Here is a 49,533-nt window from a genome sequence, read left to right as displayed (position 1 = left end):
TCTCAAGAAACGGACGCACACCCACACCAACCCGCCAAGGCCAGCACCGGGGCAACCCGCACACCCTACGACACCCGGGGACGTGGGTCGAGGTCTGGCCTCGCGCTCACGACCCTGTCCGAGTGCTCCAGGGCGGCCGTCCGCGGGGCCTGCCACCTCTCGGTGCCGGGCGCCTCTCTCGGCGGCGAGAGGAAAAGTTACGGGTGGGTGGCCGCCGGGTCAAATCGGCAGGTCAGCCGCCTGCGGGGCCCTTCGCAGCCGCGGTCGAGCCCTCGCGGACGGCGGCGGCCAGCGCCCGCTTGCCACGGCGCAGGACCGCCACCTCCCCGTGCAGGAAGTCACCCGGCTGCAGCAGCGCCTCGGGGTCGGCGGCCCTCACGTTGTTCACGCTGACGGCGCCCTCGCCGATGCTCCGCCGCGCGGCGGAGCGGCTGGGGGCCAGACCGCTGTCGGCGAGGACCTGGGCGAGCGGGCTGCCCGGGCCGGCGGTCGCGCGGGGCAGCTCCGCCGCCGCGTCCCGCACGGTGGTGACGTCGAGGGCACCGAGCTCGCCGCCGCCGAAGAGGGCCGCGGCCGCGGCCTCCACCGAGGCCGTCGCACCGGCTCCGTGCACGAGCGTCGTGAGCTCCCGGGCCAGCCGCCGCTGTGCCGCACGGGCCTGCGGCCGCGCCGCGACCTCCTCCTCCAGCGCCCCGAGGTCGTCGGGGCCGATGTCGGTGAACAGCCGCAGGTACCCCGCCACGTCGCGGTCGTCGCTGTTGAGCCAGAACTGGAAGAAGGCGTACGGCGAGGTCATCGCCGCGTCGAGCCAGACCGTGCCGCCCTCGGTCTTGCCGAACTTGGTGCCGTCCGCCTTGGTGACCAGGGGCGTGCTCAGGGCGTGCACGGACACGTGCTCGACGCGGTGCAGCAGGTCGACGCCGGAGGTGAGGTTGCCCCACTGGTCGTTGCCGCCCGTCTGCAGCCGGCAGCCGTAGCGCCGGTACAGCTCGAGGAAGTCCGCGGCCTGCAGCAGCTGGTAGGAGAACTCCGTGTAGCTGATCCCGTGCTCGCTCTGCAGCCGGGCGGCCACCGCCTCCTTCGCGAGCAGCCGGTTGACGCGGAAGTGCTTGCCGACGTCCCGGAGGAAGTCCAGGGCGGACAGCCCGCCGAGCCAGTCGAGGTTGTTCACCACGAGCGCGGCGCCCGGCCCCTCGAGGTCGAGGAACGGCGACACCTGCGCACGGATGCGCTCGACCCACTCCGCGACCGTCTCGGGGCTGTTGAGGGTCCGCTCGGCGGTCGGTCGCGGGTCGCCGATGAGGCCGGTCGCCCCGCCGACGAGCGCGAGGGGCCGGTGCCCGGCCCGCTGGAAGCGCCGCAGGGTGAGCAGCTGCACGAGGTGGCCGATGTGGAGGCTCGCGGCGGTCGGGTCGAAGCCGCAGTACAGCGTCACGGGACCCGCCCCGAGCTCGCGCTGCAGCGCGTCGGGGTCGGTGCTCTGCGCGACGGCGCCGCGCCACTGCAGCTCCTCCCACAGGCCGGGCGAGGTGCTCGTGCCGCTCACGGGTGTCCTCCAGCGGGGTCGTCCTGCGGGTCGGGGGCGTCGGCGTGCGCGCCGGCCCCGGGGGTCTCGCCGGGGCGCCGCCGCCGCGCAGCAGCACGGTACGCGGACACGTGCCGGCTGCTCGCGTCCCACCACCGCCAGGGTGTCGCGGCCCCGTCCCCGGCGACGCCGACGCGGGGCCCGTGCGCGGGGTCGGGCGGGCGCTGCCCGGGCAGCAGGCGGACCGGGGAGGTCGGGTCGCACAGGTCGGCCCCGTCGTGCCTGCCGTCCAGCCCCAGCGCCTGGGCGAGCCGGGCCGGCCCGCGGGCGAGGTCGCGTGCGGTGCTGCCCGGGGGCCTGCGCGTCCGCGCCGCCGCCTCGCCCCCCACGACCTCACCGGCGCGCAGGAGCACGGCGCCGGCCTCCCCCGGCAGGTGGGCGACGACGTTGACGCACCAGTGCATGCCGTAGGTGAAGTACACGTAGAGGTGGCCCGGCTCGGAGAACATCGTGCGGTTGCGCGGCCGCAGCCCGCGGTGGGCGTGCGACCCCGGGTCCTCCCCCGGTCCCGCGTACGCCTCGACCTCGTCGACCCGGACCGTGACGAGCCCCGCCTCCTCCCCGGACCGCCCTGCCGCGGCCCCGGGACCGCTGACCAGCAGCGTCCCGAGGAGCGCGGGCGCGACCTCCTCGGGCCGCCCCACGAGGAGCGAGCGGTCGACGGGCGCCCTCAGCCCGCCCACCCGACGGCGTCCTCCAGCCTCACGCGCAGCTGCTCGCGCTGCTCGGTCACCCGCACCGGTGCCGTGCCGCCGACGGCGTCCCGGCTCGCGAGCGCACCGGCGACGTCGAGGACCTCCCGCACCGCGGGGTCCAGCGCGGGGCTGATGCCCGCGAGGTCGTCGTCGGACAGCCCGTCGAGGTCGGTGCCGAGCTCCTCGCAGCGGCGCACGCACGCCCCCGCCAGCTCGTGCGCCTCCCGGAACGGCACCCCGCGGCGCACGAGCCACTCCGCGACGTCGGTGGCGAGGGAGAACCCGGCCGGGGCGAGCGCGGCGAGCCGCGCGGTGTCGAATCGCATCGTGCGCACCAGGCCCGCCATCGCGGGCAGGACGAGCCCGAGCTGCGTGACGGAGTCGATGACCGGCTCCTTGTCCTCCTGCAGGTCGCGGTTGTATGCCAGCGGCAGCGCCTTCAGCGTCGTCAGGAGGCCGGCGAGGTTGCCGACGAGGCGGCCGGCCTTGCCGCGGGCGAGCTCGGCGACGTCGGGGTTCTTCTTCTGCGGCATGATCGAGGAGCCGGTGGCCCACGCGTCGTCGAGGCGCGCGAAGCCGAACTCGTGCGTCGTCCAGACGACGACCTCCTCCGCCACGCGCGACACGTCGACGGCCGTCATGGCGAGCACCCAGGCCACCTCGGCGGCGAAGTCGCGGGACGCGGTGCCGTCGATGGAGTTCTCGACCGGTGCGGAGAACCCGAGCTCGGCGGCCACGAGGGCGGGGTCGAGGCCGAGCGAGGAGCCCGCGAGCGCGCCCGAGCCGTACGGTGAGGAGTCCAGGCGGCGGTCCGCGTCGCGCAGCCGGTCGACGTCGCGCAGCAGGGCCCACGCGTGGGCCTGCAGGTGGTGGGCCAGGAGCACGGGCTGCGCGTGCTGCAGGTGGGTCCGCCCGGGCATCGGCGCCTCCGGGTGCGCCTCGGCCTGCACCACCAGGGCCTCGACGAGGGCGCACACGCCGCGCGCGACCTCGCGCACCGCGTCGCGCAGGTACATCCGGTACTGGGTGACGACCTGGTCGTTGCGGCTGCGCCCCGCCCGCAGCCGGCCCCCGAGGTCGGCCCCGACGCGGTCGATGAGCCCGCGCTCCAGCGCCCCGTGCACGTCCTCGTCACCGGGGTCGGGCGCGAAGCCGCCCGTGGCGACGTCGTCGGCGAGGCCCCGCAGGCCCGCGAGGAGACCGTCGCGCTGGTCGTCGGTGAGGAGGCCCGCCCGGTGCAGCACGAGCACGTGGGCCTGCGAGGCCCGCAGGTCGTAGGGGGCGAGCACCCAGTCGAAGTGCGTGGAGACGCTGAGCGCGGCGAGGGCCTCGGCCGGGCCGCTCGCGAACCGCCCGCCCCACAGCGCACCGCTCACGGTGCCGCCCGACGGGCGCTGGTCGGGGGTCCGAGAGGTCACGGGTCGCTCCTGGGGGCGTCGGTGGCGAGGTCGAGGAAGCGCTGGGCGACGGCCTCGCCGCCGAGCGGGTGGCGGGTGATGACGAGGACGGTGTCGTCGCCCGCGATCGTGCCGAGCACACCGGGCACGACCGCGTGGTCGACGGCGCTGGCGAGGAACTGCGCCGCACCCGGCGGCGTCCGCAGCACGACGAGGTTGCCGCTGTGCTCGGCGCTCACGAGCAGCTCCGCGCAGCGTCGGGCCAGGCGCGCGGCCAGCACCTCCTCGTCGAGGTCGGCGACCGGTGAGGCGTCCCCGCCCTCGCCCGGGACGGCGTAGACGAGGCTGCCGTCGCCGTGGCGCACCTTAACGGCACCGACCTCGACGAGGTCACGGGACAGGGTCGCCTGCGTGACCGAGTAGCCGGCCGCGGCGAGCGCCTCGCCGAGCTGGCCCTGGCTGCGTACCGCGTTGTGCGTGATGACGTCGACGACGGCGGCCTGGCGGGCGGCCTTGCTGCGGACGACCTGCGTCGCGCTCATCCCGTGCCGCCGGCGCGCCGCAGGAGCCACACCAGCAGCGCCTTCTGCGCGTGCAGGCGGTTCTCCGCCTCGTCCCAGACGACGGAGCCGGGGTCGTCGAGCACCTCGGCCTCCACCTCCTTGCCGCGGTAGGCGGGCAGGCAGTGGAGCACGAGGTGGTCCGGCGCCGAGCGCTCCAGCGCGGCGCGGGTCACGGCGAAGGCCGTGAAGGGCGTCGCCCGGTCGGCGGCCTCGAGCTCCTGCCCCATCGACACCCACGTGTCGGTGGCGACGACGTCCGCGCCGTCGAAGGCCGCCTCGGGCACGTCGGTCACGGTGACGGAGCCGCCGGTCTCGGCCGCCCGCGCCCGCGCCGCCTCGAGGTAGCGCGGGTCCGGGTGGTAGCCCTCCGGGCCCGCCAGGCGCACGTGCATGCCCGCCGTGGCCCCGGCGAGGGCGTAGGAGTGCGCCATGTTGTTCGCGGCGTCACCGACGTAGCTGAGGGTCAGCCCGGCGAGGCGCCCCCGGCGCTCGCGCACCGTCTGCAGGTCCGCGAGCAGCTGGCAGGGGTGGGTGTCGTCGGTGAGGGCGTTGACGACGGGGACGCCGGCCGCGGCCGCCATCCGCTCGACGCGCTCGTGCGCGCCGGTGCGCCACACGACCGCGGCGACCTGCCGGCCGAGCACCCGGGCGGTGTCCTCGATCGGCTCCCCGCGGCCGAGCTGGGAGCCGGCGGAGTCCAGCACCAGCGGGTAGCCGCCGAGCTGGGAGATGCCGATGGCGAAGGACACGCGGGTGCGCGTGCTCGGCTTGTCGAACAGGACCGCCACCGCGCGCGGCCCCTCGAGCGGCCGGTGCCCGAACGGGTCGGCCTTGACGGCGTCGGCGAGGTCGAGGACCTCCGCCTGCTCCTCCGGCGAGAGGTCGTCGTCGCGCAGGAGGTGCCGCACGCTCACCGCGCCACCCGCGTCGTGGCGTCGCCCGCCGCGTCCAGGGCGGCGGCGAGCACAGCCGGCAGGGCCGCGAGGAGCTCGCGCGCCTCTGCCTCGGTGAGCACGAGCGGCGGGGCGAGCCGGATGGCGTCGGGGGCGACGGCGTTGACGAGGAACCCCGCGTCGAGCGCCGCGGCGGCCACGTCCCGGGCGACCGGGTGACGCAGCACCACCGCGAGCAGCAGGCCCTCCCCCCGCACGCCGGCCACGGCCGGGTGCCCGAGCGCGAGCACCCCCTCGCGCAGCACGGCACCGACCCGGCGCGCGTTGTCGAGCAGGCCGTCGCGCTCGATCACGTGCAGCGTGGTGAGGGCGGCCGCCGCGCTCACCGGGTTGCCGCCGAAGGTCGTGCCGTGCTGGCCCGGCGTGAGCAGGCCGGCGACGTCCGGGCCGAAGGCGACGGCGGCCCCGACGGGGATGCCGCCGCCTAGGCCCTTGGCCACGGTGACGACGTCCGGTGCGGCGGCCGGGTCCACCGCCATGGCCTCGCCGAGGTGGTGCGGCAGCTGGTGGGCGAACCACGCGCCGCTGCGCCCGGTCCCGCTCTGCACCTCGTCGAGCACGAGGAGCGCGCCGTGCTCGCGGGTGAGCCGCCGCGCCTCGGCGAGGTACCCGGGCGGGGCGGGGTGCACGCCGGCCTCTCCCTGCACCGGCTCGAGCACGACGGCGGCGACCGGGCCGCCGGCCGGGTCCGCGAGCGCGGCCGCGAGGGCGGCGCCGTCGCCGAACGGCACGTGCTCGACCCCGGGGGGCAGTGGCTCGAAGGGCCGGCGGTAGTCGGGGTTGTGGGTCAGCGACAGCGCGCCCAGGGTGCGGCCGTGGAACCCACCGGTGGCGGCGAGGACCCGGGTGCGGCCCGTCCGGCGGGCGATCTTCAGGGCCGCCTCGTTCGCCTCGGCCCCGGAGCCGCAGAAGAAGACCGCGCTGCCCTCCGGCGCCCGGGCGACGCCGAGGAGCCGCTCGGCGAGCGCGACCTGCACGGGGGTGGCCACGACGTTCGACACGTGCCCGAGGGTGCTCATCTGCTCGGCGACGGCGGCGGTCAGGGCGGGGTGGGCGTGACCGAGGACGGTCGTGGCGATGCCCGCGAGCAGGTCGAGGTAGCGGCGCCCCTCGGCGTCCCAGACGTGGACGCCCTCCCCCCGCACCAGCACGCGCGCCGGAGGCGCGTAGGTGCCCATGAGGGCGCGGGCGTGCCGCGCCCGCCACTCCTCGGAGGTTGCGGTCCCGACGAGGTCGGGCAGCGTCGCCGTCATCTGCATGACTATACACACTGATGCATGTCTGTCCCCCGCGTCGGGGCGAGGTCTGTGGCACGGTCACCGGGTGCCCGAGCCCGTCGCCCTGCCCACCACCCGCCACCTGCTGGCCGCGGCCGCCCCCGGCGCCGTCACCACCCGCAGCGGTGCCGCGGAGTGCCTGCACCACGCGGCCGGTGCGGCCGTGCTCGTCGGCGGGGAGGGCTCGGTGCGGCTCCTCGCGGCCCTCGGCGACCCGTCGCTGCCGGTCCTGCCGCGGTCGTCGCTCAAGCCCCTGCACGCGGTGGCCCTGCTCGGGCTCGGCGTCGACCTGCCGGAGGACGAGCTCGCGCTCGTGTGCGCGAGCCACTCCGGAGAGCCCGCCCACCTCGACGGGGTCAGGCGCCTGCTCGCCCGCTCCGGGCTGTCACCGGACGACCTCGAGAACACCCCCGACCTGCCGCTCGACCCCGAGGCCGGCGCACGGGCCCGCTCCGAGCGGGGCCCGACGCGGCTCGCGCAGAACTGCTCCGGCAACCACGCGGGCATGCTCGCCGGGGCGGTCGCCGCCGGGTGGCCGCCGCCGGGCTACACCGCCGTGGACCACCCCGTGCAGCGGGCGATCGCCGCGACGGTCGGCCGTCTGGCCGACGGTGTCGGGGACGAGGCCGCGGTCGACGGCTGCGGCGCCCCCGCGTTCGTCACGTCGCTCGACGGCCTCGCCGCGGCCTTCGCGCGCCTCGCAGCGGCCGGCGACGGGACGCCCGAGGCGCGGGTGCGGGACGCGGTCGTGGGCAACCCGTGGCTCGTGGGCGGCACCGCGCGCCGGGTGACCCGGATGATGGAGTCCCTGCCCGGGCTGCTGGTCAAGGACGGGGCCGACGGCGTGGTCGCGGCCGGGTGGCGTCGCCCGGACGGGTCCGGGGTGGGGGTTGCGGTCAAGGTCCTCGACGGCGGGGACCGTGGCCGCGGGGTGTGCCTCGGCGAGGGCCTGCGGACCGCCGGCGTACCGGTCCGGTCCGACGCCCCCGGCTTCTCCGACGACGTCCTCGGCCACGGCCGTCCGGTCGGCGAGGTGCTCGCCCTGCCGTGGCGTGTCGTGGGCGACGCCAGGGGGGCGTGACGGGGCGGCGTCACAGCCGGCCGGTCGACGGCACCTGTCCGGGGTGCCGCCGCAGGGAGCGGGCGGCGGGAGGGGGGACCAGTGCCGACGCTCGGGCCCGAGGTGCCGTGGGTGGCCGCGTGCCGCCCCACCGACTGGTCCGCGGTGGGCCTGACCGCCGACCCCGTCCCCGGCGACCCGGTCGGGGTGCTCGACGACGCCGCCGCCTACGGGCGGACGGCCGACGCGCTGGCGGACGCGGTCACCGGCCTCGGACGGGCCGTCGGGTCCCTGTCGGGCCGGACGTCGGAGGCGGTCGAGGCCTTCCGCGACCGCGCCGACGACCTGCGAGGTGCGCTGGCGCCCGTGGTGGGGCGCTACCGGGCCGGCGCCGAGGCGCTCGGTCACTACGCCGCCTCCCTGGAGGAGGGCCAGCGCTCGACCGCGGCGGCGCTCCGGGACGCCGAGGAGGCGCTCGAGCGCCGCGCCGTGGCGACGGCTCGGGCGCAGGAGGCGCGCGCGGACTCGGCCTTCGCGTGGCCGCCGCTCGACGTGCTGACCGGTGAGCCGAGCGCGCTCGGGGCGGCGTGGGCGGCGGAGGCCGAGGCCGACGCCGACGTGGCCTCGGCGAGCGCCCGCTGCGCCGAGGCGGCGGAGGCGGTCCGTCGGGCGGCCGAGGCGGCGGCGCGCGCGCTCGACGAGGCACGGAGCACGGACGGGCTCGACGACGGCGGCTGGGACGACGTGCGGGGGGTGGTCGGCTGGGTGACCCGCTGGGCGGGCCGGGCGTCGGCGGTGCTCGGGGTCGTCGCGCTGGCCCTGGTCGCCTCTGGGGTCCTCGCCCCGGTGGCCGCGGCGCTCGGTGCGGTGGCCCTGGGTCTGGGTGCCGTGGCGCTGCTCGGCACCGTCACGCAGGCCGCCCACGGCGAGGCGTCGGGCGCCGACGTGGGCCTGGCTGTCCTCGGCGTGGTGGGCGGTGGGGCGGGCCGGGCGGTGTCCGCGGGGGCGGGTGCGGCCCGGGCGGCCGCCCGAGGGGCCGTCGCCCGCGAGGCCGACCTCCTCGCGAGGGGCCTGCCGGGCGCCGCGCCCGCGCCGCCCCCGCCGGGTGTCCGGGCGCACCTGCGGGGCCTGCCCCACCAGCCGGCCGGCGACCTCCGCGGGGTCACCGCCCGCCCCGCCGCGCCCGGGACCGCTCCGGCGCGCCCCGTCCCGAACAGGGACGACGGGCTGGTCGGTGCCGCGCGCTGGGAGCTCGACATGGCGCGGGTGCCCGCCGAGGTCCTCGCCCGCAGCGACGTCGCCGCCCACGTGGCCGTGGCGCACCGCCTCACGGTCGTCGAGACGGCCGCCCGGGTGGCACCGGCCGCCGACCTGGCCGCCCTCGACAACGACGTGCGCCGCACGCGGCACCGGAACGCCGTCATGGCGTCGGCTCCGCACCGGGTACCGGCACCCGTCCCCCCTGCCCCGCGGGGCGCGGTGCGGGCGCAGGCGGGCGGTGGTCGGTAAGACCCCCGGGGTCCCACCCTGTCGCGTGCCGGGCGGGTCCGGCGGCGGGCTCAGCAGAAGGGGCAGGAGTGCGGCGTGCCGAGGACCACGAGCGCGACCGGGACGAGCGCGGACAGCCGTCGCCGCCGCTGGAGCCAGCCGACGATCCGGTCGCGCCGCGCGGACGGTGTCGCCGGGGCGGGGCGGGCCGGGAGCGGGGACGTCAGCGGCACACCCGGAGCGTACGGCCGGGCGCGGCGGGCCGTGGCGTCAGGGGACCACCATGGTGCCGGCGCCCGCGTCGGTGAAGACCTCGACCAGGAGGCTGTGCGGCCGCCGGCCGTCCACGACGTAGGCGCGGGGCACCCCGCCGCGCACGGCCTCGAGGCAGCCGGCCATCTTCGGCACCATCCCGCTGTCCAGGCCCGGCAGCAGCACGGCGAGCTCGTCCGCCGTGATGGTCGACAGCAGGCTGTCGCGGTCCGGCCAGTCGGCGTACAGGCCCTCCACGTCGGTGAGCACGACGAGACGCTGCGCGCCGAGCGCGACGGCGAGCGCGGCCGCGGCGCTGTCGGCGTTGACGTTGAGCACCTGCCCGGTCGGCACCCCGTCGCCGTCGACCTCCGGGGCGACGCTCGACACGACCGGCACCCGGCCGGCGGCGAGCAGGTCGAGGACGGCCGACGGGGCGACACCCGCGACGTCACCGACCAGGCCGATGTCGACCTCCGCCACGGTCCCGTCCGGCGCCGTCGCCCGACCGGTGCGCCGCCGTGCCGTGAGCAGCCCCGCGTCCTCCCCCGACATGCCGACGGCGTACGGGCCGTGGGCGTTCACGAGGCCGACGAGCTCGCGGCCGACCTGCCCGGTCAGCACCATGCGGACGACGTCCATCGCCTCCGGGGTCGTCACGCGGTAGCCGCCGCGGAACTCGCTGGTGATCCCCATCCGGTCGAGCATCGCGCTGATCTGCGGGCCGCCGCCGTGGACGACGACCGGCCGGAGACCGGCCAGGCGCAGGAAGACGATGTCGGCGGCGAAGGCGGCCTTGAGGTCGTCGTCGACCATGGCGTTCCCGCCGTACTTCACGACGACGAGCGCACCGTGCAGCTGCTGCAGCCACGGCAGGGCCTCGACGAGCACGGCGGCCTTGTCGGAGGCGGCCGCGAGCTCCTCGGCCCGGCGGGCGGTGCGTGCCGTCGGGCCGTCCGCCGGTGGAGGGGGGCTCATCGTGCGCTCCCGACGTCGATGCGGCGTACCTGTCGTCGCCTCACGTCGTGTAGGCCGAGTTCTCGTGGACGTAGGCGTGCGTGAGGTCGTTGGTCCACACCGTCGCCTCCGCCGCACCCGCGTGGAGGTCGATCACGAGGTCGACCCAGCGCGGGACGAGGTCGACGCCCGAGCGGTCCTCCCCCGGCCCACCGGCGCGGCACACCTGCACGCCGTTGACCGAGACGTCGACTTCCAGAGGGTCGAAGGCGGCCGACGTCGTGCCGACGGCCGCGAGGACGCGGCCCCAGTTCGGGTCCCGGCCGAAGACGGCCGTCTTCACCAGCGCGCTGCGGGCCACGGCCCGTCCCACCTCGACCGCGTCGTCCTCGCGGGCGGCCCCCGTGACGCGGATCGCGACGTCGTGCTCCGCGCCCTCGGCGTCCGCCAGCAGCTGCAGGGCGAGGTCGTGGCAGAGGCCGGTGAGCACCTCGGTGAACCGGTCCTCCGACGGCGCGGCGGCACCCGCAGCGCCCGAGGCCATGAGCGTGACGGTGTCGTTGGTCGACATGCAGCCGTCGGAGTCGAGCCGGTCGAAGGTGACGCGCGTGGCGGCACGCAGCGCGCGGTCGAGGGCGGCGGCGTCGAGCCCGGCGTCGGTCGTGAGGTGCACGAGCATGGTCGCCAGCCCCGGCGCGAGCATGCCGGCCCCCTTCGCGATGCCACCGACCGTCCAGCCGTCCTCGTGTCGGACCGCCTGCTTGGTGCGCGTGTCGGTGGTGCGGATCGCCTCGGCCGCGGCCACGGAGGAGGCCTCGTCGTCGCCGAGGGCCGCCGCGGCCGCGCTCATGCCGGCGAGGACGACCCGCTCGTCCAGCGGCACGCCGATGATGCCGGTCGAGCACACGACCACGTCGCCACCGGCGACCTCGCGCCCGGTCGTCGACAGCAGCGCCGCGACGTGCTCCGCCGTCCGGTGCGTGACGAGGAACCCCGGCGGGCCCGTGTAGCAGTTCGCGTTGCCGGCGTTGACGGCGAGCGCGCGGGCGCTGCCGGAGCGCACCACCTGCTCGCTCCACAGCACGGGGTGGGCCCGGGCGCGGTTGGCGGTGAAGACGGCGGCGACGGCGTCGAGCGGGCCGTCGTTGACGACGAGGGCGATGTCCGGGCGGCCGGACGGCTTGAGGCCGGCCGTCGCGGCCCCCGCGCGGAAGCCGCGCGCGGCGGTGACGCTCACGGGGCCAGTCCCGCCGTCGCGAGGCCAACGGTCTCCGGCAGGTCGAGCGCGAGGTTCGTCGCCTGCACGGCGGCCCCGGCGGTGCCCTTGGTGAGGTTGTCGACGGCGGCGACGACGACGACGCGGCCCGCCCGCTCGTCGAGGGCGACCTGCAGGTGCACGGTGTTGGCTCCCAGCGTGTCGGCGGTCCGGGGCCAGCGGCCCTCGGGCAGCAGGTGGACGAACGGCTCGGCGACGTACGTGTCCGCCCACGCCTCTCGGACCTGGGCGTGCGTGGTGCCCGGCACGGCGCGCGCGGTGCACGTCGCGAGGATGCCGCGCGGCATCGGAGCGAGCGTCGGCGTGAACGAGACGGTGACGGGGCGACCCGCCGCCAGCGCGAGGTTCTGCTCGACCTCCGGGGTGTGGCGGTGGACGCCCCCGACGCCGTAGGGGCTCATCGACCCCATCACCTCGCTGCCCGACAGGTGCGGCTTCGCGGCCCTGCCCGCCCCGCTCGTCCCGCTCGCGGCGACCACCACGAGGTCGTCGGGCTCCAGCAGCCCGGCGGCGAGCCCTGGGGCGAGGGCGAGGCTGACCGCCGTGGGGTAGCAGCCGGGCACGGCGAGGCGGCGCGGGGCGCGGGCGTCCACCCCGGGCAGGCGGTGCCGCTGGCGGGTGCCGTCGGCGTGCACGAGCTCGGGCAGGGCGTAGGGCCAGGCGCCCGCGTGCGGCCCGTCGTAGAACGCCTGCCACGCCGCCGGGTCGGTGAGGCGGTGGTCGGCGGCGAGGTCGACGACGAGGACGTCCGGACCCAGCTGCTCCGCGACCACGGCCGAGTGCCCGTGCGGCAGCGCGAGGGCGACGACGTCGTGCCCGGCGAGCGCCGCGGCCCCCGTGGGCTCGAGCACCCGCCCGGCGAGGGAGGGCAGGTGCGGGTGGTGGTCGACGACGTCCGTCCCGGCGCTCGAGGCCGCGGTCAGCGCCCCGACCTCCAGCTCGGGGTGGGCGAGGAGCAGGCGGAGCAGCTCCCCACCGGCGTACCCGCTCGCACCGGCGACCGCGACCGTATACGTCATAGTGCATGACTATACGCTCAGGCGTCGACGGGCGCTCCGAGCGTCTCGCGGACGGCGTCGGTGAGTCCCTCGACCGTCACGCGCGGGTGCCCGAGCGCGGCCCAGCGCTCGGCCGTCAGCCGGTAGCGCCACCCCTCGCGGCGCTCCCCACGGGTGACCGCGACCTCCTCGCCGTCGAGGACGTAGCCGACCCGCCGCGTGACGGCGTTGCTCGCGGCGTTGTCCTTCCACGCCTCGGTCGTCGCCGTCGTGGCCCCCAGGTGGTCGAAGGCGAGGGACAGGACCGCCAGGCGCATGCGCGTGCCGGTCCCCCTGCCCTGGTGCCGCCGGCCGAGCCACGAGCCCGTCGTCACCTCGCGACGGACGGCGAAGTCGCGGGCCCCGACGTCCTGCAGGCCGACCGCCACCCCGTCGCGCAGCACGGCCAGCTGCAGCCACCAGTCACCGGGTGCGGTGCCGGCGCGCCGGCCCCACGCCCACTGCACGACGCTGCGCGCCCGCTCCAGCGGTCCGGCGTCGGCCCACGCGCCGGTGAACGGGGTCCACGACGGGTCGTGGATGCCGTCGTGGGCCAGGGACGCGAGCTGCAGGAGGAGGTCGTCGTCGAGCCAGCGGAGCTCGAGGTCGTCACCGGCCCGCAGCCGCAGCCCGCGCAGCGGGTACACCTCGTCCCAGGTGAGCACCGGTCCTCCCGGGGGCGGGCGCCGCCGGGGCTCCGGCGGCTCGTGCCCGGCACGCTACCGAGGCCCTGCCACCCGTCTACGCTCCCCGCGTGGGTGGCCAGGCAGACGGCCGGGACGGCGGCCGGCGCTGCGAGGGCGACCAGGGCGGCGACCGCGCCGTCGGCCGGGCCGACGGCCGGGCCGACGGGCAGGTGACGGCCCGGTGACGGCGTCCCGGCGGCCCGGCGACGGCGTCGTGACGGCCCCGGGGTCCGACGACGCCGGTGGTCTCCGTCCCGGCGCTCCCGGGCTGCGGCGCGCCTCCCTCGCCCTGTTCCTCGCCGGCGTGGCGACCTTCGCCGCCATCTGGTCGACCCAGCCGCTCCTGCCGACGCTGGCCGGGTCCTTCGGCGTCACACCGGGGCAGGCGGCCCTCAGCGTGTCGGGCGCGACCCTGGCGCTCGGGCTCGGGCTCCTGGTGGCGGGACCGCTCAGCGACGTGCGGGGACGCACGTGGCTGGTCCACGCCTCCCTGCTGCTGTCCGGCCTGGCGGGCCTGGCGTGCGCCGCGGCGTGGTCCTGGGAGTCGCTGCTCGCCCTGCGCACGCTGCAGGGGCTCGCCCTCGCCGGGCTCCCGGCCGTGGCCACCGCCTACCTGCGCGAGGAGGTCCACCGCAGCGCGGCGGCCGGCGCCATCGGGCTCTACGTCGGCGGCACGGCCCTCGGCGGCATGTCCGGCCGCCTGCTCGCCGCGCCCCTGGCCGAGCTCGGCGGCTGGCGGGCGGCCCTGGCGGGGACCGCCGTCCTGGTGCTCGCGTGCGCGGCGCTCGTCCGCCGCCTCCTCCCGCCGTCGCGGCGGTTCGTGCCGCTGCGGGCCCACCCGCGCGCGGTCGCGTCGCAGCTGCTGCGCCAGGTGCGGGACCCGGTGCTCGTGGGCCTGTTCGCGGTCGGCGGGCTGCTGATGGGCGCCTTCGTCGCGGTGTTCAACGGGTTGTCGTTCCGGCTGGAGTCCCCCGAGTTCGGGCTGTCGACGGCCGCGGCGGGGCTCGTGTTCGCCACGTACGCCCTCGGCAGCCTCTCCTCGGCCCTGGCCGGGCACGCGAGTGCACGCCTCGGGGCCAGACCGGTGCTGCCGCTCGCGGTGCTCCTCGCCGGTGGCGGGGTCGCCGTCACCCTCGCCCCCTCCCTGCCGGTGGTGGTGGCCGGGACCGCGCTCATGGTCGTCGGCTTCTTCGCCGCCCACGGCGTCGCGTCGGGCTGGGTGGCCGCGCGCGCGTCGCTGGGCGCCGGCGGAGCCGGGCAGGCGGCGTCGCTGTACCTCCTCGCCTACTACTCGGGGGCCTCCGTCGCCGGGGCGGCCGCCGGGGCCGCCTGGGCCCGCAGCGCGTGGCCGGGCGTCGTCCTGCTGTCCGGCGTCCTCGTGGCGTCCGCGCTGCTGGTCGCCCTGGCGCTCGCCCGCACGCGCAGGCTGCCGCTGCCGGCGGCCGTGGCGGCCCAGGCCTAGGGCGCGGGCGGGCGCACCGGGTCGGGGGGCTGTCGGTCGCGGCTGGCACGGTGCCGCCATGACGTCCACCCCCACCGACGGCACCGGTGCACCGGCCGGTCCGCCCGCTTCGTCGACCGGGACCTGCGCGGCGCCCGTTTCGTCCGCAGCGACCTGTCCGGTGCGGTCATGCGCGCCGTCGACGTCGCCGGCGCCGACATCGACGCCCCGTGGCTGCTGGACGGTGAGAGCCGGCTGCTCGTCAACGGCGTCGACGTGGCGCCGTTCGTCGACGCCGCGCTCGACCGCCGCTTCCCCGGCCGCGGCGCCCGCAGGGCACCGGACCCGGCGGGGCTCCGGCAGGCGTGGGCCGCCGTGGAGCGGACCTGGGCGGCGACCCTGGCCCGCGCCGCCGCCATGCCGCCGGGCACCGTGGACGCCCGGGTGGACGGCGAGTGGTCGCTCGCCGAGACGCTCCGGCACCTGGTGATGGCGACGGACACGTGGCTGCGCGGAGCGGTCCTGCGGGTCCCGCAGCCCTACTCCCCCGTGGGGCTGCCGAACGCCGAGTACGCGACGGACGGCTACGACCTCGCCGTCTTCTCCGAGTCGCACCCCGCCTGGGACCGCGTGCTCGAGGTCCGCGCGGACCGCGTCGCCGCGGTGCGCACGTTCCTCGCCGACGCGACCCCGGAGCTGCTCGAGGAGGAGCGCGCCAACCCGTGGGCCCCGGGACACCCGGAGAGCGTCCGCTCGTGCCTGCACACGGTGCTGGAGGAGGAGTGGGAGCACCACCGCTTCGCGGTGCGCGACCTCGACGCGCTCGCGGCCGGCCGCGCCTGACCTCAGGAGCGCAGCCTGGCCCCGACCGCCTCCGCGGCGCGCAGCGCGCCGTCGCGGGCCGCCGTGACCTCCTCGGCCGTCAGGGTCCGGTCCGGGGCGCGGAAGCGCAGCGCGTACGCCAGCGAGCGGTGCCCCTCCGCGACCTGCGGACCCGTGTAGACGTCGAAGAGGCGGATGCCCTCCAGCAGGTCGCCGGCCCCGGCGACCAGGGCCGCCTCGACCGCGGCCGCGGGCACGTCGAGCGCCGCCACGAGCGCGAGGTCCTCCTTGGCGAGGGGGTGGCGCGACAGCGGCTGCGCCTGCACCACCCGGTCGGCGCCGGCGTCGAGCGCCGCGTCGAGGACGGCGTCGAGGTCGAGCTCGACGGCGCACGTGCGGGCGGGCAGGCCGAGCGCCTGGCAGACCCGTGGGTGCAGCTCGCCGGCGTGGCCGACCACGGCCGGCCGAGGGTCCGGACCGCCGGCGGTGACGAGCAGCTCCGCGCAGCGCCCCGGGTGCCACGGCGCCTGCTCGGCAGGACGCACGGTCAGCGTCGTACCCGCCGCCGCGACCGCCTGCCGCGCCACGTCGACGGCGTCGTCCCACGCGGCGGCCCGGCCCGGTCCCTGCCAGCCGGCGGGTTCTGCGGCGCCGGCGAGGACGGCCGCGAGGTGGCGGGGCTGCGACGGCACGGCGGCGTCGAGCGCCGCGAGCTCGGTCGCCGAGGGCCGCTGCGCGACCCCGGGGACGCCTGCGCTGACGGGCTCGGCCGACGGCCGCACGACCGCGCCGACCTCGAACACCGCGAGGTCGCCCTCCCCGCGACCGAGGTTGCGGGACGCCGTGTCGAGCAGCGTGGCGAGCACGTTCGTGCGCATCTCCGGCTGCTCGTCGCTCAGCGGGTTGAGCAGGCGCAGCGCGCGGCGTCGGGGGTCGTCCTCGGGCAGCCCGAGCGCGTCGTGGGAGGCGGCCGAGACGAACGGGTACGACAGGACCTCCACGAGGCCGCGGCTCACGAGGTGCTCGCGGACGCGGCGGACCGCCCGCTGCGCCGCGGTGAGGCCCGCGCCGGGCGGCGGGGTGGGCACGCGCTCGGGGATGTCGGCGTAGCCACGCAGGCGCGCCACCTCCTCGACGAGGTCGGCGGGTCCGGTGAGGTCCGGCCGCCAGGACGGCGGCGTGACGGCGAGGGTCTCCCGTCGGGGTGTGCCCGTGAGCTCGGTCCACCACCGCTCGACGGTGCAGCCGACCTGCTCGAGCGTGGCGACGACCTCGTCGGCGCTGTACGCCACGCCGACGAGGCGCTCCGGGTACGTCGGGTCGAGGGACACCACCGTGGGCTCGGGCAGCTCGCGGAGGTCGGTCCACGCCGGGTCCGGCGTGCCGCCCCCGTGCTCGGTGAGCAGCCGCACGGCGAGCTCCGCCGCCGCCGGCGCGAGCAGCGGGTCGACCCCGCGCTCGAAGCGGCGGCTCGCCTCGCTCGCCAGCCGGTGGCGCCGGGCCGTGCGCCCCGTGCTGACCGCGTCGAAGTGCGCGGCCTCGAGCAGCACGTCGCGGGTCGCGCCGGACACCTCGGTGTCGGCCCCGCCCATGACGCCCGCGAGACCGAGGACCCGGGAGCCCTCGGCGCCGTAGGAGCCGTCGCCGCTGTCGGTGATGAGGAGGTCCTCGGGGTCGAGCGCGCGGTCGACGCCGTCGAGGGTGGTGAGCCGCTCGCCGGCCCGTGCGCGCCGCACGACGACGGGCCCGGACAGCAGCGCGGCGTCGTAGGCGTGCAGCGGCTGGCCGAGGGCGAGCATGACGTAGTTCGTGACGTCGACCGCGAGGCTGATGGGCCGCATGCCCGCCTGCACGAGCCGGCGCTGCAGCCAGAACGGGGTGGGGGCGGTCGGGTCGATGCCCCGCACTACCCGGGCGACGAACCGGTCGCAGCCCGCGCGGCCCCGCAGCGGGGCGTCGTCGGCGAGCCGCACCGGCCACCCGGCCTCCGTCGCGGCGGGCGGGACGAGGTCGTCGACGGGGTCGCGGAACGCGGCACCCGTCGCGTGGGCGTACTCGCGGGCCACGCCGCGCACGCTCAGGCAGTACCCGCGGTCGGGGGTGACGTTGACCTCGACGGTCTCCTGCCTGAGTCCGAGCAGCTCGACCGCGTCGTGACCGGGCTCGACGCCGTCGAGGTCGACCCCGAGCCGGGTGAGCACGAGGATCCCGTCGTGGTCCTCCCCGAGGCCGAGCTCGCGCGCGGAGCAGATCATGCCGTCGGACACGTGACCGTACGTGCGCCGGGAGGCGATGGGGAACGGCCCGGGCAGCACGGCGCCCGGCAGCGCGACGACGACGAGGTCGCCGGGGCCGAAGTTGTGCGCGCCGCACACGATCCCGCGCGGCTCGCGCGTCGGACCGTCCGGCCCGTCCGGGCCGTGCGCGCCGACGTCGACGGAGCACCAGTTGATCGTCTTGCCGTTCTTCTGCGGCTCGGGCTCGGCGGACAGGACCCGGCCGACGACGAGCGGACCGGTGACGTCGCCGCCGTGCACGCCCTCCTCCTCCAGCCCGACGCGGACGAGGTCGGCGGCGACCTCGGCGGCGCTCGCACCCTCGGGCAGCCTCACGTGCTCGCCGAGCCACGGCAGCGGGACGCGCATCAGAGGGACCCTCCCAGCTGGCGGGCGAAGCGGACGTCGCCCTCGACCATGTCGCGCATGTCCGCGACGCCGTTGCGGAACATGAGCGTGCGCTCGACCCCCATGCCGAAGGCGAAGCCGGAGTAGCGCTCGGGGTCGACCCCGCACGCGACGAGGACGTTCGGGTTGACCATGCCGCAGCCGCCCCACTCGATCCAGCCCGTCCCGCCGCACGTGCGGCAGCCGGGGTCGACCGTCCCGGTCCGGGCCGCGCAGACGAAGCAGCGCAGGTCGACCTCGGCGCTCGGTTCGGTGAAGGGGAAGTACGAGGGCCGCAGCCGCGTGGTGACGGCGTCACCGAACATCGCCCGCGCGAAGTGCGTGAGCGTGCCCTTGAGGTCGGCCATCGTGAGGCCCTCGTCGACGGCGAGCCCCTCGACCTGGTGGAACACGGGGGTGTGGGTGGCGTCGAGCTCGTCGGTGCGGAAGGTGCGGCCGGGCACGACCACGTAGACGGGCACCCCGCGGTCGATGAGCGCCCGCGCCTGCACGGGGCTCGTGTGGGTCCGCAGGACGAGGTTCGACCCCTCGGGCGCGACGTAGAAGGTGTCCTGCATCTGCCGCGCGGGGTGGTCGGCGTCGAAGTTCAGGGCGTCGAAGTTGTACCACTCGGTCTCGACCTCGGGGCCCTCGGCGACCTCCCACCCCATGGCGACGAAGACGTCGGAGATGCGGTCCATGAGCGAGGTGAGCGGGTGCGCGGCCCCGACGAGCCCGCGACCGGTCGGCAGGGTGACGTCGACGGCCTCCTCGCGCAGGATGCGCGCGTCGCGCTCGGCCTCCAGCGCCGCCTGGCGCTCCGCGAGCGCCTGGCCGACGCGACCGCGGGCCTGCCCGACGAGCTTCCCGGCGCCCGCCTTGCGGTCCGGCGGCAGCTGCCCGATCGCCCGGTTGGCGAGCGCGAGCGGAGACTTGTCGCCCGCGTGCGCGAGACGGGCCGCCTTGAGCGCCTCGAGGTCGCCGGCGGCGGCGAAGGCCTCAAGAGCCGCCTGCTCCGCGGCGGCGACGGAGGCCTCCGTCGGCTCGTCGGGCACGTCGGGGCTCTGCTCGGCTGGCACGGGGCGGGAGTCTATGGGGCGCGCCCCGCACCCTTCCTCCGGGTTTCGCCCGACGGGCTCAGCGCGGGCGGCGGGCCCGCGCGCTCGCGTACAGGCACACCGTGGCGGCCATGGCGAGGTTGAGGCTCTCCGCGCGCCCGGCGATGGGCACGCGCACCGTCGCGTCGGCGAGCGCCGCGTCGGCCGGGGGCAGCCCCCACGCCTCGTTGCCGAGGACCCACGCGTGCGGGGCGAGCAGCGCGCCGCCGCCGCCGAGCGCCTCGTCCTGCAGGTCGTCGAGGTCGAGCGCGCCGTCGGCGGCGGTCGCGAGGGTCCTCACCCCGGCGGCGCGGCACGCCGCGACAACGTCGGCGTACGGCACGTCGACGACGACGGGGACGTGCACGAGGCTGCCGGCGGTGCTGCGGACGACCTTCGGGGCGTGCACGTCGACCGAGCCGCTCGTGAGGACCACGCCGTCCGCGCCGGACGCGTCGGCCGCGCGCACGACCGTCCCCGCGTTGCCGGGGTCGCGCACCTGCGCGAGGACCGCGAGGGTGCGGGGGCCGTCGGCGAGCAGCGCGGCGAGGTCGACGTCGACGTGACGGGCGACGGCCAGCACGGGCTGCGGGGTGACCGCGTCGGCCATGGCGGCCATGACCTCCGCGGTCGCCGTGCGGACCGGCACCCCGGCCCGCCGGGCGGCCGCGGCGTAGGCCGGGTCGGCGTCGGGCCCGGCGTACAGCACGTCGACGGCGACCCGGACCCGGGAGCCCGGGTCGGCGGCCGCGGCGAGCAGCTCGGTGACCGGGCCGTGCCCCTCGACGAGGAAGCGACCCGCCGCCCGACGCGCCGAGCGCCCGGAGAGCCGGGCCACCTTGCGCACCTGGTCGGTGCGCGGGTTGGTGAGCTCCGGCGCCTCCGGGCGCTCGGTCACGGTGCGGGCTCGCTGCAGGTTCGCTGCGCGGACGCGGCGAGGGTCAGGCGGCGTCGCCGGTGGCGGTGGTCGCCGGCACGGCGGCCTTCGCGGTCTGCACGAGGGCGGCGAACGCGGCCTCGTCGTTCACCGCGAGCTCGGCGAGCATGCGACGGTCGACGTCGACGCCGGCGATCTTGAGGCCCTGGATGAAGCGGTTGTACGTCATGCCGTTGGCGCGGGCCGCGGCGTTGACGCGCTGGATCCACAGCCGGCGGAAGTCGCCCTTGCGCGCCTTGCGGTCGCGGTAGGAGTAGACGCCGGAGTGGAGGATCTGCTCCTTGGCCTTGCGGTACAGCCGCGAGCGCTGACCGCGGTAGCCGCTGGCCTGCTCGAGGACCTCGCGACGCTTCTTGTGGGCGTTGACCGCCCGCTTCACACGTGCCATGTGGTGCTCCTGGTCGGTGGTGGGGATGGAGGGCCGGACGTCACGTCCTCGCGCCTGCCGGCGCGGGCTGCCGCCCGTGAGGTCAGATGCCGAGCAGCCTGCGCGCGGTCTTCGTGTCGGCCTTGGACAGCTCGCGGTCGACGGCGAGGCGGCGCTTGCGCCGGCTGCTCTTCCCCTCGAACAGGTGCTGGTTGTTGGACTGCTCGCGCATGATCTTGCCCGAGCCCGTCACCTTGAAGCGCTTCTTCGCGCCGGAGTGCGTCTTCTGCTTCGGCACCGTGGTGCTCCTGTTCTGTGTCGGGCGCGCCCGTCGGGCGCGCCTGCGCTGCGTGCGCGTCCGTGGCGCGCGCGTGCTGTCGTGCGTGCTGTCGCCGCGCCGCACGAGGCGGCGTCGACGGGTGGAACCCGGGGTCAGGCGGTGGTGGCGGACCCGTCGGCCGCGGCCGCAGCTGCCGCCGCGTCCTTCTCGGCCTGCTTGGCCGCCTTCTGCTCGCCCTTGACCTCGGCCTTCTTCTTGTGCGGCCCGATCACCATGACCATGTTGCGTCCGTCGACCCGGGGCGAGGACTCGACGGACCCGAGGTCCTCGACGTCCGCCGCGACCCGCTGCAGGAGGCGCAGACCCATCTCGGGGCGGGACTGCTCGCGACCGCGGAACATGATCATGACCTTGACCTTGTCGCCGGCCTTGAGGAACCGGGTGACGTGCCCGGTCTTGGTGGCGTAGTCGTGGTCGTCGATCTTGAGGCGGTAGCGGATCTCCTTGAGGACCGTGTTGGCCTGGTTCTTGCGGGCCGCACGCTCCTTCATGGCCGACTCGTACTTGAACTTGCCGAAGTCCATGAGCTTGACGACGGGCGGGCGGGCGTCGGGGGCGACCTCGACCAGGTCGAGCTCGGACTCCGTCGCGAGCTTCATGGCCTGTTCGATGCGCACGATGCCGACCTGCTCGCCGTTGGGGCCGACGAGACGGACCTCGGGGACGCGGATGCGGTCGTTGATGCGTGGCTCGGTGATGTGCGTTCTCCTCCGGGAGTGGGACGGACGGACTGTGGTGGCTGCCGGTCGACCCGGCGGCTGCCGCCCGGGCAGACGGTGGCCGGGTCCGGCGCCGCCGCTCCATGTCTGTCGCGTCGTACGCACGGCGGGGGGCTCGGCTCGCGCCGGGACCCCCGCGGACCTGACCCGCGGCGCCGTGGGCACCGGGGTGGGAGTGGCCTCCGCTTGCTCGCCGCGCCGGCTCCCGGTCGCCCGGGGTGCACGTCGTGGCTGGTCGCCTGCCAGGGTAGCAGGGTGAGTGATTCCTCCCCGACGTCAACGCCCGGTCCCGGCCAGGCTCTTCCCGGCCCGGCGGTCGGCGACGCCGCCCCGGGCGTCCCCGGGGCGGTCGAGGCGGTGCGCGACATCGCCGACGTCCCGGCGGTGGAGGTCGTGACCACGGCCGCGGTCCACCTCATGAGCGCGGCCGCGGTCAAGTGCGGCCTCGTGGACCCCGCGGACCTCGAGGGGGCGGTCGGTGAGGACGGCCGACCGCTGCGGCCGGAGGACCTCAAGGACCTCGCGGAGGCCCGCTCGCTCATCACCGCGCTCGCGGGCCTCGTCACCGCCGCCGCCCCGGAGGTCGGCTCGCAGCACGCCCGCGCCCTGCGCGACGGGCTGCGGTCCCTGCAGCTGGCGTTCCGGGAGGCCTCGATCGTGCAGGACGAGCCCGGGCAGGGCCCCGGCGAGCGGCTGACGGGTCCCGTCAGCGCCCGGCGGGGGCCGAGCGCGGCGTCCTGAGGCCCCCGGGGCGGCGCGCGCGGCGCACGAGCAGCAACCCGAGGGCGGCCAGCGCGCCCGACACGAGGGCGACGACGAGGAACGCGCTCCACGGACCGAGGGCGTCCGCCGCCGCCCCGGCGAGCGGCGCACCGAGGCTGAAGCCCGCGGTGACGGCGGACCCGTGCCACCCCATCGCCTCGCCGCGGTTCTCGTCGGAGATGCGCCGGCTGACGCCGTCGGCGCTCGCCGACAGCGTGGGCGCGGTCAGCACGCCCGCCGGCACGAGCAGCACGAGCAGCAGCAGCGGCGTGGTGGCGAGCGCGAGCGGGAGCGTCGCCGCGGACAGCCAGGCCAGCAGCACGAGCGGGCTCGAGGCCCCGCGGCGCAGCGCGCCGTAGACCAGGCCGCCGGCCCCCGAGGCGACGCCCCAGGCGGCGAACACCCAGCCGACGAGCCCGACCTCGTCGAGGCCGCGGAGGACGGCGTAGATGCCGATCTCGGACCCCGAGAGGACGAGGGCGGTGCCGAAGGCGCACGCGTACATCGCCGCGAGCCCCGGGCTGAGCCACCCCGGGCGGCGCACGCGCAGCGCGCGGACCCGGCGGTCGTCGCCGCCGGTGAGCCCGGCCGCGAGCCCGGCCGTCGCCGACGTCCCGGAAGCGGTGCGCGGTGGGCCGCTGCGCAGCCGCGGGTCGAGCAGGGCCAGCAGCACCCCCGCGAGCGCCTCGCCGACGCCGATGGCGACGAGCGCGACCCGGGCGTCGACCTGCGTGGCGGCGAGCACGACGAGCGGCGGCCCCGCGACGAAGCTCGCCTCGACGAGCACCGAGTCCAGCGCGAAGGCCGTGCGCCGCGCGTCCTCCGGGACGATGACGCCGATCGCCTGCCGCACCACCGTGAAGACGGGGACCGCGAGCGCGCCGGCGGCGAGGGCGACCGGCAGCAGCAGCCAGAACGGCGCGAGCGCGGCCGCCGTCCACAGCACGGGCATGGAGACGACGCTCGCGACGAGGGCGCGGCGCAGCCCGTGCCGGTCCACGAGGCGGCCGCGCCACGGGCTGCCGAGCGCGATGCCGACGGTGAGGGCGGCGGTCACGAGCCCGGCCTGCAGGTAGCTGCGCCCGAGGCCCTCGGTGACGTGCAGCGTGAGCGCGATCCCGCCGCCGGTGTGCGGGACGCGGGCGAGCACCCCGACGAGGTACAGCGGCGTCATGCCGGGGACGGCGAGGACCCGCCGGTAGGCGCCGAACCCGTGGGCGGGTGCTGCCGGGTCCGGCGTCGCGCCCGGCTGCCCGTCGGGGCCCGTCGCCCTCGTCCCTGTGTCCGGCACGGTGGTCCAGTGTGGGGCCGGTCGGCGACGCCGCCGACCACCCGTGGGCGGTCCCGGGGGCCGCCCCCGGCCCGACGCGCGTCGACGGGACGGAGGTGGTCTTCTGGGGGTGTGCACCGTGTGTGCCGGTTCGTCCCCCACAGTGTCACCCGGCCCGGAACCGCTGGGAACGGGCCGTGGGGACGCACGGGACCCGACCGCGGGACGCACGACCGACGTCCGGTCGAGCAGAGGAGCGACATGACCGAGCAGTCCCGACCCGCCACGACCACCACGGCCGGGGCAGCGGTCCGCAGCGACGAGCACTCGATGACAGTCGGCCCCACCGGGCCGCTGCTGCTGCAGGACCACTACCTCATCGAGAAGATGGCCCAGTTCAACCGCGAGCGCGTCCCCGAGCGCGTCGTCCACGCCAAGGGCGGCGGCGCCTTCGGCACCTTCCGGGTGACCAACGACGTGTCGCGGTACACGATGGCCTCGCTGTTCCAGCCCGGGGCCGAGACCGAGATGCTCGCCCGCTTCAGCACGGTCGCCGGGGAGCAGGGCTCCCCCGACACGTGGCGCGACCCGCGCGGCTTCTCGCTGAAGTTCTACACGACCGACGGCAACTACGACCTCGTCGGCAACAACACCCCCGTGTTCTTCGTCCGGGACCCGATGAAGTTCCAGGACTTCATCCGCTCCCAGAAGCGCGACCCGCGGACCGGCCTGCGCGACCACGACATGCAGTGGGACTTCTGGACCCTCTCGCCGGAGTCCGCCCACCAGGTGACGTGGCTCATGGGCGACCGCGGGCTGCCGCGCTCGTGGCGCACGATGAACGGCTACGGCTCGCACACCTTCATGTGGCTCAACGCCGAGGGTGAGAGGTCCTGGGTGAAGTACACGTTCAGGACCGACCAGGGCAACGAGTTCTTCACGCAGGACGAGGGCGACGCCATGGCCGGCCAGGACGGCGACTTCCACCGCCGCGACCTGTTCCAGTCGATCGAGGACGGCGACTTCCCGACGTGGACGCTGTACGTCCAGGTCATGCCGTTCGACGACGCGGCGGACTACCGCTTCAACCCCTTCGACCTCACGAAGGTGTGGCCGCACGCCGACTACCCCCTCATCGAGGTGGGGACGATGGAGCTCAACCGGAACCCGGCGAACTACTTCGTCGACATCGAGCAGGCGGCGTTCGAGCCGAGCAACTTCGTGCCCGGCATCGGGCCGAGCCCGGACCGCATGCTGCTGGGTCGCCTGTTCTCCTACCCGGACGCCCACCGCTACCGCATCGGCGCGAACTACGCGCAGCTGCCCCCCAACCGCCCGCGGGCCACGGAGGTGCACAGCTACTCCAAGGAGGGCTCGATGCGCTACTTCCACGACGGCGACGCCCCCGTCTACGCGCCGAACAGCCGCGGCGGTCCCGCCGCGGACCCGCAGCGCGCGGGCCGGCTGCCCGGCTGGGAGGCGGCGGGCGAGATGGCGCACGTCGCCGAGACGCCGCACGCGGAGGACGACGACTTCGTGCAGGCCCGGGCGCTGCTCAACGACGTCATGGACGACGCGGCGCGTGACCGCTTCGTCGAGAACGTCACGGGCCACCTGCTCAACGCCGTCTCCGAGCCCGTGCTCGAGCGCGCCTTCGAGTACTGGAGGAACGTGGACGAGGCCATCGGCGAGCGCATCGAGGGCGTCGTGCGCGGTGCCCTCGACGGCGGCACCGGCGGCGCGCCCGAGCCCGGTGACGGCGTCACCGGCCCCTCGCGCAACGTCAACGACCCCGACGCGCTCGTGGACGTGCGGGACCGCGCCGGCATGGCCTGACCCGGCCCCGGACGGACGACGGGCCCCCGCCACCGCACGGTGGCGGGGGCCCGTCAGCGCTCAGCCGGCGACGGCGAGCGCCTCGGGCAGGGTGAAGGCGCCCGCGTACAGCGCCTTGCCGACGATGGCGCCCTCCACGCCGAGCGGCACCAGGGCGCGCAGCGCCTCGAGGTCGGCGAGGCTGCTGACGCCGCCCGAGGCGACGACGGGTCGGTCGGTGGCCTCGCACACCTGCCGGAGCAGGTCGGTGTTGGGCCCGCGCAGGGTGCCGTCCTTCGTGACGTCGGTGACGACGTAGCGCGCGCAGCCGTCGGCGTCCAGGCGCGCGAGCGTCTCCCACAGGTCCCCGCCCTCCTCGGTCCACCCCCGCGCGGCGAGCGTCGTGCCCCGCACGTCGAGGCCGACCGCCACCCTGTCGCCGAACTCGCCGATCGCGCGGCGCGTCCAGTCCGGGTCCTCCAGCGCGGCGGTGCCGAGGTTGACCCGCCGGCAGCCGGTGGCCAGCGCGCGCCGCAGGGACGCGTCGTCGCGGATGCCTCCCGACAGCTCGACGGCGACGCCCCGCTCGCTCACCTGCCGCACGACCTCGGCGAGCAGGTCGGCGTTGCTCCCGCGCCCGAAGGCGGCGTCGAGGTCGACGAGGTGGATCCACCGCGCCCCCGCCTCCACCCACGCCAGGGCCGCGGCGAGCGGCTCGCCGTACGTGGTCTCCGAGCCGGCCTCCCCCTGCACGAGCCGGACGGCCTGGCCGTCGGCGACGTCGACGGCGGGCAGGAGCTCGAGCGCGGGCCGGTCGGCCGCAGCGGTACCGGCGGCGGGGGCGGGGGGCGTGTCGGTCACGTGCGCCGACGCTAGCCGGTCCCCGGAGCCGGGGGTCACCGGAGTCCGCGCACCCAGTTCCCGAGCAGCGCCGCACCCGCGTCGCCGGACTTCTCCGGGTGGAACTGCGTCGCCGACAGCGCCCCGTTCTCGACCGCGGCCACGAAGCGGCAGCCGTCGTGCTCGGACCACGTGATGCCCGGTGCCTCGAGCGGTCCGCTGCCGAGCCCCGCGACCTCGGCGGGACCGTCGCCGCCGTCGGCGAGGACGGCGTAGGAGTGCACGAAGTAGAACCGCTCGTCCTCGACCCCGGCGAACAGCCGCGTGCCCTGCGGCGCGGACACGGTGTTCCAGCCCATGTGCGGGACCCGCTCGACGGGCAGCCGCTCCACGGTGCCCGGCCACTGCCCGAGCCCCGCCCGGTCGCCGGCGCCCGGCTCGGTGGAGGCCTCGAACAGGACCTGCAGCCCCACGCAGATCCCGAGGACCGGGCGCCCGCCCGCGAGGCGCCGCCCGACGACGACGTCGCCGCGGACCCGTCGGACGCCCTCGGCGACCGCGGCGAACGCGCCGACGCCGGGCACGACGAGGCCGTCGGCCTCCAGCCCGGCCGCCGGGTCGGCGGTCAGCTCGACGTCGGCGCCCACCCGCTCCAGGGCGCGCACGGCGGAGCGCACGTTGCCGGACCCGTGGTCCATGACGACGACGCGGGGGCGGGCCCCACCGCTCACAGCGCACCCTTCTCGCTGGGCACGCCGCTCACGCGGGGGTCCGGCTCGACCGCGGCGCGGAAGGCGCGGGCGAGCGCCTTGAACTGCGCCTCCACGACGTGGTGCGGGTCGCGTCCGGACAGGACGCGCACGTGCAGGGCGATGCGCGCGTTGTGGGCGAGCGCCTCGAGCACGTGCCGCGTGAGCGAGCCGACGTAGTGCCCGCCGATGAGGACGTGCTCCTGCCCGGCGGGCTCGCCGTCGTGCACGCAGTACGCGCGCCCGGCGAGGTCGACGGCCGCCTGCGCGAGGCACTCGTCGAGCGGCACCAGGGCGTCACCGAAGCGGCGGACGCCGCGCTTGTCCCCGAGCGCCCGGTCGATCGCCTGGCCGAGCACGATCGCGACGTCCTCGACGGTGTGGTGCGCGTCGACGTCGGTGTCGCCCTCGGCCCGCACCGTGAGGTCGACGAGTGAGTGTCGGGAGAACGTCGCGAGCATGTGGTCGAAGAAGCGCACGCCGGTGGAGACGCTCGAGGTGCCGGTGCCGTCGAGGTCGACCTCGACGAGGACCGAGCTCTCCTTGGTGGCGCGCTCGATGCGGGCGGTGCGGGGCGCGGTGCTGCTCACCGGGAGACCCTACCCGCGGGCCGACCGGCGCCCACGTGCCGCTCCAGGGCCGCGAGCAGGCGGTCGGTCTCCGCCTCGGTGCCGGCCGTCACCCGCAGGTGCCCGGGCAGGCCGACGTCGCGCACGAGCACCCCGTCGGCGAGCAGCGCGTCGAACGCGGCGGCGGGGTCGGCGAAGCCGCCCACGAGCACGAAGTTCGCGTCGCTGGGGACCGGCTCGAGGCCGAGGGCGCGGGTGCCGTCGACGATGCGGTCCCGCTGCGCCTTGAGGGCGGCGACGGTGCCGAGCAGGTCGTCGGCGTGCTCGAGCGCCGCGACGGCCGCCACCTGCGTGAGGGTCGACAGGTGGTACGGCAGCCGCACCAGACGCAGCGCCGCGGTCACCGCGGGGTCGGCGGCCAGGTAGCCGAGCCGCACCCCGGCGAAGGCGAAGGCCTTGCTCATCGTGCGCGTCACCACGAGGCGTACCCGGCCCGGCAGGAGGGTGAGGGCGCTCGGCGTGCCCGGCCGGGCGAACTCCGCGTAGGCCTCGTCGACCACCACGACGGCGTGCGGCGCCGCGTCGTGGACGGCCGTCACGACGTCGAGCGGGAGCGCGGTGCCCGTGGGGTTGTTCGGCGAGCACAGGAACACGACGTCGGGGTCGAGGTCGCGGGCCTGCGCCGCCGCCGCGTCCGCCGTGAGGTCGAACGGGTCGACGTCGCTGCCGGGACGGACGCCGTCTATCCAGCGCGTGCCGGTCGTCGCCGCGATGACGGGGTGCATGGAGTACGACGGGGTGAAGCCGAGCGCCGTGCGGCCCGGCCCGCCGAAGGCCTGCAGCACGTGCTGCAGGACCTCGTTGGAGCCGTTGGCCGCCCACACGCCGTCGGCGTCGACCGGGGAGCCGCTGCTGCGGGTGAGCCAGGCCGCGAGCGCCTCGCGCAGCGCGGTGAGCTCGCGGTCGGGGTAGCGGTTGAGGTCGCCGGCGACGCGGGCGAGGGCGTCGACGACCGCGGCGGCGACGCCCGGCGGCAGCGGGTGGGCGTTCTCGTTGGTGTTGAGCCGGACGGGCACGTCGAGCTGGGGGGCGCCGTACGCGGTCCGGCCCCGCAGGTCGGGGCGCAGGGGCAGGCCGGAGGGGTCGAGGCGCGGGTCGCTCACGGCGCCAAGGGTAGGCAGCGGGCGGGGACGGGCAGCGCCGGTCCCACGGTGGGCTGCGGGACGCCGGTCGGCCCGGCCGCCGGCCCGGTCGACCCGGTCGACCCGGTCGACCCGGTCGACCCGGTCGACCCGACCGACCCGACCGCGGGCGGTGCAGCCACGGCCGTGCGACCGCGGCGCTGCGCGAGGGCGACGGCGACGAGGACGAGGAGCCCGCCCGCGACCTGCCAGACGGTGAGGGACTGCCCCAGCAGGGCCCAGCCGAGCGTCGTCGCCACGACCGGGGCGAGCAGGCCGAGGCTCGACAGCGCCCCGGAGGGCAGCGCGCCCACCCCGAGGAACCACACGACGTAGGCGAGCGCGGTGCCCGCGAGCGCCAACCACGCGTAGCCCGCGAGCGCGGGCGCGTCGAGCAGCCGCGGCGGCAGCGGGCCCTCGACCGCGAGCGCGACGGGCAGCAGCACGAGCCCGCCCGCGAGCAGCTGCCACGAGGTCACCGCGAGCAGCGGCGCCGGGCGGCCCCACCGCTTGGCCAGGACCACCCCGACCGCCATCGACACCGCCCCTCCCGTCGCGGCGGCGAGGCCGACGCCGTCGAGCCGGGCCTCGGCCCGCAGCACGAGCAGCGCGACGCCCGCCACCCCGAGCAGGGCCGCGAGGACCGCGCGCCGGCCGGCGCGCTCACCGAGCAGCAGCGTGGCGAGGCCGAGGACCACGAGCGGCTGCAGCGCCCCGACCGTCGCCGCGACGCCCCCGGGCAGGCGGTAGGCGCCCACGAAGAGCAGCGCGAAGAAGGCGCCGATGTTGAGGGTGCCGAGCACGAGCGCGCGGCCCCACCATCCGCGCGGCGGCAGGCGTCGCGCGAGCAGCAGGAGCAGCACCCCGGCGGGCAGCGCGCGCAGCACCGCCGCCGTGAGCGGCCGGCCGGGCGGGAGGAGCTCGCTCGTCGTCGCGTACGTCGTGCCCCACAGCAGCGGCGCGAGCGCCGCGACCGGCAGGACCCAGCGTCGATCTCTTAGCATTAAGACAATGTATCTCATCGCTAAGACATCGTCTAGGCTCGGTGCGTGAGGGACTTCGTCGACGACCTGCTCGACGCGTGGCGGCGCGAGCGCCCCGACCTCGACCACTCCCCCGTGGGCGTGGTCGGTCGGCTGTCCCGGGCGGCGCGCGTGGCCGAGTCGGCGATCGCGGCGAATTTCGCGGCGCACGGCCTGGACCGCGCGTCCTACGACGTGCTCGCGACCCTGCGCCGCGCCGGGCCGCCGTACGAGCGCACGCCGGGCGACCTGCTGCGCTCCTCGATGGTGACCTCCGGCGCCGTCACGCAGCGCCTGGACCGCCTGGAGCAGCGCGGCCTGGTGGCTCGGCGCCGCAGCGGGCGCGACGCCCGCTCGGTCGTCGTGCAGCTCACCGAGGCCGGGCTCGCCGCCGTCGAGGACGTGCTGCCGACGCACCTGGCGACCGAGCGGGAGGTTCTCTCGCCGCTGACGGCGCGGGAGCAGGAGCAGCTCGCGGACCTGCTGCGCCGGCTGCTCGCCGCGCACGAGCGGCGACCCGCCGGCGTCACGGCCGGCGACGCCGCCGGCCGCGACGCCTAGACGAGCGGCTCGAAGCGGGCGCGGACCGCGTCGCCGTGGGCGGGCAGGTCCTCGGCGTCGGCGAGGGCGACGACGTGGTCTGCCACCTCGCGCAGCGCGCGCTCGTCGTAGTCGACGACGTGGATGCCGCGCAGGAAGGTCTGCACGCTCAGCCCGCTGGAGTGGCACGCGCAGCCCCCGGTCGGCAGCACGTGGTTGGACCCGGCGCAGTAGTCGCCCAGGCTCACGGGCGCCCAGCGGCCGACGAACACCGCGCCGGCGTTGCGGACCCGGGCCGCCCGCTCGCGGGCGTCGACGGTGTGGATCTCCAGGTGCTCGGCCGCGTACGCGTCGACCACCTCGAGGCCCGCGTCGAGGTCGTCGACGAGCACGATCGCGCTCTGCGGCCCCTGCAGGGCGATGCTGACGCGCTCCCGGTGCTTCGTCCGCGCCACCTGCAGGGCCAGCTCCTCGTGCACCGCCGCCGCGAGCCGCTCGCTCGGGGTCACGAGCACGGCGGCGGCCATGGGGTCGTGCTCGGCCTGGCTCACGAGGTCGGCGGCGACCGCACGGGGGTCGGCGCTGTCGTCGGCGAGGACGCCGATCTCGGTGGGGCCGGCCTCGGAGTCGATGCCGATGACCCCCTTGAGCAGGCGCTTCGCCGCGGCGACGTAGATGTTGCCCGGCCCGGTGACGATGTCGACGCCGGGCACGACGAGCCGCCCGGCGCCGTCACGGGCGCCGTAGGCGAACATCGCGACGGCCTGCGCCCCGCCGACCGCGTAGACCTCCTCGACGCCGAGCAGCGCGCACGCCGCGAGGATCGTCGGGTGCGGCAGCCCGCCGAAGTCGCGCTGGGCGGGGCTCGTGACGGCGATCTGCTCGACGCCCGCCTCCTGCGCGGGCACGACGTTCATGACGACGCTGCTCGGGTAGACCGCGAGCCCGCCGGGCACGTACAGCCCGACCCGCTCGACCGGCACCCAGCGCTCGGTCACGGTGCCGCCCGGCGCGACCTGCGTCGTGCGGTCGCTGCGGCGCTGGTCGGCGTGGACGAGCCGCGCCCGCCGGATCGACTCCTCCAGCGCGGCGCGGACGGCCGGGTCCAGGCGCTCCAGCGCCCCGTGCAGCGCGGCGGCGGGCACCCGGACGTCGGACAGGCGCACCCCGTCGAAGCGCTCGGTGAGGTCGAGCAGGGCGGCGACGCCGCGGTCGCGGACGTCGTCGCAGATCGGCCGCACCGTCGCCACGGCCTGCTCGACGTCGAGCGCGGCCCGCGGCACGACGCCGCGCAGCTCGCGGTGGTGCAGCGCGCGGCCCCGCAGGTCCATCGTGCGGACGAGGCGGTCGGTCTCCTGCAGCGTGTCGGGCACGGCCCCATGGTAGGTCGGGCCGCCGGCGCGGCCGCGGTGGCAGGATCGCGGGCGTGAGCAGGCGGGCCGGGCGGGGCGGGGGCACCCCCGCGACGGCTGCGCTCGAGGCGGCCGGCACCGAGCACACCGTGCACGCCTACGACCACGACCCGCGGACCGCCCGGGAGTCCGGCTACGGCCTGGAGGCGGCCGAGGCCCTCGGGCTCGACCCGCGGCAGGTGTACAAGACGCTGCTCGTGCAGCTGGAGCCCGCCGGCCGGCCCGGTCTGGGCGTCGCGGTGGTGCCGGTGTCGGCACGGCTCGACCTCAAGGCCGTCGCCGCCGCGCTCGGGGCGAAGCGCGCGAGCATGGCGGACCCCGCGGCCGCGGAGCGGGCCACGGGCTACGTGGTCGGGGGCATCTCCCCGCTGGGCCAGCGCACGCGCCTGCCGACCGTGGTGGACGCCTCCGCGCTGGACCACGAGCACGTGTACGTGAGCGGCGGGCGCCGTGGCCTCGACCTCGGGCTCGCGCCCGGGGACCTCGTCGCCCTCACCTCGGCGGTGACCGCCGCCGTCGCCCGGTCGACCGCGGCTCCCTAGGGTTGGCCCGGTGAGCCGCCTCGTCCCCGTCTTCCCGCTGGGGACCGTCCTCGTGCCGGGGCTCGTGCTCCCGCTGCACGTGTTCGAGGAGCGCTACCGGCGGCTGGTCGCCGACCTCGTCGCGGCGCCGGAGGACTCCCAGCACTTCGGCGTCGTCGCGATCCGGGCGGGTCACGAGGTGGGGGCGGGCCGCGCGACGGCGCTGCACGAGGTCGGCACGCTCGCCGACCTCACCGACGTGACGGCCCTGCCCGACGGCCGCTACGACGTGCAGACGGTCGGCAGCAGGCGCTTCCGGGTGCTCGGGCTCGACGAGGACTCCGGCCGGCCCGACGCCGCCGTGCCCTACCTGCGGGCGCACGTCGAGGTCCTGCCGGAGCCGACCGACGACGTCGCGCAGCTGCTCGTGCCGGCGGTGCAGCGCGCCTTCGAGCGCTACCGGGCCCGGCTGCGCGGCGCGGGGTCCCCGCTGCCCGGCGACCCCCTCATGCTGTCGTACACGGTCGCGGCGAACATGCTCCTCGACCTCGCCGACCGCCAGGCGCTGCTGGAGGCGCCAGGCACCGCGGACCGGCTGCGGCTCGCGCTGCGCCTGCTGGCCCGGGAGGACGTCCTGGTGCGCGTCCTGCGGGCGGTGCCGGCCACCGACCTGGTCCGGCGCCCCGCCTCGCCCAACTGAGCGGCTCGCGGGCCGGGCCGGTCCCGGGCTCCCTCAGCCGTGCTCGCTGTGGCGGCGCCACGCCGCCCACGCGACCTCGCGCGCGGTGTCGACCGTCACGAGCACCGTCACCGCGAGCGGCCACAGCAGTCCGCCGACCAGCGTCGCGGCGGTGAGGACGGGCCCGCTGAGGGCGTCGACCTCCGCCGCGCTCACACCGTCGGGCGGCGCCCCGACGGGCAGGAGGGTCCCCAGCAGCCAGCCCGTCAGCCAGGCGACGGCCGCCCCGAGGAGGCCGCCGACGAGCAGCCCGACGAGCCGCCCGACCGACCGCGCGTCGACGTCGTCCTCGCGCACGAGCACCCAGCCCAGCCCCAGCAGCGTGCCCGTGGCGAGGCAGGCGAGCGCGAACCCGGCGTCGACCGCGCCGCGGGACTGCACGAGGTCGAGGTAGCCGCCCTGCACCGGGCGGCGCCCGCCCGGGACCACCGCCCACCACGCCAGCCCGGCGAGCGGCGCCACCGCGAGGGACAGCAGCAGCGCACGGAGCGCGTGGCGGCGGGGGTCGCGGCGCCCGCGGCGCGAGCGCGAGCGCGGCCGCAGCGGCGTCGCGGCGTCGCTCACCCCAGGCACGCCGGCCCGAGCAGGGCCTTGAGGTCGCCGAAGAGCGCGGGGGTGACCGTGACCCGCAGCCCGTCGTCGAGCCGCATGAGGGTGTCGCGGCCCGGCTGGCGCAGCTGCAGGCGGACCTCGGTGGTGCCGGGGTGGGTGTCGAGCACGCCCTTGAGGCGCTCGACGACGACCGGCGTGCACCGGGTGACGTCCATCTGGATGGTGACGGGACCGTCGGCGGACGTGTCGACGTCCGGCAGGGTGATCTCCGTCGCGCGCACGCTGACCGGGCGGTCGTCGCTGCGCGACAGGTCGCCCTTGACGACGACGACGACGTCCTCGGCGAGCACCGGCCCGGCGATGTCGTACTGGCTGGGGAACACGAGCACCTCGACGGAGCCCGCGAGGTCCTCCACCGTGACGATGGCCCACGTCTTGCCCTGCTTGGAGATCTTCCGCTGCACCCCCGTCACGAGGCCGGCGACGGTGACCTTCGCCCGGTCCTTGAGCGACTCGTCGGTGCTCAGCTGGGCGATCGACACGTCGGCGAGCTTCGCGAGCACGTTCTCGATGCCGCTGAGGGGGTGGTCGGAGACGTAGAGCCCGAGCATGGCCCGCTCGCGCTGCAGCAGCTCCTTCTTGTCCCACTCCGGCAGGTCCGGCACCGCCACCGTGACGCCGGTCGCGATGGTGCCGCCCCCGTCGTCGGAGCCACCGAGGCCCGCGAAGAGGTCGAACTGCCCGTCGGCCTGCTTGCGCTTGAGGGCGACGGCCTCGTCGACCGCCTCCTCCATGACCGCGGTCAGCGACCGGCGGGTGTGGCCCATGGCGTCGAACGCGCCGGCCGCGACGAGGGACTCCACCGTCCGCTTGTTGCACACCGGTGCGGGGACCTTGTCGAGGAAGTCGCGGAAGTCGGCGTAGGCGCCCTTGGCCTCGCGCGCGGCCACGACGAGGTCGACGACGTTGCCGCCGACGTTGCGGACGGCCTCCAGACCGAAGCGGATGGACCCGCCGACCGGGGTGTAGTCGCGCGCGGAGGTGTTGACGTCGGGCGGGAGCACCTCGATGCCCATGCGACGGCACTCCTGCAGGTACAGCGCCGACTTGTCCTTGTCGTCGCGCACGCTCGTGAGCAGCGCCGCCATGTACTCGGCCGGGTAGTTCGCCTTGAGGTAGGCCGTCCAGTAGCTGACGAGCCCGTAGGCGGCGGAGTGCGCCTTGTTGAAGGCGTAGTCGGAGAACGGGACGAGGATGTCCCACAGCGTCCGGATGGAGTCCTCGGAGTAGCCGTTGGCCTTCATGCCGTCGGCGAAGCCGACGTACTCGGCGTCGAGCACCTCGCGCTTCTTCTTGCCCATGGCGCGGCGGAGCAGGTCCGCCTTGCCGAGGGAGTACCCGGCGAGCTGCCGGGCGATGTCCATGACCTGCTCCTGGTACACGATGAGGCCGTAGGTCGTGCCGAGGATCGGCTCGAGGGCCTGCGCGAGCTCCGGGTGCGGGTAGCTGATCGGCTGCAGGCCGTTCTTGCGCAGCGCGTAGTTCGTGTGCGAGCCCGCGCCCATCGGCCCCGGCCGGTACAGGGCGATGACGGCGGAGATGTCCTCGAAGTTGTCCGGCTTCATCTGCCGCAGCAGCGCCCGCATGGGCCCGCCGTCCAGCTGGAACACCCCGAGGGTGTCGCCGCGGCCGAGCAGGTCGTACGTCGCCGGGTCGGTCATGTCCTTGCTGAGGGCGTCGAGGTCGACGTCGACACCCGTGTTCGCCTTCACGTTCCGGAGGGCGTCGTCCATGATCGTGAGGTTGCGCAGGCCGAGGAAGTCCATCTTGACCAGGCCGAGCGTCTCGCAGCTCGGGTAGTCGAACTGCGTGATGATCTGCCCGTCCTGCTCCCGGCGCATGAGCGGGACGAGGTCGATGAGCGGCTCGCTGCTCATGATGACGCCGGCGGCGTGGACGCCCCACTGCCGCTTGAGGTTCTCTAGCCCGCGGGCGCGCTCGATGACGCCGCGTGCCTCGGGGTCGGCGTCGTGCAGGGCGCGGAACTCCCCCGCCTCGGCGTAGCGCTTGTGCTGCGGGTCGAACATGCCCGACAGCGGCACGTCCTTGCCCATGACCGCCGGCGGCATCGCCTTGGTGAGCCGCTCGCCCATGGAGAAGGGGTGGCCGAGGACGCGGCTCGCGTCCTTGAGGGCCTGCTTCGCCTTGATGGTGCCGTACGTGACGATCATGGCGACCCGGTCGTCGCCGTAGCGCTCGGTGACGTAGCGGATGACCTCCGGGCGACGCCGGTCGTCGAAGTCGACGTCGAAGTCCGGCATGGACCTGCGCTCGGGGTTGAGGAACCGCTCGAAGATGAGGCCGTGCTGGATGGGGTCGAGGTCGGTGATGCCCATCGCGTACGCGCACATCGAGCCGGCCCCGGAGCCACGGCCCGGGCCGACGCGGATGCCGTTGCGCTTGGCCCAGTTGATGAAGTCGGCGACGACGAGGAAGTAGCCGGGGTAGCCCTTGCCGACGATGACCTCGGTCTCGTACTCGGCCTGCTTGCGGCTGGCGTCCGGCACGCCGCCGGGGTAGCGCGCGTGCAGCCCGCGCTCCACCTCCTTGACGAACCACGAGGTCTCGTCCTCGCCCTCGGGGCAGGGGAAGCGGGGCATGTAGCGGCCCTCGCCCTCGGTGAACTCGACCTGGCAGCGCTCGGCGACCAGCAGGGTGTTGTCGCACGCCTCGGGCAGGTCGGCGAAGACCTGGCGCATCTCGGCCGCCGACTTGAGGTAGTAGCCGTCGCCGTCGAACTTGAAGCGCTTGGGGTCGTCGAGGCGGGAGCCGGACTGCACGCACAGCAGCACCTCGTGCGCGCCGGCGTCCTCCTGCTTCGTGTAGTGCAGGTCGTTGGTCGCCAGCAGCGGCAGGTCGAGGTCGCGCGCGATGCGGAGCAGGTCCTCGCGGACGCGCCGCTCGATCGACAGCCCGTGGTCCATGAGCTCGCAGAACAGGTTGCCCGCGCCGAACAGGTCCTTCATCTCCGCCGCGGCGCGCCGGGCCTCGTCGTACTGCCCGAGGCGCAGCCGGGTCTGCACCTCCCCGGACGGGCAGCCCGTCGTGGCGATGAGGCCGTGGTGGTACGTGTCGAGGAGCTCCCGGTCCATGCGGGGCTTGAAGTAGAAGCCCTCCATGCTCGCGAGGCTGGAGAGCCGGAACAGGTTGTGCATGCCCTGCGTGGTCTCCGCGAGCAGGGTCATGTGCGTGTACGCGCCGGAGCCGGACACGTCGTCGCCCGGGTTGCTCTGCGCGTCGCCCCACTTGACGCGCGTGCGGTCGAACCGGCTCGTGCCGGGCGTGACGTACGCCTCGGTCCCGATGATCGCCTTGAGCCCGGCCTGGCGGGCCTTGGACCAGAACTCGTAGGCGCCGAAGACGTTGCCGTGGTCGGTCATCGCCACGGCCGGCATGCCCATCCGCTGCGCCTCGGCGAACAGCTCGCCGATCCTGGCCGCCCCGTCGAGCATCGAGTACTCGGTGTGGACGTGGAGGTGGGCGAAGGAGTCGGAGGACCGTGCGGCGGACATCGTCCGTGAGTGTAGGTCGGCCCCCGGACGCTGCGGCGGCGTCCACGCCGTCCACCCGCCCCCGCTCCCCCAACCCCTTCGCCGAGGGGTCGGTCCGGACACGTGACGCACCCGTCGAATGTGCCCCCGGCGCCCCCTCGACGCAGGGGAAGGGGACAGGCAGGGGGGACGGTCAGCGGGTGAGGGCGCGGCGGACACGGGCTGCCGTGCCGAGGGGGTCGTGCGCCAGGTCCTCGCGCGTCACGACGACGACCCGCCACCCGAGCTCCTCGAGCCGCTCGCGGCGGCGGAGGTCGCGCTGCCACTGCCCCGCCTCCATGTGGTGGCGGCCGTCGTACTCGACCGCCACCCGCTGGTCCGGCCAGCCGAGGTCCACCCGCGCGACGGCACGTCCGTCGGGACCGGTGACGACGAGCTGCGGGACGGGCCGGGGCAGGCCGGCCTCGTGGACGAGCAGCCTGAGCACCGACTCCGGCGGCGACTCCGCCCGCCCGTCGAGCAGGGGCAGAGCGCGCCGGGCCGTCCTCACGCCGCGACGCCCGCGGCCGCCGGCGACCGCCGTCCGGAGCCGCTCCGCGGTCGCCGGCCAGCGCGCGAGGGTGGCGTCCCCGACGACCACGAGCTCCCACCGCGCCCGACCGCGCGAGGTCGCACCACGTGCGCACGACGTCCGTGCACCGGACTCCCTGCACGAGCCGGTACGGCACGGCGGTGTCCGAGGTGTGACCCCGCAGGTCCCGGCGCCGGGTGGCGCGCGGGTCGTCACCGACGGTCGTGACGTGCACCGGAAGCGAGCGCCTCCGCCTCGGCACCGGCAGGCCGAGCAGGGCGACGGCGGTCCAGTGGCTCACGACCGCGCTCGCCGGCAGCTGCGAGAGGACGGCACGGCAGCGCCGGGCGAGGTCGGCGTCCACCGGGACCCAGGCACCCGTCGTGGCGCGGCTGGACCCGGTCCCGTACAGCCACCGCCGGCCCACGCCCGCTGCCACGGCACGCTCGCGGTCCAGCCAGTCCCACTCCACCCACTGCGACCCGCTCCCGAGCACCACCCCGCAACCCCAGCGCCCCGACCCCGCTCACGGGCCCCCCGGCCCGCCCTGTGCACACCCCCCACCCCGTCCACAGCCCCTCACCCGCGGCCCCCGTACCCACGCCGAGGGGTCGGTCCGGACACGTCACGCGGCGTCCCGACGTGACCGGACCGACCCCTCGGCGAGAGTGGGGGTGGAGGTGAGAGTGGGGGTGGAGAGGAGGTGGGTCAGGGGCGCAGGCGGCGGAGGGCCTCGGCGAGGTCGTCGGGGTACTCCGAGCGGAGGTGGACGCGCTCGCCGGTCCCCGGGTGGTCGAAGGCGAGCCCGACGGCGTGCAGCCACTGCCGCTCCAGGCCGAGGCGGGCGGCGAGCGTGGGGTCGGCGCCGTACGTGAGGTCGCCGACGCACGGGTGCCGCAGCGCGGACATGTGGACCCGGATCTGGTGGGTGCGCCCGGTCTCGAGGTGGATCTCGAGCAGCGAGGCGGCGGGGAACGCCTCGAGGGTGTCGTAGTGGGTGACGCTCGGCTTGCCGTCGGCGACGACGGCCCAGCGGTAGGAGTGCGACGGGTGCCGGCCGACGGGCGCGTCGACCGTCCCGCTGGAGGGGTCGGGGTGGCCCTGCACGACCGAGTGGTACGTCTTGTCGACGGTGCGGGTGCGGAACTGGTCCTTGAGCGAGGTGTACGCCCGCTCGCTCTTCGCCACGGCCATGAGGCCGGACGTGCCGACGTCGAGGCGGTGCACGACACCCTGCCGCTCCGCCGCGCCGCTCGTGCTCACCCGGTAGCCGGCCGCGGCGAGCCCCCCGACGACCGTCGGGCCGGTCCAGCCCGGGGACGGGTGGGCCGCGACCCCGACGGGCTTGTCGACGACGACGACGTCCTCGTCGTCGAGGACGACCCGCATGCCCTCGACGGGCTCGGCGGCGACGTCCGGGGCCGCAGTCTCGTCGGGCAGCGACACCTCGAGCCAGGCCCCGGCCACGAGCCGGTCGGACTTCGCGGCGGGCCGGGAGTCGAGCGTCACCCCGCCCGCGGCGACGAGCTCGGCGGCGCGCGTGCGCGACAGCCCGAGCAGGCGGGCCACGCCCGCGTCGACCCGCTCCCCCTCCAGGCCGTCCGGGACCGGCAGCGCCCGCGTGCTCACGGCTCGCGGGGTGCGGTCGACGGCTCGACCGACGGCCCGTCCGCGTCCCCCGACCCGTCCTGGACGTGCGCCCCGCCGCGGTCCGCAGCGCCGTCGCCGTCACCGGCGCCCTCGCCGTCACCGCTCCCCTCGCCGTCGCGGAACGGCACGTCGCGCAGCGACAGGAGCACGACGAGCGCGGCGCCCGTCACCACCCCGACGTCGGCGACGTTGAAGATGGGGAAGCTCGGCAGCTGGAAGAAGTCGACGACCTCGCCCCGGGCGAAGCCGGGCGGACGGAGCAGCCGGTCGGTGAGGTTCCCGAGCGCTCCGCCGAGCAGCACCCCCACCGCCAGCCCCCACGCCGGCCGGGTCGTGCGGACCAGCGCGACGACCATCGCGACCGAGGCCGCGGTCGCGAAGACCGTCAGCAGCGGCGTCGCGCTCGTGCCGAGGCTGAACGCCGCGCCGGGGTTGTAGTACAGCCGCAGCCCGAACAGGTACCCGAGCACGTCGACGCGCTCGCCCGGCTCGAGCCCGCGCTCGGCCAGGAGCTTGGTGACCTGGTCGAGGACGACGACGACAGCAGCCGCGGCCGCGCCCACCAGGAGGGGGCGACGGCCGCGGGTCGTGCTGCGGGGTGCGTGCGAGGTCAGCTCTGACCGCCGAACGGGAACCCGCCGCCGGCGGCGGCGGCGTCGTCGCGGGAGCCCGGCGTGCGCCCCGGCACGACCTGGCCCTTGTTGTCGAGCTCGCGGAGCTGGTTCTCGAGGTAGCTCTTGAGACGGCTGCGGTAGTCGCGCTCGAAGCCGCGCAGCTCGTCGATCTTCCGCTCGAGCAGCGCGCGCTCCTGCTCGAGGCTGCCGAGGGTCTGCGCCTGCTTCTCCTCGGCCTCGCGCACGAGGCGGGTGGCGGTCTCCTGCGCCTCGCTGACGAGGCGGTCGCGCTCCTGCTCGCCGTTGCGCACGTGCTCGTCGTGCAGGCGCTGGGCGAGGGCGAGCATGCCCGACACGTCGCCCTGGTCGCCGTTGCCGGCGGCGGGGGACGAGACCGGGGCGGGCGCGGCGGCGGCCACGGGCGCCGGCGCGTCGTCGGAGGCGGCCACGGGCGCGCTCTGGCCGGTGTCGGAGGACCCGCCGCGCGACAGCTCGGAGACCCGACCCTCGCACTGCGAGAGCTGGCGCCGGAGGTCCTCGTTCTCCTCGTTGAGGCGCCGCAGCTCCGCGACCACCTCGTCGAGGAAGTCGTCGACCTCGTCCTGGTCGTAGCCCTCGCGGAACTTCGTGGGGTTGAACCGCTTCTGGACCACGTCGTCTGCGGTCAACGGCATGTCGTCACCTCGTCGATCTGATCATCGGGAGCAGCGCCCCCGTCACGGTAGCGGACGGACGTGTCGACCAGAGGTCGCCGTCGGGTGGGTGCGCCAGAGGGTACTCCGGCGCGCCCGGGCCGGCCGCCGGGCACGGCGGTGGCCGCGGTGCTCACAGCGACCGGCCGAGCCCCGCGAGCACCTGGTAGAGCACGACGACCACGATGAAGAGGATCATGAACCCGAGGTCGAGGCGGATCGAGCCGATGGTGAGCGGCGGGATGACCCGGCGCAGGGCGTTGAGCGGCGGGTCCGTCGCGGAGTAGACGACCTCGAGGGCCACGACGAGCGGGCCGGACGGCCGCCAGTCGCGGGAGAACACCTGGACCCAGCCGACGACGAGGCGGGCGAACAGGAGCACGAGGTACAGGAACACGACGAACGCGAGTACCTGGAAGACGACGCCCACGACGCAAGCCTAGGTGGCGACCGGACGCGCTCGCGCCGCGCGGTCCCCGTTCAGGACTGGTTGAACAGTCCGGCGCCGGCGGTGACCTCGTGCTTCTCGTTCGTCACCTCGACGGCGGAGGGCGAGAGCAGGAACACCTTGTTCGTCACCCGCTCCACGGCGCCGTGCAGGCCGAAGACGAGACCGGCCGCGAAGTCGACGAGCCGCTTCGCCTCGACGTCGGTCATGTCCGACAGGTTCATGATGACCGGCACGCCCTCGCGGAAGTGCTCGCCGATGAGCTTCGCGTCGTTGTACGTGCGCGGGTGGACGGCGGTGATGCGCTGCAGGTCGCCGGCGGCCCGGACCGCGCTCGGGAGGTGCGTCACGGTGGCACCCCTCGCCTCGGGGACCCGGCCGCGCTCGACGCGCTCGGGGCGGCGGTCGGGCTCCTGCTCGACCTCGTCCACCTCGTAGTCGTCGTACTGCTCGTCCTCGGCGAGGCCGAGGTACACCAAGGTCTTGCGTAGTGCGCCCATGCGCCCTCTCCTCCGTGCCGCGTGGTGCTGGGGACTTCTCGACGCTAGCCGAGCGGTGGCCGCTGCCCGAGGACCGCGGCCCCGACACGCAGGTGTGTCGCGCCGTTCGCGACGGCCTGCTCGAGGTCGCCGCTCATGCCCGCGCTGAGTGCCGTCGCCGCCGGGTGGTCGGCGCGGACCTGCTCGCCGAGATCCCGCAGCCGGGCGAAGGCCGCCGACGGGTCCTGCCCGAGCGGAGCGACCGCCATGAGCCCGAGCAGCCGCAGCCGCTCCGCACCCGCGACGGCGTCGCACAGGGCGGGGACGTCCTCGGCGACCACCCCACCCCGCCCGGGGTCGCCGTCGAGGCTCACCTGCACGAAGCAGCCGAGCCCCGTCTCCCCCGCCCCGTCGGACAGCAGCGGGACCAGGCGGGGGTCGTCGACGGAGTGCACGACGTCGGCGAGCCGCGCGGTCGCACGCGCCTTGTTGCGCTGCAGGCGGCCGATGGCGTGCCAGCGCAGCGGCACCCGGCCGGCCGCCGGCGCCTCCTCGGTGAGCGCGGCGTGCTTGTCGCGCAGCTCGGGCAGGCGCGCCTCGCCGACGTCTCGCACGCCGAGGCCGGCCAGGAGCGCGACGTCGCTGGCGGGGTACGTCTTGGTGACGACGACGAGCGTGAGGTCGGTCGGGGCCCGGCCGACCGCGGCGCACGCGTCGGCGATGCGGGCCCGCACCCGTCCGAGCCCCTGCACGAGCTCGGCCCGGCGCTCGTCCCGCCCGGATGTGGTCCCGCCCGGGTCGCTCACGCGGGGTCCACCACGACGAGCGCCGCGTGGCGGCGCGAGGTGCCGTCGCGCCGGTGGCTCGCGAGCGAGGTGTCCTCCAGGGTGCACACCGCCCACCGGGTGTCGAGCTCGACGGGCGGGCCGTCGAGCGTCTCGTCGAGCGGCGCGGCCAGCTGCGCGCGCACCCCCGCGACGACGTCGACCGCGGGCGTCCCCGCCCGCGTCACGCCGGCCGCCGCGGGCTCCGCGGCCGCGACCTGCGCCCGCAGCGCGTCGGGGACCTCGTAGCAGGCGCCGCACACCGTGGGTCCCGCCCGGGCGAGCAGGTCGCGGGCGCCCGCGGCGCGCAGCGCCCGCACGGCACGCCGGGCGACCCCGAGGCGGAGCCCCTCGCGGCCGACGTGGACGGCGGCGGCGATGCCGGCACCGGGGTCGGCGAGCAGCAGGGGCATGCAGTCCGCGGCGCGCACCCCGACCGCGAGCGGGGCGGCGAGGTCGTCGCCGACCACGAGCACGCCGTCCGCCTCCGGCGGCGGGCCCGGCCACGGGTCCCGCACCCGGACCACCCGGTCGCCGTGCACCTGGCGCGGGAGCAGCAGGCGCTCCGGCGCGACGCCGAGGGCGTCGGTGACGGCGGCGCGCCCGGCCCCGGTGTCGGACGAGCCGAGGTCGACGTCGCCGGTGACGACGAGACGGACGCGGCCGGCCCGTGCGTCCTCGCGGAGCACGGGACCGGCCGACGGCACCGTCATGGTCCGGTCACCCGGACGCCTGCGCAGCGCTCACTGCGACGGCTTGACGAAGTCCGGGACGTCGAGGTCGTCGTCGTCGAGGAAGCCGGGCCGGCGGCGCTGCGCACCCTCGGGCGACTGGTACGCGGGGCGCCCGGCGCCCACGCCCACCGGCTCCGGCGCCCGCGTGGGCGCGGGGACAGGCTCGTGCGCGCCGGCCCCGGGGTGACCGGGCTGCGGCTGCTGGGCGGGGCGGGCCATGTCGGGCGCGTAAGTCGCCTGGGAGCCGGCGTAGGCCTGCCCCCCGGTGTAGGCGGGCTGCTCGGTCGTCGGCCGCGGCTCGGGACGCCGGCCGGCGTCGTCACCGAAGGGACGACCACCGGGCTGCTGGCCGCCCTGGCTGCTCTGGCCGCCCTGGCCGTGGTGCCCCGGCTGGCCGTTCTGGCCGTTCTGGCCGGGCTGGGCCGCGGCCGGCTGACGGTCCGGGGTGGCCTGCGGCTGGGGGCGGGCCTGCGGCGGGGCGCCGACGGCCGGTCGCGCAGCGGCGCCCGGCACCTCGCCTCGGGCGGCGGCCTCCTTCTCGTCGAAGCCCGCCGCGATGACGGTGACCCGCACCTCGTCGCCGAGGGCGTCGTCGATGACCGCACCGAAGATGATGTTCGCCTCGGCGTGGGCGGCCTCCTGCACGAGGCGCGCGGCCTCGTTGATCTCGAACAGCCCGAGGTCGGAGCCGCCCTGGATCGACAGCAGCACGCCCTGGGCGCCGTCGACGCTCGCCTCCAGCAGCGGGGAGGAGATCGCCATCTCGGCCGCGCACACCGCACGGTCCTCGCCGCGGGCGGAGCCGATGCCCATGAGCGCGGTGCCCGCGCCCTGCATGACGCTCTTGACGTCGGCGAAGTCGAGGTTGATGAGGCCCGGGGTCGTGATGAGGTCGGTGATGCCCTGCACGCCGGACAGCAGGACCTGGTCGGCGGAGCGGAACGCGTCGAGCACGCTGACGCCGCGGTCGCTGATCGACAGCAGCCGGTCGTTGGGGATCGTGATGAGGGTGTCGACCTCGGCCTGCAGCGCCGCGATGCCGTTCTCGGCGCTCAGCGCGCGACGACGGCCCTCGAAGGTGAAGGGCCGCGTGACGACGCCGATGGTGAGGGCGCCCAGCGAGCGGGCGATCTTCGCGACGACCGGGGCACCGCCCGTGCCGGTGCCGCCGCCCTCGCCGGCGGTGACGAAGACCATGTCCGCGCCGCGGAGCACCTCCTCGAGCTCCTCGGCGTGGTCCTCCGCCGCCTTCTTGCCGACCTCGGGGTCGGCGCCGGCGCCGAGGCCGCGGGTGAGGTCGCGGCCGACGTCGAGCTTGACGTCGGCGTCGCTCATGAGCAGCGCCTGCGCGTCGGTGTTGACCGCGATGAACTCGACGCCGCGCAGCCCCACCTCGATCATGCGGTTGATCGCGTTGACCCCGCCGCCGCCGATGCCGACGACCTTGATGACGGCCAGGTAGTTCTGCGGTGCGGCCATGGGCCTACCTCTCGCTCGTTGTCGCCCCTCGGGGCCCTTCGGGCCTAGCCCTAACCCTCTGGTAGAGGGTTATAGTTATGTCAGCCAGCGCCTGAGAAGGACGGTAGGTACGCGGCACCCCCGGAACAACGACCGCCGTGGGTGTGTCGCGCCGCGTGTCGCACGCCGCGCCCGTCGACAGGAACACAGACGCACGCCCCACGTCGACAGGAACGCGGACGGGCGGGTCAGGGGATGACGGCGGGGGCGGCCGGCGAGGAGACGTCGTACACGCTCGCCTCGACCGACGACATGAGGCCGGACAGCACCTCGACCTTGCGGGCGGTGCGCTCGGGGGTGCCCCAGCGCACCTCGACGCCGTCGAGCACGAGGCGCACGTCGGCGGGCGAGGTCGCCGACACGCTCGTCGTGCGCGCCTGCATCTCCAGCGGCAGCCCCGCGAGGACCGCCTTCGCCGCGCGCAGCGTGTCGGCGCCGTCGCGCTCGACGTCCACGCGCAGCAGCGGCACGTCCTCGGGCAGGTCGGGCCGCTCGGCGAGCACGACGCCCTCCTCGTCGACGACCTCGTAGCCGCCCGGCGCGGGCACGGCCGCCACGGCCTCTCGCTCGGTGACGACGACCTCGAGGGTCCGCGGCCACCGGCGCTGCACCGCGACGTCGAGCACGAGCGGGTCCGTCGCCACCTCGCGCGCGATGGCGCCGGTGTCGACCGCGAGCAGCGGCGTGCCGAGGGCGCCGGCGGCCGCGGCCTGCACCTGCTCGACGGGCACGCGGACCGTCCCGGTCACGAGCACCTGGCGCGTGTCGAGGTGCCCCGCCCGCCACGCCCACGCGCCGGCGCCGGCCAGCGCGGCGAGCACGAGCAGGAGCACGACGAGCCCGCCCGCGCGGGCGCGCACGGACGCCCGGCGGGCCGCACCGGCCCGCTCGGCGAGGGAGGTCACCACCACGTCGTCACCGCCCTCACGCCTGCCGCCGTCGCAGCGCCTCGACGACGAGCGGCCCGAGCTCGGTGACGTCGCCCGCGCCGAGGGTGAGCACGAGGTCCCCCCGCCGCGCCGCGCGCGCAACGGCCGCCACCGCCTCCTCGCGGTCCGGCTCGAAGCGGCCGCCGTCGACGCGCGAGGCGACGAGGTCGCCGCTCACGCCGGGCTCCGGCTCCTCGCGCGCGCCGTAGACGTCGAGCACGACGACCGTGGCGGCGTCCTGCAGCGCGGTGGCGAAGCCGTCCGCGAACAGCCGGGTGCGCGAGTACAGGTGCGGCTGGAACAGCACGTGCACCTTGCCGCGCCCGGCGACGGACCGGGCCGCCGCGATGGTCGCGGCGACCTCGGTCGGGTGGTGGGCGTAGTCGTCGACCACCCGCACCCCTGCGGCCTCGCCGACGGGCTCGAAGCGCCGCCGCGCCCCGCTGAAGCCCTGCAGCCCGGCGACGACCTCGGCGGGGTCCAGGCCGAGGCCGGCGACCGCGGCCGTGTACGCCATCGCGGCGTCGACGACGTTGTGCCGGCCGGGGACCCGCAGGCGCAGCTCCCGGTCGCCCGCGCCCGGCACGGTCTGCTCCGAGGCGATGAGCCGGGCGGCGACGAGCTCGCCCTCGCCGAGCTCGGCCTTCGGGTCGACGACGACGCGCACGTCGGCGTCGGGCGCCTCCCCGACGGTGACGACCCGGCGGCCGCCGTCGACCTCGTCGGCGCCGGAGACCGCCGCGCCCGCTCCCCCGCCGAGGGACCGCGCGAGCGCCCGGGAGCCGCGGTCGTCGGCCCCGACGACGAGCAGCCCGCCGGGCTGCACGCGCTCGGCGAAGCGGCCGAAGGCCGCGTGGACCGCCTCGGCGTCGCCGTAGTGGTCGAGGTGGTCGGCCTCGACGTTGGTGACGAGGGCGACGTCGGGGCGGTATGCGAGGAAGGACCCGTCGGACTCGTCGGCCTCGGCGACGAAGACGGGGTCGGCGCCCCGGCGGGCGTTGACGCCGTCGACGACGAGGTCGCCGCCGATCGCGTACGACGGGTCGAGCCCGGCGGCGCGGGCGGCGACGGTGAGCATCGACGTCGTCGTCGTCTTGCCGTGGGTGCCGGCGACCGCGACCACGCGCGCACCGTGCATGAGGCCCGCGAGCGCCGTCGAGCGGTGCACGACGGGCACGCCGGCCGCCTCGGCCGCCCGCACCTCCGGGTTGTCGGGGCGGACCGCGGTCGACACCACGACGAGCGCGGCGCCGGCGACGTGGCCGGCGTCGTGGCCGACGTGCACCGTCGCGCCGCGCCCGGCGAGGGAGCGCAGCGTGGCGGAGTCGCGGGCGTCGGAGCCCGTCACGGGCACCCCGTCGTCGAGCAGCAGGCGGACGATGCCGCTCATGCCGGCGCCGCCCGCGGCCACGACGTGCACCGGGCCGGTGCGGAGCAGGCGCAGCAGGTCCTCCCCGCTCACGGGGCTGGTTGGGGTCACGAGGCCTCCTGGGCGGCGTCGAGGACGAGGTCGGCGAGGCGGTCGGCCGCCTCCAGCGAGCCGAAGGCGCGCGCGGCGGCCGCCATGTCGCGCAACTGCGCCGGGTCGCGGAGCACCGGCAGCAGGGTGGTCGTCACCCACTGCGGTGTGAGCTGGTCGTCGTCGACGAGCAGCCCGCCGCCGGCCGCGACGAGCGGCTCGGCGTTGAGGCGCTGCTCGCCGTTGCCGACCGGGAGCGGCACGTACGCCGCAGGGAGCCCGAGCGCGGCGAGCTCGCAGACCGTGCCGGCCCCGGCGCGGCACACCACCGCGTCGGCGGCGGCGTAGGCGAGGTCCATGCGGTCGACGTAGTCGACGACGACGTAGCGGGGCCGGTCCCCGTCGGGCTCGGCGTCCGCGGGCGCGCCCGGCGGCAGCGGCACGTGCTTGCCGCGCCCGGACACGTGCAGCACCTGCAGCCCGGCGGCGGCGAGCTCGGCCGCGGCGGCCGGGACGGTCTCGTTGAGCCGCTGGGCGCCGAGCGACCCGCCCGTCACCAGCAGCGTCGGCAGGTCGGGGTGAAGCCCGAAGGCCGCGCGCCCCTCCGCGCGCAGCGCGGCCCGGTCCAGCGACGTGATGGCCGAGCGCAGCGGCATGCCGACCGTCCGGGCGCCCGGCAGGGGCGTGCCGGGGAACGTCGTCGCGACCCACGGGGTCCACCGGGCGCCGAGCCGGTTCGCGAGCCCCGGCAGCGCGTTCTGCTCGTGCACGACGTAGGGGACGCGGGAGCGGCGCGCGCCGAGGTAGGCCGGCGTCGCCACGTAGCCGCCGAAGCCGACGACGACGTCGGCGTCGACCTCGCGCAGGACCCGGCGGACGCGGCGGACGGCGCCCGCGAGCCGGCCGGGCAGGCGCAGGAGGTCCGGCCCCGGCCGGCGCGGCAGCGGCACGCGCGGCAGGTGGCGCAGCTCGAGGCCGGCGGCGGGCACGAGACGCGCCTCGAGGCCCTCCGCGGTGCCGAGGACGGTGAGCCGCGTGCCGGGGGCGCGGCGCCCGAGCGCCTCCGCGGTCGCGAGCAGGGGCGCGACGTGGCCGGTGGTGCCGCCGCCGGCGAGCACGACCGAGACGCTCACGACCGGGCTCCCGGCACGTACCGGCGGCTCACCGGCGCGACGCCCCCCGCCGGCCGAGCCGGGCCGGCGAGACGACCGCGGCGCCCGCCCGCGCGGCGCGCACGCTCGTGGACAGCGCCTCGCGGGCGCCCGGCTCGCCGCGGGCGAAGGACAGCACCATGCCGAGGGCGACCATGGTCGTGACGAGCGACGAGCCGCCGCTGGACACCAGCGGCAGCGGGACGCCGAGGACGGGCACGAGCCCGATGACGACACCGATGTTGAGCAGCGCCTGCCCGAGCACCCAGCCGAGCACGCCTGCGGTCGCGATGGTGGCGAACGGGTCGACGGCGCGCTGCGCGACGCGGATGAGGCCCGCGGCGAGGGCGACGAAGAGCAGCAGGACGGTGAGCGTCCCCGGCAGCCCGAGCTCCTCCCCCACGATCGCGAAGATGTAGTCGTTGTGGGCCATCGGCAGCCACGCCCACTTCTCGCGGCTCGCGCCGAGGCCGAGGCCCCACCACCCGCCGGAGCCCAGCGCCCACAGCCCGTGCGTGGCCTGCCAGCACTGGCCGTAGATGTCCTCGCACTGGTTGCCGCCGAGCCACGCCTGCACGCGCGCCATGCGGTACGGCTCGCTGACGACGAGCGCCGCGGCCGCGGCGGCGCCCAGCAGGCCGCCGACCACGAAGAAGCGCAGCGGCGCGCCCGCGGCGAACAGCAGCCCCGCCAGGAGCATGACGATGACGAGCGCCGTGCCGAGGTCGCCGCCGGCGAGCACGACCCCGAGGACGGCGACGCCGCCGGGGAACACGACCGGCACGAGCACGTGGCCGAGGCGGCCGAGCAGGTGCTGCTTGCGCGCGAGCACGGCCGCGCCCCACACCACGAGCGCGAGCTTGAGCGCCTCCGACGGCTGGGCGGAGAACCCGGCGACCCGGATCCAGTTGCGGCTGCCGTTGACCTCCACGCCGAGCGGGGTGAAGACGAGCAGCTGCAGGAGCAGGCCCGCGAGCAGCGCGGGCCACGCGAGGCGCTTCCACCAGTGCACAGGCAGGCGCGCGGCGACGAGCATGAGGGGCAACCCGACGGCGGCGACCACGAGCTGCGTGCTCGCCACCTCCCACGGGTTGCCGCTGGTGGCGATGGACTCGACGCTGCTGGAGCTCAGCACCATGAGCAGGCCGAGGACGAGCAGCAGGCCGGTCGCGGCGGCGACGAGCGCGAACGACGTGACGGGCGTGTCGACCGCCTCGACCCAGCGGCGCAACGGCCCCGGCAGCCACGCGCGCGCGGCGGCGTCCTCGGCGCTCGTGCGTCCCCGCGCGCCGGCGGTGCCGGTCGCGGCGCCGCTCGCGCCGCCGCCCC

Annotated in this window: 48 protein-coding genes; 9 read left to right on the top strand and 39 right to left on the bottom strand. The window is 76.5% G+C overall.

The genetic code is table 11. The features are described from left to right. Positions 1-232 precede the first annotated feature (232 nt). Genes tyrS through WAA21_RS15670 form a run of 6 tightly spaced genes read right to left on the bottom strand, consistent with a single transcriptional unit; the run spans position 233 to position 6,446 of the window. On the bottom strand, positions 233-1,546 hold the full coding sequence (gene tyrS, locus WAA21_RS15695) for a tyrosine--tRNA ligase (RefSeq protein WP_336923768.1): 1,314 nt from the start codon (positions 1,544-1,546) through the stop codon (positions 233-235). Beyond that, positions 1,543-2,268, bottom strand: coding sequence for a DNA-3-methyladenine glycosylase (locus WAA21_RS15690; protein WP_336923767.1), 726 nt, complete (start codon positions 2,266-2,268; stop codon positions 1,543-1,545). Before WAA21_RS15690 ends, tyrS begins: the two co-directional genes overlap by 4 nt. Then, positions 2,256-3,698, bottom strand: coding sequence for an argininosuccinate lyase (argH, locus tag WAA21_RS15685; RefSeq protein ID WP_336923766.1), 1,443 nt, complete (start codon positions 3,696-3,698; stop codon positions 2,256-2,258). The genes WAA21_RS15690 and argH overlap by 13 nt, the downstream gene beginning before the upstream one ends. Then, positions 3,695-4,219 carry an arginine repressor gene (locus tag WAA21_RS15680; protein WP_336923765.1) on the bottom strand — a complete coding sequence of 175 codons (525 nt, stop codon included), beginning with the start codon at positions 4,217-4,219 and terminating at the stop codon, positions 3,695-3,697. Before WAA21_RS15680 ends, argH begins: the two co-directional genes overlap by 4 nt. Continuing rightward, positions 4,216-5,154, bottom strand: a complete 939-nt coding sequence (gene argF / locus WAA21_RS15675; protein WP_336923764.1) for an ornithine carbamoyltransferase — start codon at positions 5,152-5,154, stop codon at positions 4,216-4,218. The genes WAA21_RS15680 and argF overlap by 4 nt, the downstream gene beginning before the upstream one ends. Then, a complete protein-coding gene (locus WAA21_RS15670; RefSeq protein ID WP_336923763.1) occupies positions 5,151-6,446 on the bottom strand; it encodes an acetylornithine transaminase in 1,296 nt (431 codons plus the stop codon). Before WAA21_RS15670 ends, argF begins: the two co-directional genes overlap by 4 nt. 70 nt (positions 6,447-6,516) lie before the next feature. On the opposite strand from WAA21_RS15670, the gene WAA21_RS15665 reads away from it, so the two are divergent. Then, entirely contained in the window at positions 6,517-7,551 is a 1,035-nt protein-coding gene (locus WAA21_RS15665; RefSeq protein ID WP_336923762.1) for an asparaginase, read from the top strand. 81 nt (positions 7,552-7,632) lie between these two features. Beyond that, a complete protein-coding gene (locus tag WAA21_RS15660) occupies positions 7,633-9,039 on the top strand; it encodes a hypothetical protein (RefSeq protein WP_336923761.1) in 1,407 nt (468 codons plus the stop codon). Positions 9,040-9,089: 50 nt separating this feature from the next. On the opposite strand, the gene WAA21_RS15655 is transcribed toward WAA21_RS15660, so the two are convergent. Genes WAA21_RS15655 through WAA21_RS15635 form a run of 5 tightly spaced genes read right to left on the bottom strand, consistent with a single transcriptional unit; the run spans position 9,090 to position 13,205 of the window. Then, complete coding sequence (locus WAA21_RS15655) at positions 9,090-9,251, bottom strand: hypothetical protein (protein WP_336923760.1); 162 nt, start codon at positions 9,249-9,251, stop codon at positions 9,090-9,092. A 37-nt stretch (positions 9,252-9,288) separates the two neighbouring features. Beyond that, entirely contained in the window at positions 9,289-10,248 is a 960-nt protein-coding gene (gene argB, locus WAA21_RS15650) for an acetylglutamate kinase (protein WP_336923759.1), read from the bottom strand. A 40-nt stretch (positions 10,249-10,288) separates the two neighbouring features. Continuing rightward, positions 10,289-11,464, bottom strand: a complete 1,176-nt coding sequence (gene argJ / locus WAA21_RS15645) for a bifunctional glutamate N-acetyltransferase/amino-acid acetyltransferase ArgJ (protein ID WP_336923758.1) — start codon at positions 11,462-11,464, stop codon at positions 10,289-10,291. Next, on the bottom strand, positions 11,461-12,522 hold the full coding sequence (gene argC, locus WAA21_RS15640; RefSeq protein WP_336923757.1) for an N-acetyl-gamma-glutamyl-phosphate reductase: 1,062 nt from the start codon (positions 12,520-12,522) through the stop codon (positions 11,461-11,463). Before argC ends, argJ begins: the two co-directional genes overlap by 4 nt. A gap of 17 nt (positions 12,523-12,539) precedes the next feature. Beyond that, positions 12,540-13,205, bottom strand: coding sequence for a GNAT family N-acetyltransferase (locus WAA21_RS15635; protein ID WP_336923756.1), 666 nt, complete (start codon positions 13,203-13,205; stop codon positions 12,540-12,542). Positions 13,206-13,407: 202 nt separating this feature from the next. On the opposite strand from WAA21_RS15635, the gene WAA21_RS15630 reads away from it, so the two are divergent. Together WAA21_RS15630 and WAA21_RS15625 are read left to right on the top strand one after the other, a co-directional pair. Further along, the gene (locus WAA21_RS15630) at positions 13,408-14,688 is read left to right on the top strand and encodes an MFS transporter (protein ID WP_336923755.1); all 1,281 of its coding nucleotides are present in this window, start codon (positions 13,408-13,410) and stop codon (positions 14,686-14,688) included. 168 nt (positions 14,689-14,856) lie between these two features. After that, positions 14,857-15,510, top strand: coding sequence for a DinB family protein (locus tag WAA21_RS15625; protein ID WP_442893300.1), 654 nt, complete (start codon positions 14,857-14,859; stop codon positions 15,508-15,510). A gap of 2 nt (positions 15,511-15,512) precedes the next feature. Here the strand turns inward: WAA21_RS15625 and pheT are convergent, their stop codons facing one another. The 6 genes from pheT to infC form a co-directional block, all read right to left on the bottom strand. Beyond that, a complete protein-coding gene (gene pheT / locus WAA21_RS15620; RefSeq protein WP_336923754.1) occupies positions 15,513-18,134 on the bottom strand; it encodes a phenylalanine--tRNA ligase subunit beta in 2,622 nt (873 codons plus the stop codon). Next, on the bottom strand, positions 18,134-19,231 hold the full coding sequence (gene pheS, locus WAA21_RS15615) for a phenylalanine--tRNA ligase subunit alpha (protein WP_442893299.1): 1,098 nt from the start codon (positions 19,229-19,231) through the stop codon (positions 18,134-18,136). The genes pheT and pheS overlap by 1 nt, the downstream gene beginning before the upstream one ends. A gap of 58 nt (positions 19,232-19,289) precedes the next feature. Then, the gene (locus WAA21_RS15610; protein WP_336923753.1) at positions 19,290-20,147 is read right to left on the bottom strand and encodes a TrmH family RNA methyltransferase; all 858 of its coding nucleotides are present in this window, start codon (positions 20,145-20,147) and stop codon (positions 19,290-19,292) included. A 43-nt stretch (positions 20,148-20,190) separates the two neighbouring features. Then, positions 20,191-20,574: a 50S ribosomal protein L20 gene (rplT, locus tag WAA21_RS15605; protein ID WP_336923752.1), complete on the bottom strand. Its 384-nt coding sequence runs from the start codon at positions 20,572-20,574 to the stop codon at positions 20,191-20,193. A gap of 82 nt (positions 20,575-20,656) precedes the next feature. Then, complete coding sequence (rpmI, locus tag WAA21_RS15600; RefSeq protein ID WP_336923751.1) at positions 20,657-20,851, bottom strand: 50S ribosomal protein L35; 195 nt, start codon at positions 20,849-20,851, stop codon at positions 20,657-20,659. 134 nt (positions 20,852-20,985) lie between these two features. Further along, positions 20,986-21,564 carry a translation initiation factor IF-3 gene (infC, locus tag WAA21_RS15595; protein WP_336923772.1) on the bottom strand — a complete coding sequence of 193 codons (579 nt, stop codon included), beginning with the start codon at positions 21,562-21,564 and terminating at the stop codon, positions 20,986-20,988. A gap of 303 nt (positions 21,565-21,867) precedes the next feature. On the opposite strand from infC, the gene WAA21_RS15590 reads away from it, so the two are divergent. Further along, positions 21,868-22,353, top strand: a complete 486-nt coding sequence (locus tag WAA21_RS15590) for a DUF1844 domain-containing protein (RefSeq protein ID WP_442893298.1) — start codon at positions 21,868-21,870, stop codon at positions 22,351-22,353. Here the strand turns inward: WAA21_RS15590 and WAA21_RS15585 are convergent. Further along, positions 22,319-23,665, bottom strand: coding sequence for an MFS transporter (locus WAA21_RS15585; RefSeq protein ID WP_336923750.1), 1,347 nt, complete (start codon positions 23,663-23,665; stop codon positions 22,319-22,321). The two genes, WAA21_RS15590 and WAA21_RS15585, sit on opposite strands and share 35 nt — an antisense overlap. 240 nt (positions 23,666-23,905) lie before the next feature. Between WAA21_RS15585 and WAA21_RS15580 the strand changes: the two genes are divergently transcribed. Further along, entirely contained in the window at positions 23,906-25,480 is a 1,575-nt protein-coding gene (locus tag WAA21_RS15580) for a catalase (RefSeq protein WP_336923749.1), read from the top strand. Positions 25,481-25,540: 60 nt separating this feature from the next. Here WAA21_RS15580 and priA read toward each other — a convergent pair whose 3' ends face one another. Genes priA through WAA21_RS15555 form a run of 5 tightly spaced genes read right to left on the bottom strand, consistent with a single transcriptional unit; the run spans position 25,541 to position 29,802 of the window. Continuing rightward, positions 25,541-26,320 carry a bifunctional 1-(5-phosphoribosyl)-5-((5-phosphoribosylamino)methylideneamino)imidazole-4-carboxamide isomerase/phosphoribosylanthranilate isomerase PriA gene (priA, locus tag WAA21_RS15575; RefSeq protein WP_336923748.1) on the bottom strand — a complete coding sequence of 260 codons (780 nt, stop codon included), beginning with the start codon at positions 26,318-26,320 and terminating at the stop codon, positions 25,541-25,543. A gap of 35 nt (positions 26,321-26,355) precedes the next feature. Further along, a complete protein-coding gene (gene hisH / locus WAA21_RS15570) occupies positions 26,356-26,997 on the bottom strand; it encodes an imidazole glycerol phosphate synthase subunit HisH (RefSeq protein WP_336923770.1) in 642 nt (213 codons plus the stop codon). Between the two features lie 29 nt (positions 26,998-27,026). After that, positions 27,027-27,638 carry an imidazoleglycerol-phosphate dehydratase HisB gene (hisB, locus tag WAA21_RS15565; protein ID WP_336923747.1) on the bottom strand — a complete coding sequence of 204 codons (612 nt, stop codon included), beginning with the start codon at positions 27,636-27,638 and terminating at the stop codon, positions 27,027-27,029. Continuing rightward, complete coding sequence (locus tag WAA21_RS15560) at positions 27,635-28,780, bottom strand: histidinol-phosphate transaminase (protein ID WP_336923746.1); 1,146 nt, start codon at positions 28,778-28,780, stop codon at positions 27,635-27,637. Before WAA21_RS15560 ends, hisB begins: the two co-directional genes overlap by 4 nt. Beyond that, positions 28,777-29,802, bottom strand: a complete 1,026-nt coding sequence (locus tag WAA21_RS15555; protein ID WP_336923745.1) for an EamA family transporter — start codon at positions 29,800-29,802, stop codon at positions 28,777-28,779. Before WAA21_RS15555 ends, WAA21_RS15560 begins: the two co-directional genes overlap by 4 nt. Positions 29,803-29,847: 45 nt before the next feature. On the opposite strand from WAA21_RS15555, the gene WAA21_RS15550 reads away from it, so the two are divergent. After that, entirely contained in the window at positions 29,848-30,381 is a 534-nt protein-coding gene (locus WAA21_RS15550) for a MarR family winged helix-turn-helix transcriptional regulator (protein WP_336923744.1), read from the top strand. Here WAA21_RS15550 and hisD read toward each other — a convergent pair. Continuing rightward, complete coding sequence (gene hisD, locus WAA21_RS15545) at positions 30,378-31,691, bottom strand: histidinol dehydrogenase (protein ID WP_336923769.1); 1,314 nt, start codon at positions 31,689-31,691, stop codon at positions 30,378-30,380. The genes WAA21_RS15550 and hisD overlap by 4 nt on opposite strands. Positions 31,692-31,786: 95 nt before the next feature. Between hisD and ybaK the strand changes: the two genes are divergently transcribed. Together ybaK and WAA21_RS15535 are read left to right on the top strand one after the other, a co-directional pair. Continuing rightward, positions 31,787-32,314: a Cys-tRNA(Pro) deacylase gene (gene ybaK / locus WAA21_RS15540; RefSeq protein WP_336923743.1), complete on the top strand. Its 528-nt coding sequence runs from the start codon at positions 31,787-31,789 to the stop codon at positions 32,312-32,314. Between the two features lie 10 nt (positions 32,315-32,324). Further along, positions 32,325-32,993, top strand: coding sequence for an LON peptidase substrate-binding domain-containing protein (locus tag WAA21_RS15535; RefSeq protein ID WP_336923742.1), 669 nt, complete (start codon positions 32,325-32,327; stop codon positions 32,991-32,993). A 33-nt stretch (positions 32,994-33,026) separates the two neighbouring features. Here WAA21_RS15535 and WAA21_RS15530 read toward each other — a convergent pair whose 3' ends face one another. The 15 genes from WAA21_RS15530 to ftsW all read right to left on the bottom strand — a co-directional run. After that, positions 33,027-33,596 (bottom strand): hypothetical protein, encoded by a 570-nt coding sequence (locus WAA21_RS15530; protein WP_336923741.1) that lies wholly within the window; start codon positions 33,594-33,596, stop codon positions 33,027-33,029. Continuing rightward, the gene (dnaE, locus tag WAA21_RS15525) at positions 33,593-37,156 is read right to left on the bottom strand and encodes a DNA polymerase III subunit alpha (protein ID WP_336923740.1); all 3,564 of its coding nucleotides are present in this window, start codon (positions 37,154-37,156) and stop codon (positions 33,593-33,595) included. Before dnaE ends, WAA21_RS15530 begins: the two co-directional genes overlap by 4 nt. Before the next feature lie 172 nt (positions 37,157-37,328). Further along, positions 37,329-37,775 carry a DUF559 domain-containing protein gene (locus WAA21_RS15520; RefSeq protein ID WP_336923739.1) on the bottom strand — a complete coding sequence of 149 codons (447 nt, stop codon included), beginning with the start codon at positions 37,773-37,775 and terminating at the stop codon, positions 37,329-37,331. A 639-nt stretch (positions 37,776-38,414) separates the two neighbouring features. Next, a complete protein-coding gene (locus tag WAA21_RS15515) occupies positions 38,415-39,335 on the bottom strand; it encodes an RluA family pseudouridine synthase (protein ID WP_336923738.1) in 921 nt (306 codons plus the stop codon). After that, on the bottom strand, positions 39,332-39,919 hold the full coding sequence (gene lspA / locus WAA21_RS15510) for a signal peptidase II (protein ID WP_336923737.1): 588 nt from the start codon (positions 39,917-39,919) through the stop codon (positions 39,332-39,334). Before lspA ends, WAA21_RS15515 begins: the two co-directional genes overlap by 4 nt. 47 nt (positions 39,920-39,966) lie before the next feature. Beyond that, positions 39,967-40,644 carry a DivIVA domain-containing protein gene (locus WAA21_RS15505; RefSeq protein WP_336923736.1) on the bottom strand — a complete coding sequence of 226 codons (678 nt, stop codon included), beginning with the start codon at positions 40,642-40,644 and terminating at the stop codon, positions 39,967-39,969. Positions 40,645-40,795: 151 nt separating this feature from the next. Continuing rightward, positions 40,796-41,092, bottom strand: a complete 297-nt coding sequence (locus WAA21_RS15500; RefSeq protein ID WP_336923735.1) for a YggT family protein — start codon at positions 41,090-41,092, stop codon at positions 40,796-40,798. Positions 41,093-41,142: 50 nt separating this feature from the next. Continuing rightward, positions 41,143-41,610 carry a cell division protein SepF gene (locus WAA21_RS15495; RefSeq protein ID WP_336923734.1) on the bottom strand — a complete coding sequence of 156 codons (468 nt, stop codon included), beginning with the start codon at positions 41,608-41,610 and terminating at the stop codon, positions 41,143-41,145. Between the two features lie 44 nt (positions 41,611-41,654). Next, positions 41,655-42,395, bottom strand: a complete 741-nt coding sequence (locus WAA21_RS15490) for a YggS family pyridoxal phosphate-dependent enzyme (RefSeq protein WP_336923733.1) — start codon at positions 42,393-42,395, stop codon at positions 41,655-41,657. Further along, the gene (locus tag WAA21_RS15485; protein WP_336923732.1) at positions 42,392-43,126 is read right to left on the bottom strand and encodes a polyphenol oxidase family protein; all 735 of its coding nucleotides are present in this window, start codon (positions 43,124-43,126) and stop codon (positions 42,392-42,394) included. Before WAA21_RS15485 ends, WAA21_RS15490 begins: the two co-directional genes overlap by 4 nt. A 30-nt stretch (positions 43,127-43,156) precedes the next feature. Then, on the bottom strand, positions 43,157-44,626 hold the full coding sequence (ftsZ, locus tag WAA21_RS15480; protein WP_336923731.1) for a cell division protein FtsZ: 1,470 nt from the start codon (positions 44,624-44,626) through the stop codon (positions 43,157-43,159). 227 nt (positions 44,627-44,853) lie between these two features. Further along, positions 44,854-45,570, bottom strand: a complete 717-nt coding sequence (locus WAA21_RS15475) for a cell division protein FtsQ/DivIB (RefSeq protein WP_336923730.1) — start codon at positions 45,568-45,570, stop codon at positions 44,854-44,856. Between the two features lie 19 nt (positions 45,571-45,589). Beyond that, complete coding sequence (gene murC, locus WAA21_RS15470) at positions 45,590-47,074, bottom strand: UDP-N-acetylmuramate--L-alanine ligase (protein ID WP_336923729.1); 1,485 nt, start codon at positions 47,072-47,074, stop codon at positions 45,590-45,592. Then, positions 47,071-48,186 carry an undecaprenyldiphospho-muramoylpentapeptide beta-N-acetylglucosaminyltransferase gene (gene murG, locus WAA21_RS15465; RefSeq protein WP_336923728.1) on the bottom strand — a complete coding sequence of 372 codons (1,116 nt, stop codon included), beginning with the start codon at positions 48,184-48,186 and terminating at the stop codon, positions 47,071-47,073. The genes murC and murG overlap by 4 nt, the downstream gene beginning before the upstream one ends. Before the next feature lie 28 nt (positions 48,187-48,214). Then, positions 48,215-49,533: putative lipid II flippase FtsW (gene ftsW / locus WAA21_RS15460; RefSeq protein WP_336923727.1), on the bottom strand; the 1,319-nt coding region annotated here is incomplete at its 5' end.

It is taken from the genome of Aquipuribacter sp. SD81, assembly GCF_037153975.1.
Taxonomy (GTDB): domain Bacteria; phylum Actinomycetota; class Actinomycetes; order Actinomycetales; family JBBAYJ01; genus Aquipuribacter.
This window is presented reverse-complemented; position numbering and strand designations above follow the sequence as displayed.

Excerpts from the sequence above, each read along its gene's own strand:
- WAA21_RS15680 (WP_336923765.1), bottom strand. The coding sequence starts at position 4,219 with ATGAGCGCGACGCAGGTCGTCCGCAGCAAGGCCGCCCGCCAGGCCGCC.
- WAA21_RS15670 (WP_336923763.1), bottom strand. The coding sequence starts at position 6,446 with ATGACGGCGACGCTGCCCGACCTCGTCGGGACCGCAACCTCCGAGGAG.
- argB (WP_336923759.1), bottom strand. The coding sequence starts at position 10,248 with ATGAGCCCCCCTCCACCGGCGGACGGCCCGACGGCACGCACCGCCCGC.
- argC (WP_336923757.1), bottom strand. The coding sequence starts at position 12,522 with ATGACGTATACGGTCGCGGTCGCCGGTGCGAGCGGGTACGCCGGTGGG.
- WAA21_RS15625 (WP_442893300.1), top strand. The coding sequence starts at position 14,857 with ATGCGCGCCGTCGACGTCGCCGGCGCCGACATCGACGCCCCGTGGCTG.
- pheT (WP_336923754.1), bottom strand. The coding sequence starts at position 18,134 with ATGCGCGTCCCGCTGCCGTGGCTCGGCGAGCACGTGAGGCTGCCCGAG.
- rplT (WP_336923752.1), bottom strand. The coding sequence starts at position 20,574 with ATGGCACGTGTGAAGCGGGCGGTCAACGCCCACAAGAAGCGTCGCGAG.
- WAA21_RS15580 (WP_336923749.1), top strand. The coding sequence starts at position 23,906 with ATGACCGAGCAGTCCCGACCCGCCACGACCACCACGGCCGGGGCAGCG.
- hisH (WP_336923770.1), bottom strand. The coding sequence starts at position 26,997 with ATGGACCACGGGTCCGGCAACGTGCGCTCCGCCGTGCGCGCCCTGGAG.
- WAA21_RS15555 (WP_336923745.1), bottom strand. The coding sequence starts at position 29,802 with ATGCTAAGAGATCGACGCTGGGTCCTGCCGGTCGCGGCGCTCGCGCCG.
- hisD (WP_336923769.1), bottom strand. The coding sequence starts at position 31,691 with ATGGACCTGCGGGGCCGCGCGCTGCACCACCGCGAGCTGCGCGGCGTC.
- dnaE (WP_336923740.1), bottom strand. The coding sequence starts at position 37,156 with ATGTCCGCCGCACGGTCCTCCGACTCCTTCGCCCACCTCCACGTCCAC.
- WAA21_RS15505 (WP_336923736.1), bottom strand. The coding sequence starts at position 40,644 with ATGCCGTTGACCGCAGACGACGTGGTCCAGAAGCGGTTCAACCCCACG.
- WAA21_RS15495 (WP_336923734.1), bottom strand. The coding sequence starts at position 41,610 with ATGGGCGCACTACGCAAGACCTTGGTGTACCTCGGCCTCGCCGAGGAC.
- WAA21_RS15485 (WP_336923732.1), bottom strand. The coding sequence starts at position 43,126 with ATGACGGTGCCGTCGGCCGGTCCCGTGCTCCGCGAGGACGCACGGGCC.
- ftsZ (WP_336923731.1), bottom strand. The coding sequence starts at position 44,626 with ATGGCCGCACCGCAGAACTACCTGGCCGTCATCAAGGTCGTCGGCATC.